At 44.0% G+C, this 57,671-nt stretch carries 39 protein-coding genes (2 of these 39 running past the window's edge); 10 read left to right on the top strand and 29 right to left on the bottom strand.

Going from position 1 to position 57,671, the window contains the following annotated elements; translation table 11 throughout:
* The 5 genes from ONT19_RS14455 to ONT19_RS14435 form a co-directional block, all read right to left on the bottom strand.
* A protein-coding gene (locus ONT19_RS14455; protein ID WP_264953169.1) for a family 43 glycosylhydrolase crosses the window boundary here: on the bottom strand, nt 1–756 show its 5' portion. 735 nt of this gene lie to the left of the window's left edge; the window shows 756 of its 1,491 coding nt (coding positions 1–756); it begins with the start codon at nt 754–756; its stop codon lies off the left edge, out of view.
* A 20-nt stretch (nt 757–776) separates the two neighbouring features.
* Nucleotides 777–1,481 carry an acetylxylan esterase gene (locus ONT19_RS14450; protein ID WP_264953168.1) on the bottom strand — a complete coding sequence of 235 codons (705 nt, stop codon included), beginning with the start codon at nt 1,479–1,481 and terminating at the stop codon, nt 777–779.
* Between the two features lie 13 nt (nt 1,482–1,494).
* Nucleotides 1,495–3,192 carry a glycosyl hydrolase family 8 gene (locus ONT19_RS14445; RefSeq protein WP_264953166.1) on the bottom strand — a complete coding sequence of 566 codons (1,698 nt, stop codon included), beginning with the start codon at nt 3,190–3,192 and terminating at the stop codon, nt 1,495–1,497.
* A gap of 118 nt (nt 3,193–3,310) precedes the next feature.
* Nucleotides 3,311–5,104 carry a RagB/SusD family nutrient uptake outer membrane protein gene (locus ONT19_RS14440; protein ID WP_264953164.1) on the bottom strand — a complete coding sequence of 598 codons (1,794 nt, stop codon included), beginning with the start codon at nt 5,102–5,104 and terminating at the stop codon, nt 3,311–3,313.
* A 19-nt stretch (nt 5,105–5,123) separates the two neighbouring features.
* Nucleotides 5,124–8,225 carry a SusC/RagA family TonB-linked outer membrane protein gene (locus ONT19_RS14435; RefSeq protein ID WP_259297330.1) on the bottom strand — a complete coding sequence of 1,034 codons (3,102 nt, stop codon included), beginning with the start codon at nt 8,223–8,225 and terminating at the stop codon, nt 5,124–5,126.
* Between the two features lie 332 nt (nt 8,226–8,557).
* Between ONT19_RS14435 and ONT19_RS14430 the strand changes: the two genes are divergently transcribed.
* Entirely contained in the window at nt 8,558–10,468 is a 1,911-nt protein-coding gene (locus ONT19_RS14430; protein WP_264953163.1) for a sialate O-acetylesterase, read from the top strand.
* Between the two features lie 1,003 nt (nt 10,469–11,471).
* Nucleotides 11,472–12,395: an Rpn family recombination-promoting nuclease/putative transposase gene (locus tag ONT19_RS14425; protein ID WP_264953161.1), complete on the top strand. Its 924-nt coding sequence runs from the start codon at nt 11,472–11,474 to the stop codon at nt 12,393–12,395.
* A 124-nt stretch (nt 12,396–12,519) separates the two neighbouring features.
* On the opposite strand, the gene ONT19_RS14420 is transcribed toward ONT19_RS14425, so the two are convergent.
* Both ONT19_RS14420 and ONT19_RS14415 read right to left on the bottom strand, forming a co-directional pair.
* Nucleotides 12,520–12,690, bottom strand: coding sequence for a hypothetical protein (locus ONT19_RS14420; protein ID WP_264953159.1), 171 nt, complete (start codon nt 12,688–12,690; stop codon nt 12,520–12,522).
* A 56-nt stretch (nt 12,691–12,746) separates the two neighbouring features.
* The gene (locus ONT19_RS14415) at nt 12,747–14,363 is read right to left on the bottom strand and encodes a hypothetical protein (protein WP_264953158.1); all 1,617 of its coding nucleotides are present in this window, start codon (nt 14,361–14,363) and stop codon (nt 12,747–12,749) included.
* A gap of 352 nt (nt 14,364–14,715) precedes the next feature.
* Here ONT19_RS14415 and ONT19_RS14410 point away from each other — a divergent pair, with 352 nt between their 5' ends.
* Nucleotides 14,716–16,173: an IS1182 family transposase gene (locus tag ONT19_RS14410; protein ID WP_264952067.1), complete on the top strand. Its 1,458-nt coding sequence runs from the start codon at nt 14,716–14,718 to the stop codon at nt 16,171–16,173.
* A gap of 348 nt (nt 16,174–16,521) precedes the next feature.
* On the opposite strand, the gene ONT19_RS14405 is transcribed toward ONT19_RS14410, so the two are convergent.
* The 5 genes from ONT19_RS14405 to ONT19_RS14385 form a co-directional block, all read right to left on the bottom strand.
* On the bottom strand, nt 16,522–17,979 hold the full coding sequence (locus tag ONT19_RS14405) for an alpha/beta hydrolase family esterase (RefSeq protein ID WP_264953157.1): 1,458 nt from the start codon (nt 17,977–17,979) through the stop codon (nt 16,522–16,524).
* Between the two features lie 3 nt (nt 17,980–17,982).
* Nucleotides 17,983–18,558 carry a hypothetical protein gene (locus ONT19_RS14400; protein WP_264953156.1) on the bottom strand — a complete coding sequence of 192 codons (576 nt, stop codon included), beginning with the start codon at nt 18,556–18,558 and terminating at the stop codon, nt 17,983–17,985.
* 40 nt (nt 18,559–18,598) lie between these two features.
* Complete coding sequence (locus tag ONT19_RS14395; protein ID WP_264953155.1) at nt 18,599–19,030, bottom strand: hypothetical protein; 432 nt, start codon at nt 19,028–19,030, stop codon at nt 18,599–18,601.
* 272 nt (nt 19,031–19,302) lie between these two features.
* Nucleotides 19,303–20,163, bottom strand: a complete 861-nt coding sequence (locus ONT19_RS14390) for a DUF1593 domain-containing protein (protein ID WP_264953154.1) — start codon at nt 20,161–20,163, stop codon at nt 19,303–19,305.
* A gap of 222 nt (nt 20,164–20,385) precedes the next feature.
* Nucleotides 20,386–21,885 (bottom strand): glycoside hydrolase family 43 protein, encoded by a 1,500-nt coding sequence (locus tag ONT19_RS14385; RefSeq protein WP_264953153.1) that lies wholly within the window; start codon nt 21,883–21,885, stop codon nt 20,386–20,388.
* Nucleotides 21,886–22,555: 670 nt separating this feature from the next.
* Here ONT19_RS14385 and ONT19_RS14380 point away from each other — a divergent pair.
* Entirely contained in the window at nt 22,556–23,680 is a 1,125-nt protein-coding gene (locus ONT19_RS14380) for an ATP-binding protein (RefSeq protein WP_117727185.1), read from the top strand.
* A 367-nt stretch (nt 23,681–24,047) separates the two neighbouring features.
* On the opposite strand, the gene ONT19_RS14375 is transcribed toward ONT19_RS14380, so the two are convergent.
* From ONT19_RS14375 to ONT19_RS14320, 12 genes are all read right to left on the bottom strand, one after another.
* Nucleotides 24,048–25,478, bottom strand: a complete 1,431-nt coding sequence (locus ONT19_RS14375; protein ID WP_264953152.1) for a TolB family protein — start codon at nt 25,476–25,478, stop codon at nt 24,048–24,050.
* A 68-nt stretch (nt 25,479–25,546) separates the two neighbouring features.
* On the bottom strand, nt 25,547–26,959 hold the full coding sequence (locus ONT19_RS14370) for a DUF6057 family protein (protein WP_264953151.1): 1,413 nt from the start codon (nt 26,957–26,959) through the stop codon (nt 25,547–25,549).
* A gap of 85 nt (nt 26,960–27,044) precedes the next feature.
* Nucleotides 27,045–28,115 (bottom strand): hypothetical protein, encoded by a 1,071-nt coding sequence (locus tag ONT19_RS14365; protein ID WP_264953150.1) that lies wholly within the window; start codon nt 28,113–28,115, stop codon nt 27,045–27,047.
* Nucleotides 27,997–28,566 (bottom strand): family 43 glycosylhydrolase, encoded by a 570-nt coding sequence (locus ONT19_RS14360; protein ID WP_264953149.1) that lies wholly within the window; start codon nt 28,564–28,566, stop codon nt 27,997–27,999. The genes ONT19_RS14365 and ONT19_RS14360 overlap by 119 nt, the downstream gene beginning before the upstream one ends.
* Nucleotides 28,567–28,780: 214 nt before the next feature.
* Nucleotides 28,781–29,218 (bottom strand): hypothetical protein, encoded by a 438-nt coding sequence (locus tag ONT19_RS14355; protein WP_217755790.1) that lies wholly within the window; start codon nt 29,216–29,218, stop codon nt 28,781–28,783.
* A gap of 30 nt (nt 29,219–29,248) precedes the next feature.
* Nucleotides 29,249–31,483, bottom strand: coding sequence for an endo-1,4-beta-xylanase (locus ONT19_RS14350; RefSeq protein WP_264953148.1), 2,235 nt, complete (start codon nt 31,481–31,483; stop codon nt 29,249–29,251).
* A 41-nt stretch (nt 31,484–31,524) separates the two neighbouring features.
* Complete coding sequence (locus ONT19_RS14345; RefSeq protein ID WP_264953147.1) at nt 31,525–32,574, bottom strand: DUF5627 domain-containing protein; 1,050 nt, start codon at nt 32,572–32,574, stop codon at nt 31,525–31,527.
* Between the two features lie 27 nt (nt 32,575–32,601).
* A complete protein-coding gene (locus ONT19_RS14340) occupies nt 32,602–34,413 on the bottom strand; it encodes a RagB/SusD family nutrient uptake outer membrane protein (protein ID WP_264910898.1) in 1,812 nt (603 codons plus the stop codon).
* 22 nt (nt 34,414–34,435) lie between these two features.
* Entirely contained in the window at nt 34,436–37,303 is a 2,868-nt protein-coding gene (locus ONT19_RS14335) for a SusC/RagA family TonB-linked outer membrane protein (RefSeq protein ID WP_264953145.1), read from the bottom strand.
* A 44-nt stretch (nt 37,304–37,347) separates the two neighbouring features.
* Nucleotides 37,348–39,312: a RagB/SusD family nutrient uptake outer membrane protein gene (locus tag ONT19_RS14330; RefSeq protein ID WP_264953144.1), complete on the bottom strand. Its 1,965-nt coding sequence runs from the start codon at nt 39,310–39,312 to the stop codon at nt 37,348–37,350.
* A gap of 20 nt (nt 39,313–39,332) precedes the next feature.
* Nucleotides 39,333–42,461: a SusC/RagA family TonB-linked outer membrane protein gene (locus tag ONT19_RS14325; protein WP_437183511.1), complete on the bottom strand. Its 3,129-nt coding sequence runs from the start codon at nt 42,459–42,461 to the stop codon at nt 39,333–39,335.
* Between the two features lie 142 nt (nt 42,462–42,603).
* On the bottom strand, nt 42,604–43,629 hold the full coding sequence (locus tag ONT19_RS14320; protein ID WP_264953142.1) for a glycoside hydrolase family 5 protein: 1,026 nt from the start codon (nt 43,627–43,629) through the stop codon (nt 42,604–42,606).
* A 174-nt stretch (nt 43,630–43,803) separates the two neighbouring features.
* On the opposite strand from ONT19_RS14320, the gene ONT19_RS14315 reads away from it, so the two are divergent.
* On the top strand, nt 43,804–45,090 hold the full coding sequence (locus ONT19_RS14315) for an IS1380-like element IS942 family transposase (protein WP_217762389.1): 1,287 nt from the start codon (nt 43,804–43,806) through the stop codon (nt 45,088–45,090).
* Here ONT19_RS14315 and ONT19_RS14310 read toward each other — a convergent pair.
* Complete coding sequence (locus ONT19_RS14310) at nt 45,071–45,601, bottom strand: hypothetical protein (RefSeq protein ID WP_264953140.1); 531 nt, start codon at nt 45,599–45,601, stop codon at nt 45,071–45,073. The genes ONT19_RS14315 and ONT19_RS14310 overlap by 20 nt on opposite strands.
* Before the next feature lie 480 nt (nt 45,602–46,081).
* Between ONT19_RS14310 and ONT19_RS14305 the strand changes: the two genes are divergently transcribed.
* Together ONT19_RS14305 and ONT19_RS14300 are read left to right on the top strand one after the other, a co-directional pair.
* Nucleotides 46,082–50,188: a hybrid sensor histidine kinase/response regulator transcription factor gene (locus ONT19_RS14305; RefSeq protein ID WP_264953139.1), complete on the top strand. Its 4,107-nt coding sequence runs from the start codon at nt 46,082–46,084 to the stop codon at nt 50,186–50,188.
* Nucleotides 50,189–50,395: 207 nt separating this feature from the next.
* Nucleotides 50,396–52,066: a glycoside hydrolase family 43 protein gene (locus ONT19_RS14300; protein WP_264953138.1), complete on the top strand. Its 1,671-nt coding sequence runs from the start codon at nt 50,396–50,398 to the stop codon at nt 52,064–52,066.
* An 89-nt stretch (nt 52,067–52,155) separates the two neighbouring features.
* Here ONT19_RS14300 and ONT19_RS14295 read toward each other — a convergent pair whose 3' ends face one another.
* The gene (locus tag ONT19_RS14295; RefSeq protein ID WP_264953418.1) at nt 52,156–52,989 is read right to left on the bottom strand and encodes a bifunctional metallophosphatase/5'-nucleotidase; all 834 of its coding nucleotides are present in this window, start codon (nt 52,987–52,989) and stop codon (nt 52,156–52,158) included.
* A 71-nt stretch (nt 52,990–53,060) separates the two neighbouring features.
* Complete coding sequence (locus ONT19_RS14290; protein WP_264953137.1) at nt 53,061–53,837, bottom strand: 5'-nucleotidase C-terminal domain-containing protein; 777 nt, start codon at nt 53,835–53,837, stop codon at nt 53,061–53,063.
* Nucleotides 53,838–54,105: 268 nt separating this feature from the next.
* On the opposite strand from ONT19_RS14290, the gene rplS reads away from it, so the two are divergent.
* A complete protein-coding gene (rplS, locus tag ONT19_RS14285) occupies nt 54,106–54,471 on the top strand; it encodes a 50S ribosomal protein L19 (RefSeq protein WP_117727195.1) in 366 nt (121 codons plus the stop codon).
* Between the two features lie 140 nt (nt 54,472–54,611).
* On the opposite strand, the gene ONT19_RS14280 is transcribed toward rplS, so the two are convergent.
* Nucleotides 54,612–54,836: a hypothetical protein gene (locus tag ONT19_RS14280; RefSeq protein WP_022122172.1), complete on the bottom strand. Its 225-nt coding sequence runs from the start codon at nt 54,834–54,836 to the stop codon at nt 54,612–54,614.
* Nucleotides 54,837–55,048: 212 nt separating this feature from the next.
* On the opposite strand from ONT19_RS14280, the gene ONT19_RS14275 reads away from it, so the two are divergent.
* Complete coding sequence (locus ONT19_RS14275) at nt 55,049–56,233, top strand: phosphoribosylaminoimidazolecarboxamide formyltransferase (RefSeq protein WP_264953136.1); 1,185 nt, start codon at nt 55,049–55,051, stop codon at nt 56,231–56,233.
* A 21-nt stretch (nt 56,234–56,254) separates the two neighbouring features.
* Nucleotides 56,255–56,455, top strand: a complete 201-nt coding sequence (locus tag ONT19_RS14270) for a hypothetical protein (protein ID WP_006848784.1) — start codon at nt 56,255–56,257, stop codon at nt 56,453–56,455.
* A gap of 180 nt (nt 56,456–56,635) precedes the next feature.
* On the opposite strand, the gene ONT19_RS14265 is transcribed toward ONT19_RS14270, so the two are convergent.
* Nucleotides 56,636–57,671: the 3' portion of a peptidoglycan DD-metalloendopeptidase family protein gene (locus tag ONT19_RS14265; RefSeq protein ID WP_264953135.1), read on the bottom strand. The gene runs 158 nt beyond the window's last position; only the last 1,036 of its 1,194 coding nucleotides appear in the window; its start codon lies beyond the right edge, outside the window — the gene reads right to left on this strand; it ends in the stop codon at nt 56,636–56,638.

Here is a 57,671-nt window from a genome sequence, read left to right as displayed (position 1 = left end):
CATCTCTCTGCCCACATTATCTACGTATGGACCGGTTATCTTTCGCGAACGTCCCACCACGATATTGTAGGTAGAATTAGGACCATCGCAACAGGTGCCATGAGTGCCGAGAAGATAATACCAGCCGTTGCGGTAAATCAAATCAGTAGCTTCGCAGTCGATGGCGATATTGACGGGTTCGTTGCCTTCCATCCGCTTACCTGTCTTCGGATCAAGTTCTACCAGACGGATAAATCCGAAATAGGTACCATAGCTGAGCCAGAGTCTGCCGGTAGTAGGGTCGAGCAACAAGCCCGCATCAATGGCATCACAGTCTTCATCATCTAAGGATGAAGCCACCACCACCGGTTCGGTATATTTGAAATCAGGCGATTTCGGATCGAGCGTTTTGTTCCACATCGTCAGGACATCACCGCGATGACTGCCACCCAATCCACCGCCCGTAGCACTGTAGGCTACAAGATAACGGTCGCCAATCTTCAACACATCAGGAGCCGCTCCTCTGCCGGGACGAACAGCACCACCCTGCCAGGTCCAGCCATCCTCCGACCAGAGTCCGCCTTCACCCGTTCCAAAGGTATAATACTTTCCATCACACAGGGCAATGGTAGAAGGATCATGAATGAAAGGTTCGCCCACCTGGGCTTCTGCCTCGTAAGCAGAGGAAGACAACAAGGCAACCAAAGCAGCGGCATAAAGTTTCTGCTGAGCAACAACCGGGCTAAAATATCTGAAAAATATATTGTTCTGTTTCATAACTTTCTTTATTGATTGCACTACTTCACGTGAATAGACAGGTTTCTGACAGGCTTGCCTTGTCCGTCGATGAATCGGACACAGAAGTCACTCATGCCAGGGCCATTGATGACCGCACCACGAAGGATATTCCTACCTTTCTTCAAGGTAAGCTTCTTAGAAACCACATCATCGCGAACCATTCTTCGGTCGCCTTCGAGCATCACCGCCTCCTCACCATTGAGCCACCACATGGAAGCACCATTCGAGCCAACAGACAAGCGGACGTCTTTCATCTCCTCAGGGCAATCGATAATGGTAACCGCCCAGAACAAGACACCATACTTGGACTTCTTAAACGAAGTAGCGAAACGGAAGAGCTTGACATTAAACAGTTTACTATCCAGCGCATGCCATTTCAGTTTTTCCTTGCCCACCTTCACGACGGCTCCATCCTTAGGAACTGTTTCCATCTGTTTAGGGAAATACTGCGTATGGAATATCTCCTTCAGATAAGAATCAGTAAAAACGACATTGCTCTTGACCGGCATAGAGATTGGCTCCAAAAGCAACCATCTCTGAATAAAGCCAGCCGCATTGGGCACGACGGGCTGCTTGCCGACAGGTCCGAAATAAGGATTAATGTCTACAGGTAATTCCTTATTTTGGGCATCCGCAGAGGAATGTCCAAAAAGGAATACACATAAACAAAACAATCTAACTATTTTATTGAAAATGTTGTACATAGACTATTCATTATTATTGAGGTTCGATAATCTGATAACGGCCACTCAGATGCATGAAGGCGAAGAGACGCAACAGTCCGTCGTAATAGCCATCGAAGAAGCCTTCTTTGTCTGGTTCATGTTTGGCATTCCAGAAATGACTGACGAATTCCCTACCCTTCACATGATTGCTGACCAATGAAGCCGCAGCCGAAGTGGCAACAAAACCGATAGAATGGCGGAGTGCCTTAGGAGCTGTACCTGCCGGCAGAATATCTTCTACCATCGTTCCATCTACATTATACTGGTCCAGGAAAGAATCAATGCCCTTACTATACAGGAAGTTCTGTAGCGTATTGGCATATTTCTGCTGCCACTCCTTATCCTTACAAGCCCAGGAATAATCGAGCGCTATGTTCATTGGAACTCGCCATGAGTCATAACGGAATGCATCACCCAACAACTGACCGGTCTTCATCAGACTGCCATCATAGTTGCAATAGTCCGGGTTCAAGCCCGTCTTCTCATTGATGCACTTATGCAGGAACTCACGGCTTTTCTCAGCACACTCCTTCCAGAACTGGGACCGTCCGTCGTTAGCCCATTTCGCCCAAACCTCGTAAAAGGCAGGGAGATGGTAAGAAGGATCGGTAAACTTCCCGCCCCAATGATCGGGCGTAAAGGTGATGAGCTGATGTTCGAGATTGATAAGCGGAGCTGTGCGGTCCATTCCCGCCTTCTGCATGCTGCAATCCAGAATATACTGCGCTTCCTTCAGATAGTTGATGCCCGTATCATTGCCCCATCGGTTGGATGCAAAGATGAGCGAAGTTACGAAATAGAGTTCACCATCCGATGCGGCTCCCTGCGCATTTCTTGTTCCATCAGTCTTGCAGCTCCATGCGAAATAGCCCTTATAAGGTCCTTCCTGATGCTGCATGTATTTCTTGCTCCATCGCCAGAGACGGTCGAAGATGTCCTTCTTGTCAAACTGCACGGCAGCCATCATTCCATACGACATGCCTTCGGTTCTCACATCATTGTTCTTTATATCGCTGACATATCCCATGGAATCGCCCACCTCGAAATAAACCTTGTTCTTACCGTAGAATACATCATTGAACACTTCGTTCACCTTTCTGTCTATATCAGCCTGCTTATAGCCCATCTCGGCAAAGAGATTACGATACTGGTGAGTTTCGAAAGCTCCCTTTTCCCAAGGCAACGCATCAAAGCCCAGCCAGTCAACCTCAACATCGGCTCCACTCTGCAAGGATACATGGAGAGCATGAACACCGAGAGGAGCATGGAGCACCTGGGCACGGATATTCTTCCAGGCTGCCGACTTTGGAATCTTCACCTTAGCAATGATATTACCCTTCTTGCCATCGGCTCTGACTACGAGCACACCGCCCTTTGAAGACTTGGCACGAACGATGATTTCTTCCACCTTCTCATTACCGAAATCCACCTTATTATATATAAGAGCTGTATTCGATTTAGGGAAGAGAGTCTTCCAGCCGGCAAAGCAGTTGTTCTTATCCAGATAATCAATACCAATACCCTTGCCTTGCAGCGCAGAATAGCGGTCAATCTGAATATGCGAACGAGCGTTCGTCAATCCCACACCTCTTAGCGTAGGTATCACCTTCTGTATCGTTCCGTCAGGATTGAAGTTCGCTGAAGCTCCTGTCGATAACGCCAGCATCAAGGCACACATCCATGTTTTCATACATAAATTCCTTTAAAGAAGAAAAAAAGGGAGTGCTTTTTTCAAAACACCCCCTAATTGTCAAACAATCTATAGTTCTTTAAACTAAAAACACTATATTAACAAAACAACTTCATGATTACCAACCAGGATTCTGCTTCAGGTTAGGGTTCTTATCCAACACGGTCTGTGGATAAGGGAAGAACTCATGCTTGCCCTCCTTGAAACCTACCTTGAAATTAGTCTCAGGAGTGTTGGTCGTATAGAAACGGCTGTTTGCTTCTGATCCATGCTCCCAAGTTACATCCTGGTCGTCTGCCTTTGGAGCTCTGAAAACCTTATCAAACAAATGTGGCACGACTGTACCAGCCTTAGTCAAACGCTCTTTGGCCTTTGTATCATTCCATCGCATGATATCGAACCAACGACAGCCTTCAAGCCAAAGTTCATATGACTTTTCTTTCTTCAACACATCCATATCAACAGTTTCACTGACTGTCTTTGAACCGGCGCGCTCCTGAATCTTATTGATATATATCTTAGCTTCATCCAGATCGCCTGTCTGAATACAAGCCTCTGCATAATTGAGCAAAACCTCAGCGTAACGCATGACAAGATAATTATTCAAGCGAATGTTATCACCATATTTCTTGCCTTCAGTATCAGAAGCTCTCATTATTTGCTTGAACGCCAACCAGGTAGAGTTGCCGTAGAGTCCCTGAACAGGGTCATTGATGCCAATCTTGTTACTGGTTTTCTTCTGCTCGTCAGTCATATTATCGATTTCATCCTTGCCGTAAGACATATGATAAACCGCATCATCAATATGCTTTAAAGTAGCCTTCAAGCGATAAGAGTCACCATCATTTTTATAGAACTCGTCACCAAACCACTGAGGCACGCCAAGGCCACCCCAGCCATCAACACCGCCACAATAAACCTTGTTAGGAGAAACAACAAAGTGATCAGCACGCCAATCCCAATAGTTGGTTTCCATCCAGCTAGAACGCTGAATCATACCACCCCAATCGGTCTTACCTGCATTATACTCGAAGTTGACTTCAAATACCTTCTCCTCGTTGGCATCACCCTCGATATGGAAGTTGTCAGCATATTTCTCACCAGGAACAAGATCATACTTGCCCGAGTCTATAACCTTTTTAAGGGCAGTTTTAGCCTTGTCATACTGACCGGCAAACAAATAAGTCTTTCCGGCAAGAGCATATGCAAAGCCCTTGGTTACCTTCACTGCTCCATCCTTGTCATCCTTACTTTTACGCTCATCCAAATCGTTGGCAGCATTCTCACATTCCTGCGCAATCCACTCTATCAACTGTTTGTGATCCATAGGATGCTCAGGATCCTTATCACAATTAAAAGGCAGTGCAGAAGCATCCAGAACATGAGTTACCAATGGTGGAGTACCCCAGAGATTAGCCAACAGGAAATAATCATAAGCACGAAGCACACGAGCCTCTGCGGCACAACGTTTCTGCACAGCGGTAGTAGCATCGGCAAAGTGATCGAGTACAAGGTTACAGGCATATACAGAGTGATAGAGGCCTGTGTACATAAACTTTGGCACCTCAGCCTCAGCATCATAATAGAACTGATTGAGCATGATACCAAACGTATTATCACCAGAGTTGGCACCTGCTGCCAACACATCGTCTCCACACTCATTGACTATCAGTTTCAATGGAGTATAAATACCTGGGCCACCACCATCGTGGTTACGTCCCATCACATTACACATAAAGCTTTCGTATGCAGCAACGAGGGCTGACTCTGCATCAGCATCGGTCTTATAGAAGCTCTCGGTAGGTATTACACCCTTCTGCTCAATGTCAAGCTGATCCTCACAAGATGTAGTGAGCGTCATTGTTCCTGTGGCAGCAAGAGCCAATATTGTTGAAAATAATATTTTCTTCATTGTTTTTGAATATTAAAGGTTAGAATGTTACATTGATACCAAATACCACCTTCTTGGAAGTTGGATAAGTACCATTATCAAAACCACGAGAGGCGCCACTGTTGATAGAAGCGGTCTCCGGATCAGCACCAGGATACTTGGTGATGGTGAAGAAATCATCCAGTGAGCAATATACACGAAGATTGCTGATACCTGCCACGCTAGTGATAGCCTTTGGCAATGTATAGCCCAACTGAATCTGCTTGATCTTGAAATACGAGCCACTGAACACTGCTGCATCAGAACTGAAGAACTTCCAGTCTGTAGAAACCTTTTTCATATCAGGATACTTAGCATTGGTGCGGTCTGCTCTCCAAGAATCCTTCCAGTAGGTATCAATTCCATTGATCAACGGACGGTCTGCAGAAACCATCAAGTTGTAAATCTTGTTGCCAGCAGAGCCTGTTCCAAATACGGTGAGGTCAAAGCCCTTATATTCTGCATTAAGAGTAATACCATAAGTAAACTTAGGAATACCTGAGCCCAAATCCTGCTTATCTTCATCGGTTGGAGCTGAAGTTGTTTCGCCATTCTTATTATAATAGAGAGCGCTACCATCTTCGGCTACACCTGCATACTTGTAACCACGGAAATACCATACCTGATGGCCAGCCTCGAATGTAGGCTTAAGCTGGTTATTGAATCCATCAATACCTATTTCGGTCAAACGGCTTACAAGGTTAGAAACCTCCTTCACCTCATTCTTCAGAGTTGAACCATTTACGGTCACACTATACTTAAAGTCCTTGATGTGATCTCTCCAACCCAACTCGAAATCAAGACCAGAGTTAAGTACCTTACCTGTATTAACAACTCTCTTGTTTACACCAATCTCTGGAAGAGGAGCGATTTCAATCAAGAGGTCCTTGGTTGTCTTACGATACCAGTCTAAGCCCAAAGTCAAGCGGTCGTTAAGGAATCGCGCATCAAGTCCAAGGTCAATCTGCTCTGAAGTTTCCCACTTCAAGTCTGGGTTAGCAAGTCCAGAAGGCTTAGAACCAAAAGTCAGCTTACCATCTCCAATAGAAGGATTATACTGATAGAAACTCTGATTAAGAGCTAAGGTAGAAGCATAACGATAATTGTTCAAGATATTGACGTTACCATTCTGACCCCAAGAACCACGAAGTTTCAAGAAAGAAATGGCATCACGACTTATATTGTCCTTGAAGAACTTCTCATTGCTGATAGCCCATCCTGCTGAAACTGATGGGAAATTACCCCAACGTGCCTTCTTTGAAAGTTTTGATGTATCGAAAGCATCACGACGGAAGTTAACCTGCATGAAGTAACGGTTGTCATAGCTGTAAGATACACGACCAAAGTAAGATAACTCTGTAGCATCTGAAGGAGCGTTACCTACATTCTTGGTTGCATTAGCCAACAAGTAGTCGATGTAATGGAAGTTTGGCTCATAAGATGTGAGTATGTTACCTCCTGTAGAACTGATGGAACTATTGTCCCAATGATTCTTGGTAAACGACATACCTGCCATGGCACCAATAGTGTGCTTGCCGATTGTTGTCAAATAGTTGGCAAAGTTCTCCCACTGATAGTACAAGCCATTATTGGTTTTCGCTTCAATGGTATAGTTTTCACTATGTGCCATAGATGATAACCAATATGGAGTCTCGTAGTTATGATAGTTACTCTGAGTGATACGATAACCTAAGCGAGAAGTAAATGTAAAGCCCTTGAATGGCTTGATATTGGCAGCAACGGTACCACGTACATTGATACCAGAAGTCCATGTGTCATGACGGTCGCGCTGATAGAGAGGGTTACCAGTAGCATCATCTACATATTTAGAAGTACCATAGTAGTCATTGTTATGGCTTGGATCTCTTGGAACTGGGCCACCGGCTTCTACCTGTGCCTTCATGCCAGGAGCCAAATCCTCCACATTACTGATATAAGCTGGAGTCAAAGGATCGATAGAAACCACAGAGTTCAGCAATGAACCATAACCCTTGGTCACGCCTTTGGTCTTCCACTTTTCAAAAGATGTATTGGTAGTAATGTTCAACCACTTGTAAACATCATAATCGGCATTGATCTGACCAGTGAAACGCTTATAAGTATCCTTGCTACCTTTAACGATACCATCATTGTTCAGGATATTCAAGCTGGCGAGGAAACGGCCCTTGCCATTGCTTGCCTGCACGGTGAGGCTATGCTGATGAGCCAGACTGTTCTCAAATACCTCGTCATACCAGTTGGTGTTCTGACCATTATAGTTGTTCTTCTTCAGAAGATCATCGGTCAAGTCGCCCAAATACTTGTGATACTCGATATACTCAGGAGCATCAAAGATATCAGCCTTCTTTCCCAACGACTGGATGGTGAACTTGCTGCTGTAAGAAATCTGTGCCTTACCGCCATTGGCAGCACCCGTCTTGGTTGTGATGATAACGACACCATTACCCGCCTGCGCACCATAGATGGCAGCAGAAGCGGCATCCTTCAATACCTCCATGCTCTCGATCATAGATGGATCCAGGTACTGGATGTTATCCACCTTCAGACCATCGACAATGAGCAACGGACCGATATTACCACTATTGGAAGAATAACCACGGATACGGATATCGGCAGCCTCACCCGGACCACCCGAGTTGATAATCTGCACACCGGCAGCCTTACCCTGGAGGGCAGCACCGGCATCGGTAGCTGACAAACCCTTGATGTCATCGCTCTTGATAGATGCAACTGCACCAGTCAGGTCGCTCTTCTTCTGAACGCCATAACCGATGACAACGACATCATTAAGAACTTTTGAATCATCCTTCAAGGTAATGGAAAGTGTTTTACCAGCCTCAGCTTTCACGGTCTTAGGCTCCATACCCACATAGGTAATTGTCAATGTTGCATCAGGTGCAGCATCAATGCTAAACTTACCGTCCAAGTCGGTAACAACACCCAGTTTGCTACCATCTACTTTAACAGTAGCACCAATCACAGGTTCTCCACTTGGATCAGTCACTATACCTTTTACTATGCTCTGAGCCGAAACTCCCAAAGGAAGCAAACAGAGCAGGAATAGCAATACAAACGGCTTTTCAATCATTTTAAAATTTATCATCTTAAAAATAGATTAATAGTTATACTTACTTGTCAGTTGCTAAATACTACATTATTATATTCTACATCCTAAATTTTCAAAAATTTCATTAAGGATGCTGAAACATGTCGCAAAAATAGATAAAAACATTAAAACGCATTTTACCTCAAGTAACAAATACTTTATCACAAATAACATCTACCCCAAAAGAAACAAAATGAAACATATTCTGAGACATAACAAAGGGAAAAGTTATTGATATATGAGACAAAGCACGTATGGAAATCTTTTCATAACTTTGCAAACAGAACAGAAGATGAAAATCAATCTAATAATTTAATTAAATATAAACTATGAAGAGATTATCAATCTTAGCATCGATGCTCGCGATGGCGTGCCTACCTATGATGGCACAGAAAACGGGCAGTAAGGTTCAGGAAAAGCCTGATCCTAATTTTCAGATTTATCTCTGCTTCGGACAGTCGAACATGGAAGGAAATGCGGCTATCGAAGACATCGACCGAACGGGCGTGAACCCGAGATTCCAGGCTATGTATGCCGTGAATGATGAAAAGGCGGGATGGAAGAAGGGACAATGGCACACCGCCGTGCCGCCACAGGCAAGACCCTCTACAGGACTGACTCCTGTTGACTATTTCGGAAGAAAGATGGTGGATAACCTGCCAGACAGCATCAAGGTGGGAACCATCACCGTGGCCGTGGGCGGAGCCAGCATCGACCTCTTCGATAAGCGTACCTATAAGGCTTATCTCAAGAAACAACCCGACTGGATGAAGAACTTTGCATCCCAGTACAACGGAAATCCATACGCCCGACTGATAGAACTGGCAAAAATAGCCAAGAAGCAGGGTGTTATCAAGGGCATCCTCCTGCATCAGGGCGAAACCAACAACGGCGATGCGAACTGGCCTAACCGAGTAAAGACTGTTTATAACGACATCTTGAAGGATTTGAATCTGAAGGCAGAAGACGTACCTCTGCTCGTAGGCGAAACCGTACAGAAGGATATGGGCGGAAAATGCTGGGCACATATCGCCATCGTTGATGATATTGCCAAGACCATTCCTACAGCCCACGTCATTTCTTCAAAGGGCTGTCCACAGCGTGGCGACGGTCTACACTTCATCGCAGAAAGCTACCGCACCATGGGCAAGCGCTATGCAAACATGATGCTCGCCCTGCAGGGAATCATTCCAGACAGCAACTATCCGCGTGTAGATAAGGACCGTAGAGCTTATGTAAAGCTCCATGCTCCTGAGGCAAAGAAAGTAATCTTCGACATCTGCGGCAAGCAATATGAGATGAAAAAGGATTTGGATGGCGACTGGTACGGCGTGAGCGATCCGCTGGTAGTAGGATTCCACTACTATTTTCTGAATGTAGATGGCGTGCAGGTTGTTGACCCTGCCAGCGAAACCTACTTCGGCTGCTGCCGTGAAGCAGGCGGTCTGGAAGTTCCAGAAGGAGCAGAAGGCAACTACTATCGTCCTCAGCAGGGCGTAGCCCACGGTCAGGTTCGCTCAGTATCTTACTATGCAGCCTCTCAGAAGCAGTTCCGCCGCGCCATGGTTTACACCCCTGCCGAATATGAAACCAACACCACCAAGCGCTATCCTGTGCTCTATCTGCAGCATGGCATGGGCGAAGACGAAACGGGCTGGAGCAAGCAGGGAATGATGCAGCACATCATGGACAACCTGATAGCAGAAGGCAAGGCTGAGCCTATGATTGTGGTCATGGAGAGTGGCGATGTAAAGAAGCCTTTCGTTGCCCGTCCGGGCAAGAATGTAGATGAAGAGCGCAGCCACTATGGAGCTTCTTTCTATGATGTGATTATCAAGGATCTGATTCCGATGGTTGACAAGACATTCCGCACTTATACCGACCGCGAGCATCGTGCGATGGCTGGATTGTCATGGGGCGGTTGCCAGACATTCAACACGGTATTGCCTCACATGGACAAGTTCTCTGCCCTTGGAACCTTTAGCGGTGCACTCTTTGGCGTGGATGTAAAGACCTGTTTCAATGGAGTTTTTGCCGATGCAGAGAAATACAACAAGAACATTCATTATATGTTTATGGGCTGCGGTTCGGAAGAGAACTTCGGTACCGAGAAGATGGCACAGCAGTTGAAGGAGCTGGGCATCAAACTCGATGTTTACGCATCACCAGGCACTCATCATGAGTGGCTCACCTGGCGCCGCTGCTTCAAGGAATTTGTTCCTCACCTCTTCAAATGGTAAACAAACTATCAGACATAATAAATCCCAGAACTGCTTGGAAGAGCGATTCTGGGATTATTTTATATACTTCTTGCCATTGAATTCCCGCACTGAAATTACGTCACGACGTATCTTTTACTACGTCCGGACGTAACTTTTGCTGCGTCGGGACGTAGCAAATACTACATCGGGACGTAGCAAATCCCTCAAAAACACCGTTATTTTGCTGATTTTATGCCAAAAGTGGCAATAGGTGGCAATAAGGTGACAATAAAAACACCCCTTATTGCCACACGTTATCCTCTAATAATCAAAGTGTTAAGTATAAGTGTGGCAAATGTGGCATTAAATTAGAAAAAAAAATACACATGTAATACTACAGGATACTGATATAGCTCAGTCAGCTAACTCAAGTAGTTCAATCAGCTAACCCAAGTAGTTCAATCAGCTAACCCAAGTAGTTCAGTAAGCTAACTCAAGTGACTCAATCAGCTGACGCAGATATCTCGACAAGCCGAAGGATACGTCTCCGTTAGCCTACGGAGTCGTATCCGTAACCCCACGCAGCCATATCCTTAACCTCACGCAGCCATATTCTTAACCCCACGCAGCCATATCTGTAGGCAAACGGAAGCACATCATGGCAAACTATCAGACATAATAAATCCCAGAACCGCTTGGCAGAGCGATTCTGGGATTTTTTATACCATTTGTTTAATATTTATATTATATAGATTAATTCGTTACTGAAATTTCGCATGTAAGCCCCATACGCCCTGAACCAACGGTCACCGGCCGAAGGGAATTGAAAATCGCTGGCCGAAGGGTAAAGCAAAGGTAAAGGGCGTGTGGGTAATTTCAACCGTACAGGTCGAAAAGTTTTAGAAAAAGTTATCAGATAGTATTGGGGATAGCAAAATCTTTACTTTTTTACCTTTTTACTTTTTTACCTTTAAAAATCCTAGAAAACTCTTGCAGATATGAAAATAAAACCGTAACTTTGCGCTATAGAATTTTAAAACAGATGGTTATGAAGTACTTAGACCCTAAGGCAGACCTTACGTTCAAGAAGATATTCGGCAATCATCCTAAAAGACTGATCAGCCTTCTGAACGCCCTCCTGCCACTCAGCGAAGAAGAGCAGATACACGAGATAAAGTATCTGCCTACAGAACTTGTGCCCCAGCTCGAAGGGGGCAAGAACACCATAGTGGATGTACTCTGCACCGATGTCAGAGGCAGGAAGTTCTGCGTGGAAATGCAGATGGAATGGTCCGACGCATTCCAGCAGCGAGTACTGTTCAATGCATCCAAGCTCTATGTAAGCCAGGCTAAAAAGGGAGGAAAATACAGCGAACTCCAACCCGTATATTCTCTCAACCTGATAAATGATATCTTTGCGCATGATACTCCGGATTTCATCCACAACTACCGCATCGTGCACGATAAGGACAGCAATAAGGTCATCGAGGGCTTGCATTTCACCTTCATAGAACTCCCTAAGTTCACTCCTCATTCCATTGCTGACAAGCGCATGATGGTATTGTGGCTCCGTTTCCTCACAGAAATCAATTCCAATACGAAGGATATTCCTGCCGACCTGCTCAATGACCCAGAGATTGGAAAAGCCGTAGAAGATCTTGAAGTTTCCGGCTTTACAGATGCCGAACTCCGTGCCTATGATAAATTCTGGGATTCGGTAAGTGTAGAAAGAACCCTTCTGGATGACAGATATCAGAAAGGAATGGAAGAAGGCATGGAGAAAGGCATGGCGAAAGGTATGGAGAAAGGCATGGAAAAAGGTATGGAGAAAGGTAGAGCAGAAGGCAAGCATGAGGCCAACACAGAAACAGCACAACGATTGCTGGCAATGGGACTTTCTGCCGAACAGGTTGCCAAAGCTACCCAGCTACCTTTGGAAATCATTAAGAATCTGAGCAATACATAAAAAATATAATAGCGGAGATATTGATGACAAATATCACCATAATAAATCCCAGAACCGCTTGGCAGAGCGATTCTGGGATTTTTTATACCATTTGTTTAATATTTATATTATATAGATTAATTCGTTACTCTTCAGCGCCGTCCCAGAGGCCGAATTTACGAGAATGGAATGAAACATCACCTGGAGTTTCATCACTCAATGTTGTATTCACTTCATTGCCAGAGCCAGAGGCAGCCAACAGACTCACATTCTCCAACTTAACAATATCCATAGATGGTTTGATGTATTTCTTCATTATTTCTTTTTTAAAAAGTTCGTATTCCAATTGATCATATTAAGAAAGCGTTGCTATTACTTCAAAACAATCTTTTTGCCATTCTTGATTACAATACCCTTGTAACCCTTATCCACAAGCTGACCTGCAAGATTATACATTGGTGCATTGTTGCCAGCAGCCTCATTCTTTACAGAAGTGATACCGGTAGTAGAACCAGAATGATCTCCTAAGCTAAAGCATTTTGCCGAACTAGCAGAGTTTTCAACTTCGAGATAAGCACACTTAACCGGGATTGTTTTACCTTTGGATGCCCTATAAAAACCATCCTGACCATCAACGGTTGCCAAGCCATAGACTGTTTTTTTGTCAGTAGAAGTAATTGTACCATCCGACATCTTCAAGTCAGAAGTTACATTCTGCCAACCTTCAGCCTTTGTCAAAGCATAATCAGTATCAGCCTTACCCTTCAGCAAGACAGCGACACCAGCAGGGACAACGCACTTAACTTCATTCATCACGATTCCGGTCTTCTCTGCATTGAGTATTACCGTATATGCCTTCAAATCATCAAGTTTACTATAATCTACAGGATAATAAGCTGCATATGTAGAATAGCCAGAAGAAGAAATGGTAACAGTCTCCTCAGGAACATCTAAAGCCACAATCTTCACACTCTTGATATCGATCTCGCCATCATAATTGCCCACATTGAGCAAGAGACGCCTAGCGTTATCACCAGAACAAGTAAATGTCTTTTCGATGGACTTAAAATCGTCGGTAGCCAAATTGATATCCTCGTAATTGCTACATTCATGATAGTTATCTGGATTCTGCAAAACTGCATTGATGGAGCCTGCAACTGACCCCTTTGCTACCATTGTTAACTGAATCTTAGCACCCTTAGGATAAACATTTTCGAAATCTACCTGCACCTCATGAGGCTGTTCCTGCTTGGTAAAGGTAATAACATCAACGCCATCTTTGATTTCAGAATGAAAACCTTTACCCCAACCACCAATGGCTTTTGCATTTTCCGTAGAGAAATCAAGATTAGCCAAATCTAAAGTATAACGAGGAATGTCGGTAGCTGTTGTAGTTACACGCTTGATACTTTTGATATTAATAACAGCGGGATATGTGGCATTCGCATCACAAGCTTGAAGAACTATACTGGTAACATCTTGAGGCTCATTTTTATACTCCTTGTCTTCAATATACTTCTCGGTCTCGCCTTCCACTACTTTTTTAAATGACCAGCCAGTAAAACTACAATCTTCCTTTGACACAGTAAAACTAGCCTTATTGTCCACTATGGTCAAAGGCTTGAATTTCATGGTACTATGACCACCGCCATACTGATTGGGAATAATACAATTGACACAGATTTGCAATTTAACAGTAGGGGTAGCACCAAACTCGATAGTGTAAGTCTGGACAGAACCACTCTCACGAGCATATGTCAAATCTTTGTCCTCACTATCTTTCAAGTTACAGCCTGCATACAAAGCCTTAGCAGTCAACTTGTCAGTAGACTCAAATGTTCTACCAGGCCATTCAAACGCCACGCCGTCATTGACAAACATCTGTCCCCAATCTGAATTACCTGATGAGACCTTAATCACATCCTCTGTCTGAGCGTTAACACCAACTGCCATCAATGCAGCTGCCACTAAAGTTAAAAATTTCTTCATTTCGTTCAGTTTAAAAAATTTATAATTGTTTATTACTCAAGTTTCGCAAGTAAGCCCCATATGCCCTGAAAGGGCAGAAGCTCCTAGCCCAGGGCATCGCCCTGGGTAATTACGGACGCAAACCTGGCGCCCTGTAAGGGCAAAAGCTTTAAAACTCCAGACAAAATATAAAGCTTTTGCCCTTACAGGGCGCCTTACTGATTGCCATTATACCCAGGGCGATGCCCTGGGAGGGCACTGAAAAAGTCCCTTCATGGGTTATGTTAGTTTAACATTCGATCTTTGAAATAGTGTACCCAAAAGTTGCATATGTGCAATATTTTTTGTATCTTTGTAGAAAAATACAAGGATTATGCTAGAGCAACAACAGACCATATCATTCAGTGATTATTCAAGTTTGTATGACTTGATTATCCCAAAAGACAACCTGCTCCGCCAGATTACTGACCTGGTGGACTTTCGTTTCGTATACCAGGAATTGCAGGACAAGTATTGTCATGACAATGGTCGTACAGCAGAGAGTCCTATCCGTATGTTTAAGTATCTTCTTTTAAAGGTAATCTATGACATATCGGATGTTGATGTTGTTGAACGTACTCGCTATGATATGTCGTTTAAGTACTTCTTGGGATTAACTCCTGAGGAGACTAATCTGATTAATCCTAGTTCCTTGACCAAATTCCGTCGACTTCGTCTGAAGGATATGGACCTGTTGGATCTTCTTATCAAGAAGACTGTTTCTATTGCTATAGAAGCAGGTGTCCTCAAGTCTAGAACCATCATTGTTGATGCAACCCATACGCATTCTCGTTCCAACCCTATCAGTGCAGCAAAGAGTTTGGAGTATTATTGCAAGGCCGTAATCAAGGTCGTTAATTCTGTGGATGACAGCATGGAATTGCCTGAGCTTCCAAAAGAAAAGAAGTATTCTTCTATCATGACTGCAGCCAAAACGATAGTTGCTACGGTGGAAGCTGATGCTGCAACTGCCAATATGCCTGCAGTCAAGGAGCGTCTCAATATGCTGAAAGAAACCATTTCAGACGCAGAGACCCGAGGCGTAATATCAAAAGATGCAGATGCCCGTACAGGACATAAAACAGCGCATTCTTCATTCTTTGGCTATAAGACGCATATAGCTATGAGCGATGAGAGAATTATCACCGCAGCTACCGTCACCTCCGGCGAGAAGGGTGATGGACAGCAATTGCCAGAATTGATAAAAAAGACAGAGGAAGCAGGAATGGAAGTTGATTCCATAGTAGCAGATAAGGCATATTCCAGCAAGGAGAATCTCAAAATGGCAAAGGAAAACAATATGCGCCTCTCTGCTCGTTTAAGCTCTGTAATTGACGGTAATCGAACAAACAAACTCCCTTTTGAATACAACAAGGATGCAGATCTGTACGTCTGCCCAGCAGGGCATCTGGCGAAATGGAAAGAGATGAATTATCGCAAAAATGACAAGCGTCACAGAAACTCCAGCATTACCTATTATTTTGATGTGGACAAATGCAAGGTCTGTCCATTACGTGAAGGTTGCTACAAGGAAGGAGCCAAGACAAAAACATATGCGGTTACCATCAAATCGGATGAACAGTTGGAGCAAATCGAATATCAAAAAACAGAAGAGTTTATAAATCTTCAGAGGAAACGATACAAGATAGAAGCCAAAAACTCCGAACTTAAGAATGTCTTAGGATATGACAGAGCCCTGTCATACGGTTTGTCGTGCATGGAAATGCAGGGAGCTTTGACTATTTTCGCTGCAAATGTGAAGAGAATCATCAAATTGATGCAAAATGCATAAGGGGGGAAGTAGATTTCTCTATATATTGCCGAATTAAACGCCAGAAACGCTATAGAAAGCTGTTTGAGACTATATTCCTGTCCAAAAAAGTATTTCACTTTTAAAAGATGAAATGCGTCTTGGACAAGAATTAAAGTTCAAAAACAAGCTATGCAACTTAAAATTGGGTACCTTTTTCAGTGCCCTCCCTGGGCTAGGAGCTTCTGCCCTTTCAGGGCGTGCTGCTTCTGGAGCTTTTGGGCCTTCAGGGCGTGCTGCTTCTGGAGCTTTTGGGCCTTCAGGGCGTGCTGCTTCTGGAGCTTTTGGGCCTTCAGCCCGTACTTGAACCACATGCGAAACTTCTGTTTGTTATTTAATCACGATTTTCTTACCACCATGGATATAAATACCCTTGGTAGGGCGAAGAACCTTCACACCTTGAAGAGTGTAGTATGCCTTATCCGCTGATTTCATCATGGTTGCCACAGCTGGCTTCTCGATGCCTGTTGATGCATTGGCTTCGTTGGCAAGAAAATAGCTTGGACCTTTCCAGTTGGTGCTCCAGCCCTGAATATTGCGGGCTGAGAAATCGGAGTTGGCTATCAGATTCTCTGATGTTCCTTCCTTCACCAACACCATGTCGTCAATATCGAGTGTACCACCATATTTGCCAAATACAAACTGGAAGGTATCCAAGGTGAAGTTGGCTGTGAAATTCCAGGTCAGCGTTTTCCAGTCGCCAGCCTCTACAGAATAGGCTGCCAGATACTGCACATCATCGCTTCCACCCCACTGGTTCTTGTTGGCACTTGCATTCCAGATAGGCCAGAATCCCAGTTCAGCGCAATCTGCTGAAGTTCTCATCTTCATGGTCAGCGTATACTTAGCACCCTTTTCCAAAGCCTTTGGCAAGGTGTAGACAGCCTGACGGTCCCAGAGGTTCTCGCCCACAGTACTCTCGTAACGGATGAAATAGTTGCGGTTTTCCACAGGTACCGGATGCTGGTTCAACTGATGATGCTTGAAGAAGTTCCACAGTTCCTGGGTAGAATTTACCCCGTTAGGTTCATTGGAATGCCAATGTCCCTTACCGTCAATGGAGATAAGGTTCACTTCTACATCATCGTTCACATTATTATAGATAGTACGGGTAGCACTGGCAGTTTTTCTGCCGGAAGGATAAGGACGGATTACCTGCGGATTGCTTACATCGCAACCCTCGTAGGCAGCCCACTTCTTTACATATTCCTCAATGCTAGGATAACCGCCAGCCATGTGATAAGGATCGCCCGTATATTTGAACACATCATCAGCGGTTCCGTGAATATGCATGATAGGCACCATGCGGTTAGCTCTAGGCTGCTTACCGATGTCCACACCGCTCACTGGTCCGAAGGCAGCAATCTTATCGCCAAGCGTTTCCAGGCAGTGGTAACCCAGCCAGCTACCCATAGAGAAACCCGAGAGATAGATGCGGTTCTTGTCCACATGGTGCTGTTTTATCATTTCTTGGATGACAGTCTCCACAAACTTCACATCAGAAGTACCGTTAGTGTCCCACATCTTGTTATTACCCAGCGGATAGGTAACAATAAAACCCTCGGTATCAGCCAGCGCGTTCCATTGCGTCTGATTCTGCTGAAACCCAGGGTCCTGATTCATACCATGAAGAGAAATCACCAGAGCTGGTGATTTCTCTACATTCTTTGGTACATAAGTGAGGGTCTTGCGAGTAGAAGTCCCCACTTTTACATCTTCCCAGGTCTGTGCCGCCATTTGTAGGCACAGAACCATGAGGAGAGATGCGAGCATTGTAAAACGTCTCATCTATTACTTGATAACCATCTTTTTACCATTCTTGATCACAATGCCCTTGTAACCCTTACCTACCTGCTGACCAGCGAGGTTGAAGCACTTGCCATCCTGGGCAACCTTCAGATTCTCTACCTTAGAAATACCTGTGGTAGTATTAGTGATGATACGCTTTGCACTCTTAATCTTTACGGTCTGAGTAGCGCCAGCAGCACAATTGCTCTGAAGAGCAATAGACTTAATAGAAGTCCACTCTACAGGAGCTTGATCCTTTGTAAACTCAATTTCACTATTGAGTTCAAGTTCAGCTTTCTCACTTCCAACAGGAATGCCGATATAAGCAGGGACCTCATCGTCACCAGCAGTAACAGCCATCGGCAACCACTGCAATGCATCCTTAGTAGGCTCAGCGAACTCGATAACATATTTCTGAGACTCCTCAGCAGACTTTGTATAGGTCAACAATGTGCAAGTCTTGTCACAAAGATACTGCAAATTCCACTGAGTGAACTCAAACCAAGGAGTAGCAGTTACCTGCTTTACCTCTCCACTTGCAGAGGTACTCTGAATTTCCTCATCACCATTCTGCTTCACAAATACCACCTTATTAATAGTGATAGAAGCACCTACTTTCTTAAGCCAATGTCAACTTGTCAATAGACTTGCCATCATATTTATCGCCAAGTTCCAATTCTACGCTCTCCTTTGCAGGATCAACGTCTACATAATCAGCAGGATCCAAATCCCAGTTGTCCTTACCATAGCCTGGAGCCTTAACACCAATGACAAGTTGCATCTTGTTGTCACCAACCTGTGTAAGATCAGAATAGTAAACCTTAATCGCTTTATAATCTGAAGTAGAGATAGAAGCCTTGTCTGTCAAAGTAACTTCATTCCAATCTTCTGTTGCTGTTACACTCAAAGGTAAAGGACCATTAATGTCTGCAAACTTCTTGAATGCCCAGCTTGCTGCACCACCGAAATAAACTGTTTCTTCAGTTTCAGCGGCATTACCCAATGTTGCAAAAGCAAACATTGCTGCCAATACAAAAGTAAATTTTTTCATACGCTTTTAATTTTAAGTTTATTGATAATAATTGTTCATTCGTGGAACGAGAAATGTTTCTCATTTCCGCTTGCAAAAGTAACAGAAAAGGCTGAAAAAGACTTTGCGTGGTATAACAAATACTTTGTGAGAAGTACCAAATAGGTTTGATAGCCAACATTATAATGAAAATGATACACCATCAAACCTATTTGTAAACGTCTCATTTGTTATATGTTAAATATCAATTACTGAATTATCTTTTTCTGATAACATTGCCTTTATAGTTATGTTTATCGCTGCCCAGAAAGGTTGAATGTCTCGCCAAGTTTTGGGCGGATGATGACCCTTCTGTAACTGGTCAGCGCCGGAGTCCCATTGTCTGTCACTTCACAGATTATATGCAGTTCTTTTCCTGCTGCATCCTGGGGGATACGTAGAATGGCATTAGCTTTGTCTGCCTCTCTGATACTTACCGTTGAGGTGTAAGTACCCGCTTCCGGCAATATCCACCAGTGGAATGTCAGTTTATCTTTATCCGGATCCACAGATTTTGAAGCGTTTAATTGGAGTTCCTCTTCTGTTTCTGGTTCAATTATAATCGGGTTCAATCCCTTTTCACCATTTACGATGACTATCGGGTTACGGTTTCCTTTGCCGTATGCAGCCCAATCCATACGTGCCATGAAGTTGGCGAATATTGCGGGATAGAAGTATTTTTCATATTTCTCCGATATGCATCTGACTGCCGGATCTGCATTTGTGTAGCATGTTGTCAGACTGTCTGGTGACAGTCCCCATCGGAAATAGCCACCCCAACCTACCTGGCTACATACGGTCGGATCGTTTAATCCATTTGGGGTTACATGTAGGAAAGAAGGAGTGTCGCCTTCCACTCCGTATTTGTTTTTCGGATATATTTTCCCTAGATTCCCGTGATTTTGTATATGAGTTGCGTATTCGTTCCAATTCTGGCTTCCTATGGCGTTCTGCACGATCCAGGCGCTGTCGTCCCAGAAAAAGCGGATATCCTTGCCGCAAGTCTTGCGGATCCATTGATGAGAACTGAAGGCATAATCCACAGGGGGACCTCCGCATACATCTTGGTCTGTAATTGTATAAACACACAACTTATTCAGAAACTTTTTAAACACCTGAGCAGCAAAAAGTTCTTGAACAAGTCAAGCGGCAGAGCCGAGCGGCCCAGGATTTTGCCATGTCGAAGAATTCACTTATCTTAGTGTTGCAAAAACAAACAAGAGAATCCAACGATAGCACAGCTTCCATGCATAGTCTCCTCAGCGCGGGATACGTACAGGAAGTTAAGGAGAGTGCATCATAATGGGCAATGCACCCTCCTTGTCATCAGGAAGTTATCATTTGAACTTCCATTCGTCGAATGTGATATTGTTTCCTTTCAGGACAAAACAGAGGTCCATTGTGCCTGTCATATTCTTTTGAAGTTGGGATTCTATGAGTTTCATTTGCGGGGTACCGACTTTGATTGAAGCTATGACTTCTCCGTCCGGCCTATCCCGGCGGACTTCTATGATTCCGTTTCCGGATGCCTTAATTTCCAGACTGGAAGGTACTTTGTTGAATTCCACACCTCTGACAGCAATGATGCCAGTCTTGTTGGGAACGGTAACGGCATACATGTCCCCGATGTTTTTTCCATTTGTGAACTTGACACCTTGTGTGGCTGCTGTGGTTTCGGCCTGCTGGATGATGAACGGATTCATAGGCTGTATCTGTTTTACGCCTTTCAGAGTCTGATTACCCATGTGGATATTCACAGTATTCTCGTCAACTTGTATTTCATCGACACAAACATTACGAAAACCAGCTGTTGTATTGAAACTATGTTGCAAACTCATTGTGTGATAGAATACATACCATTTCCCGCGGAATTTGTGTAGATGTGTATGATTGTTGCTGTAGTCAAATCCATAATCTCCAGGGGTTTTCATATAGTTGTGCTGGTATTTCCAACTTTTGGTTACCAGCGGAGTTTTGCTAGTCATGTAACTCATGCAACAGGTGGTTGGTTTCTCTGTCGGGAGAGGCCAGTCGCTAAAATCTTGCCAATCTATGTTATAAGTATAAACGTATGTGCCGTTGATGTAGTTTAATTCGTTAGCTTCGAAATGATGGGGAGCCCTGATGGGCTTTATCGGGCCATCCACACTAATCATGTCTTTTCCCAAACGCATAATGCGAGCACATCCTCCGCCTACTGTCAGCCAACCTTTTCCTTTGTCATCGATGACTACACCCGGATCGAAAGCAGCTTTGCATTCTCCTGCTATGCCGGGAGTGTTTGTGTCTACCAAACTATGATTCAGCGGGCTTGACCACGGTCCTATGGGGGATGTGGATGTCAGCACTGCGGTTCCACCCCCGCTATTGGAGAAATAGAGGTAGAAGTGAGTCTTGCCGTCCGCTTCCTCACGTTTTGCGATCGACGGTGCCCATGATGTTTGTATCCATGGGGCGATGCTGTCTGTTTTAATAATTCCGTGATAGGTCCAGTTTGTCATGTCATCGGAAGACATCATCACCAGAGATTTGATGTATTCGTAGGAGTTTTTTCCGTAACCGCCTATTGAATCATATTGTTGCTGATCGTTTGTTGCGTACACATAAATTCTGCCATTATATTCTACTGCAGTTGGATCCGCTGTAAACATAAAATCCAGCAGGGGATTTCCATCTCCTGTGGTGAGTTTAGGGGAAACGTCCGGCATGGTTACATAAGGCACGGAATCATTTTGCAGGGACGGTTTTTCTCTGCCCCACGCATTTTGCTGGTGAGATATCATACATGCAGCAATGGCCATTGATAAAACGGGGGTCTGGATATTTTTCTTTTTCATTCGTATATGATTAAATTGTTTATTCGTTGCAAAATTACAAGAATAATCCGACATAGGCTTTGCGCCATATATCAAATACTTTATCAAACGTATCAAAATGCACTGGAAGGGCAGGTTTGTTACCTGCCCTCCCAGTACTGAATGATTACAAGCGTAGGGCTTGATGCCTACAAGTGACGTAAGTAATAGTGAGAAGAATGCCTTCCGCATATCTTTTGGCGGTCGCCAAAAGATATGCGATTCTAGGACTTGCAATCATTAGGAACAGGAGTTAAAGGCATTAGCTTCTGGAACAACAATCATCAACTCCTAGGGCTACAAGCAACAGATACTAGATTAAGAATTTTCACAACCCATAACATTGGGTATAAACTAAAGTTACATGGCACCCTATTAACAAGGCAAAAATAGCTCAAAAATGTCCCTAATCCAAAAAATCAGTACGAATTTTCGGATTATAATCCAAAAAAACAGTGTTATTTTTTGGATTAGCGAATATTTTCATTACCTTTGCAGAAGATTAGCTGCACTCGGCAATTTGAAAGCGAGCTTTCATTGCGCTCATTTGCATAATCTTTGCAGAAGATTAGCTGCACTCGGCAATTTGAAAGCGAGCTTTCATTGCGCTCATTTGCATAATCTTTGCAGAAGATTTAAACATAAGAATAAAATGATAAGAAGGAAACTACAAGAAACGATAGAGGCCAGAATGTTTGGTGGTAAAGCTATTATTATAATAGGTGCCAGACAAGTAGGAAAAAGTACGCTTTTCAAAATGATACTTGAAAAACGTACGGAACCTATATTGCAATTAAACTGTGATGAGCCAGAAGTAAAAGAAATGCTATCCCAGGTGAATAGCCAAGAACTAAAATTGCTCATTGGCAAACACAAGATTGTCATGATAGACGAGGCACAAAGAGTAGAAAACATAGGGCTAACCCTAAAATTGATTACCGACAACTTCCCTGAAGTACAATTACTGGTAACAGGCTCTTCCTCATTTGAATTACAAAACAAGCTCAATGAGCCACTGACCGGCAGAAAGTTTGAGTATCATCTCTTTCCATTGTCCACTGGTGAATTACTCGAATCTCAAGGCTTACTTACAGTAAAGCAAACACTAGAGAATCGCCTCATCTATGGCTCATACCCAGATGTCATCAATCATACAAAAGATGCAAAAGACATCTTGTACAATCTGTCCAATAGTTATCTCTATAAGGACTTGCTCACCTTAGAGAGTATACGCCGACCTGCATTGCTTAGCAAGCTACTCACTGCTTTAGCACTGCAAGTTACTAGCGAAGTTTCATACAATGAGCTGGCACAGACAGTAGGTACGGACAGCAAAACCGTGGAAAAATATGTAGACTTGCTAGAAAAATGCTATATCATCTTCAAGCTAAATGGTTTTAGCAGAAACCTGCGCACAGAACTGAAACGAGCCAAGAAGTTTTACTTTTACGACAATGGTATCCGAAATGCCATATTGCAAAACTTTGCGCCTTTGACCCTTCGACAAGATGTTGGTGCCTTGTGGGAGAACTTCGTTATCAGCGAAAGAATAAAAGCTAACCAGTATGAAGGAAGATATGTAAACAGCTATTTCTGGCGAACCAACCAACAGCAAGAGATAGACTACATCGAGGAAAGCGACGGACAGTTTACTCTCTTCGAAATGAAATGGAATCCAAAGAGAGCAAATACTCAGTTTCCTGCTTCCTTCCTAAACACATACGATGTGAAGGATAAAACGATCATCACTCCCGAGAATTGGCTAGAGCACCTATAAGAAACAAAAAAGTCCTTTCACCTTTCATCTATCTGAAATGCAAGAAGATAGATGAAAGGTGAAAGGACATCTAAACAACAAAACGATTTTTATTTTATCACAAAACCTAACTACTTCATCACAATTTTTCTACCCTTGTGAATAAAGATTCCGCTTGTAGGATGCCTAATACATCACGTCCTTCTCTGGGAAGCCAAATTAAAGATTTTGGCACGAAAACGCACTTTTTCTCGAAAAAAAAGTGAGAAAAAGTGCGTTTTCGTGCCATTTTAAGGAATAGTTGAGGTCCCAGAGACCAGTAGGATCACCCTTTGTAGTTCCCTATATTTTAGGTGGTGGTAACGGTGGTAATAAAATCGAGAAAAAATTATTTTTTCTCTATGTCTTTCAACTCCACTTTATCCTTCACGAACTCGGGAATATTGAATGATTTCAAGCACTTGTCGTAGAAATCAGGAGATTTCTGTGGCAGAAGGAATGGCTTGGAAGCCTTGCCGTTCTTGTCGATATGACAAATATAAGGCATCGTATAAAGCCCATTTACTCGGCGCGAGCCAAAGACGAGCCATCTACCATTGCTACTCCATGAGTGATAACTCTCGGTATCTCGGCTATTGGCAGCCGACAAAGGTTGACATTCCTTGGTTTGGAGATTGATGATACAAAGATCTGCCTCATGATGCCAAATAGGGAAACAACCATAATCGGCTACCGTAACCACCAACCATTTGCCATCTGGCGAAATGCGAGGCATTACGGCACTTTTACCTGTCGTATGAGCTGAAAAAAGCGTATCTACCTCGGTGCCAAAAGCATGATGGGCAGCATCAAAGGCTATGGAACAAACGCTATATTTCACGTCCTTATAACGACGAGGCATCTCCACACTATCTGCGGTACAGAAATAGAGACGCTTGCCATCTGGTGAGAAACAAGGATAAGTTTCAAAACTTCGTTGCGAGCTCAATAAAGGAGAAGTAAAGATATGGTTGGATGCCAAGTCATAAACCACGACATCCGACTTCTGGTCATAGACCTCAATGCGATTTCTGTCTGATGAGTGAAAACCCTGATGGGTATCATTGGTTGAGAAAGCGATCAACTTGCCTGAAGGATGCCAAGCTGGATAAACCAACGACTTGATACTATCCACATCGATGCTCAACTTCTTAGCCAACCCATCTCCTTGCATCACGTATGTGCCTCCCAACTTTCCCGCACGCAGATGCAGCATCATCTGTTTGGCATTCTGATTGCAGAAGTTGTGACAGTTCATGCAATTATTCCCCGTCACCGTATTCTCCAAGATAGGCGACTGCGAATAATCGGAAAGACAACGTTGATAGATGCCCATCTTGTACCATTGCTCATAGCCTGGTTCGATTAGGCGATAAGCAATATAGGGGTCAATGCTATCAGGCGAGACGTGGATTGAGAAAGGCTTGAGACCACAATTATTCTCACCTCTTCTCACAACTACCTGTACTTCGATGCGAGAAGCGGAAGTTATGAGATTTTTCCAATCACCCTCGCCGATACAGACTTCTGTATCATCCGCCTGAACCGTTACGCTCTTTCCATCGTCTGTGGAAAAAATGGCAGCGACAACCTCGCCTGGCTCTTTTTCCACTCGGAAATGGAGCGGAGCCATCTGACTAGGAATCGTTACATTCTGATAATCCGGAAATATCTTAGGCGACTCGGAGAGTTGCTTATCAACAACCACTCGTGAAGAACAACTTGCCAACAAACATAATCCGAGGCAAGCCATCACTACCCTACCGATTCTGCATTTCACATTATTATATATATAGCACATCATTTTGCAAACACTTATTATTGGATTAACATAATCTAATCACTCTTTCATTCTGGATTTTTACAAAACACTTCCATTGCCTTGGCAAAGGAGGCTGGAATGTGCGGCATAGCCTTCGTTCCCATGTATTGCTTCATCAGAGCCAAGAACTTGGATCGTTGGTTCGCCACGATATACATCGCTCCCAAATACTCCAAAGTGGCACGATGCTCAGGACAAGCCTTGACGATGGAAGCCAAGTCGTTGTCGAAGCCACCGTTGCCAATCAACTTATCATCGGAGAAGATACACTTGCGTTTCATTCCCAACACCTTGTCTGCCCTCACAGCCTTGTCGTTATAGAGAAATCTGCGTCGTTCTTTAGCCCAATCACGGTAAGCCAAGGTTCGCTCCAAAAGCTTGATATATTTCTCTGCCACCGCATAGGCGCCATTCTCGATGTTCGTATCCACCAATCGTTGCCAAAGATATGGGCTTTTATTATCCATATACTCCTGAGACTCAAAGGCACAAAGCTGCGACATGTTCACATAGCCCATCGCATAATAGACATCCATCATAAGCATGCTCATCTGCAAGGTCTTAAAATCGGAAGCCATGATACTGTTCATGCCTTGCTGGTCAAACATCAGCAGTTTTTCTCCCAGTTCTCCCTTCTCGGCGAGTGCCATATTGCGACAGAGTTGGAAGGTGACATTGCCCTTGGCACCACGGCTATTGCTACGGTTGATAATCTCATCCCATTGCTGGTGACGAACATAATAATAGATTTTCTTCATATATTCGTCCTGAGCTTGATAGCTAGAAACAAACAGGACAACAACCGCCCCTAGCACAACCACACACTGAGCCATCAAGCCATACTTGCCGAGTTGCTTTTGCAGATAAACATAACAAAGTTGCAACACCCCCACGACCACAGCCATAAGCCAAGGCAGATAAGCCATGAAGTTTAGCACAGAACCTTCTCGAACCAAGCAATTTCTTCTTACCACCAAAGCTATCATAGCGACTGCGACAACCTTCAACCAAAGTCTGCAACGAAGTACAACCGCCACCAAGAACATAATCATCACCAAACACACACTGCCCGCAAGCAAACAGCTCATATTGGAAACAAGTGTCATCAGCATCGCAACCGCCGTGATGCAACCTAGGTATCTGGCTCCCTCTTTCACCCATAAGCTTTGGGCATAAGCTACCAAAGTCATCAAGATACCATACACAACGGGCCCAGCCCCATAACAGAAGAACTGCATAAGGAAGTCTGCCAATACAATAGCCACCCCACCCGGCTTAGCCAAGGTTTGGCAGACGGCATCGGCATCCCAATAAAACGTATTCCACTGTTCCAAGTAATAAAAATGGTAAGTAGCGGCAGAATGGCAAATGCATACAAAGACGATGCAGATGCCAAGCCATATCATCAGTTTAGAGTTTATCATTAATCGTTTCATCATATATGTTATTTTTTACGAACCATTCCCGCTATTAGGAGAAGGCCGATCGGGCCTTACGGCTCAACCGACCTTCTATTTTAGTTTTTTATTGCTTAACAAAAGAATAAGTTTTCTCCGTTCCATCCTCATAACGCGTCTTCACAATGTTCAAGCCATGCTGAGATCTCGGTAACTTTACACCTGACACATTATAAAACTGGCGAGAAACAATACGTTTAGTCTTCGACTCTACTTGCTCAATGGCAGTCAAATCGTTGAATTTATTTTCATCAACAGTCTCTTCTGTCGAGAACCAATCCACATCCACATAGCCTCCATTCTGCTGGGTTGCATAATTAAAGATGGCAAAGCGATTGCCTGTGAATATCTTGAGGGTATAGCGCATCTCGGTTTCGATGTTCTTGCCCAAATCAAACCACTTCTGATTGTCCCAACTGATATAGAACTTCAATTTATTGGTTTTGAAATTGGCCACTGCCCGAAGATAGATCTTATCGTTGTGCGAAGCAGTAGATGTGCTAAACGTCCTATAATGTTCCGTATCATCTACTACACCCTGCCAAGCAGCCTTTGGTTCCCACCAAGGAGCACGATAGTAAACCACTCTTTTCTTGCCGTTGATCATCTTTACTGCAACATAAGCATGGGGGTCTTGGAATACACAAAGCCCAGCCACATCACCTTCCTTCATATGGGATACATCTAAGCAAATCGTGCCATACGTATCGGTAGAAGTAGAGGCACCCTCCTTATCGTATCCAAACATGCGTTGGGCCAAGGTATTGCGCGCCTGTAAGAATTCGTTGAGCTTGGTGTCGGTGCCTTCCTTCACAATGCCCGACGTGTATAAGCGCAAGAATCCAGGTCGTTCGGTCAAAGACCATGCCGAATTGTCAGGATTGTGGTTCCATTCCCACTGCATCCCAAGCTTGTCGGTGTTGAAACCATCATTGGTTGGCAAGTATGTTTTTGGATATTCCTTACCTACATTAGGCTTCTTGTAAGACTTGCCACCCTTGCTCACATCAATGCCATTGTTACCGAGAATAGGCCATCCATCTTTCCATACCACAGGTTCGAGATACGGAATACGCCCGATAGTACCTGCATCCTTGAAGAGAATCGTCCACCATTCGCCTGTCTGCGTCTGTACCAATCCCCCTTGATGGATGTCCTGCTTTTCGAAAAGCAATCCAGTCACCACCATCGGCAAACTTTTCATGGTTGAAGGCGATGAAGTGAAGGTAAAACTTACCTTGGTAGTATTTCAGACTAGGAGCCCATTGCCCTTTGGAATACTGATTATATCCATTCTGGAGATTAAAAGGCTCCGACTCCGCTATTTTTTGGAGAGGATTGGCACAATATTCCCAGTTCACCAAGTCGTGCGACTTCAAGATTGTCGCACCAGGGAAATAGAACATTGTGGTAGATACATAATAATAGGTATCCCCCACGCGGATAATGTCAGGGGCAGGAAAGTCTGAGTTGATGATTGGATTGGTATAAGTACCATCACCATTGTCAGCACACCACTGCTTGGCATAATTTTGCGCATTCGCCTGCAAAGACACCAATAAACCTGCTAAAATTATCAGTTTCTTCATCATCCAATTTATTGAGTTAAGTTTTTAAAAGATATGCCTTTTACACTCAACGCCTTTGCGTGGTGTAAAAAAGAGAATTCAAAAAGGTCAGTCGAGCCTCATGGCTCAACTGACCTATCACGACTAACATATATTTCGGTTAATCATTATATGATAAAACCTAAAAACTAATGTTCTATTTCAATGTTCATATTTCATGTTGCTAACCCAAGCATTAATCTATAGGATGCCCAGTTGGTCCGAAAAAATTCTTATGATATACGAATTTAAAAGTCCTAACTATTTCAGGGTATCCTGTTGACTCATTTATTATACATACCTTAAAATCAAACTCCTCAGTTTTTCCATTTTGGCTTATATAAGCGATGCGAGTTTCAGGCATGACTTGGATTTGCACACCCTCGGCTCCATACATTGGTAGCCATTGGTAATGATAACCTTCAGGTAGGACGTTCAAACAGACTCCAACAACATCAGACTTCATCGGAAAATCATTCGAATCCAACAACAGGTAATTACCAGGATACGCACTGGTATTATACGTTCCTTCAATATTAAAGAAGCCATTAACAGATTCACTTCGCATATTGTTTGCAGCCATAGCAACACAAGATACAACGACAGCCACTAATGTCAATAAAAACTTTTTCATACTTATTTTCTTTAATACTCATATTAACAGTTATTCAGCTAAGTTCTCCCAATACTTAGGAGCACCAAGACCTACAGCGAAACCTGCATAGGTATGCTTGCGAAGATAGTTGAGATCCCAGAGACCAGTAGGCTCACCCTTGCGCCAACCTGAATCCTTAGGAGAATCTGTAGCACACCACTGAGTGATGCCATACTGCTGAGCAGCAGGGATAATCTCGAAGTACTTCTGGAGAACGAAGGTGTAGAGGTCACGCATTTCCTTGTGTTGTTCCTCGGTCATCTGATCATAAGTTACAGAATTGCCAGCGGCATCGACATAACCCATATCAAGTTCAGAAATCTTGCAAAGCTTTTCACTTTTCTTCATCAACTCCAACATCTTGACGATATGTTTTTTCACACTTTCCTGTTTGACAGGATCAGCATAGCAAGAGATATGCATCTGAGATGCGATACCATCAATCTTGGTCACGCCATCAGCCTCCCAATCCTTGATCCACTGAATCAAACTCCTCAACTTGCCATTGTCGTCCCAATCGCTCTCCAAGTTATAATCATTGATGAAGAGTTTCAATTTGTCAGGGTCACCATTATGGGCGGCAAAACTCTTGCGAGCATCAGCCACGGCTGTGCGAACATAGTCGATGTCGCCGAGATAATCCTGCCAGTAGAAATTGTTCTTTGCATCGTCAGCTGAAACGTTGCCTCGTTTAGCAGACTGCAAGTCAAACTTGCCATCACCATCTTTATCGGCACCAGAAAGGGCCTCGTTCACAACATCCCAAGATGTAACATAACCATCAGTAGCCTCCATCATACCATCAATCCAAGTTCCCATGGCAGTGGTAAGAACATTTTTCTTCTCTTCATCGGTGAGAGGAATGGAGTTGAGATTCTTGACCTGATAAACCTTAACAGAATGTACATCCAAAGTAGCATCTGCTGTCTGTGGTTTCAAGATAATATCATAATTACCTCCAGCAATATTAGGCATCGGAAGTTTTACGGTATGACGACCAGCAGAAACAGGTACTTTTACAGTAATTTGCTGGTTACTATTTGCATCCCAACCATTCTGCATAGTCAATTCTACTCCACTAGCATCCTTTGAAGCTGACAAGTCAAGATAAACCACATAATTACCCTCCTCAGAAAGCGTATTGTTGCTACTTGGCATAACAAAGAACTGAGACCAATCTCCTGTTGGAACAAAATGGATAGCCCCATTCACAACAGGTGGTTCGCAACCCATAGCATAGAATGGGAAAGGTCCATCAGTATAGGTTTGCTCATGAACTAGTTGTTCTACCTCGACAGCTGCGGCTGCAGAAGCCACCTTGATGGTACAGCCAGTCGGATTCCAACCACGAGCTGACTCTTTTGCAAAGTCTCCATTTTCAATAAGATTCTCATCAGAACCAGCTTTCGTCAACTTAAAGTCATCGCAAGAAATGGTTCCTCCTACGTTACCGAACACAAACTGAAGCTTATCAATAGGGAAATTGGCAGTAAACTCCCAAGTCAAAGTAGAATAATCGTTAGTGATGTCATAATCAGCCAAATACTGAACATCATTACTACCACCCCATTCGTTTTTATTATCACTTGCTTCCCAAATAGGCCAAGCAGCAAAAGTTCCACCATCCGAAGCCTTTACCTTAACGGTCATCACGTAACTTTGTCCCTTAACCAATGCCTTAGGCAACACATAACTAATCTGTTTATCCCATTTATTGGCACCAGCTTCGCCACAAGCAATCTCCAAGTACTTGTTTCCACCATTTGGATCAGGTGGCAACTCCTTATCCTTGATAAGATTTTTGAGGTACTTATTGGCTGCCTGAGAATGCCAAGCCAGCGTATGACCATAAATCGTCATATCTGCATCTTTCGCATTCTTGACGAACTCCTTGACTAACGAAAAATCCATACTGCCATCATCTTTCACACAAGAAGCCATTTTCATGGCATTACCAGCAGTCATTTCATTGAAATTGCTACCAGCAAGGCAATATACAAGTGCCTGCTTGTTGAATTCGGCTGCTTCAAGCGCAATGCCCAACTTAAAGTTGGGATTGCACTTGCCGGCAGCTTTCATATCTTCCACGTATTTCTTCAAAGGCTCGTAGTTATTCAGATACTGATATTCCTTCAAATTCTTGGTCATATCAGTTCTGTACTCCGAGAACTTGTCATCAGCACAAGAAGACAAAGCCAAGAGAGCCATCAAGCCTAAACCTAAATTAATATTTTTCAATTTCATAATAATCAAATTATTAGAATGACACTTATCTATCAAGAATATTACTTCCTGATATACTGAGGACTGAATTGAACAATACCATTGGTGTTACCACGAGTCTGGGCAACAAACTGATCGGATGTTTCCAAAACAATGCCTGAACCGAAATCAACCTTGTAATTGAGAGTCAGGATGTCACGATCCTTGTTACCCCAAGCCAACTTTGCTCCCTTTTCTACAAACTTACCTGTACCAGAAGCAGTCATGCCCTCTGTATCAGAAGAAACGGTACAATTACCATTATCATCGAACGTAAGTTTCAAGTTGCAAGTGACCTTTGAGCCGTCAGCTTTACTTACAGAGGCTACGAAATTACATTCCTTCAAACTCTTGGTTGTAATTCGACTCACTTCATCCTTTTCAATAGTTGCACCTTCACGCTTTACCTCATGAGTTTGTCCATTCACTGTAATCTTGTCAGTTCCTCTACGGAAATAAAAGCCATCCCATGGATTCATAAACTTAACGCAATAAAGGATATAATCCTTAGGAACAATAAACCAAGCTGAAGCATCAGTACGAACAGGAGTTGTACCTGCAACGATAGGAGAACCCGAAAGAATAGAATCGGCTCCCACCATATCCTTGATGCGAACTGGGATTACATATGTATTCTTTGCACAATCTGGGTCAGCAAAAAAAGCATCCTCCAACTTAACCTGAAGACGTCCCTGCAATTTCCCATTATACGCAACCGTCTTGGTAGGAATTGTATAATAATTGCTAGGCATTGGCTTTACAGGAGTGACTCCATCCTCAAAATACAGATTGTCACACAATGAATTATCAACATCTACATTCAATGTGATGTTTTTTCCATTATATGCTCCACCCATTGTAGATACGATATACAATACATGATTATTATCATCCGTATTATCGCGATTCTCATCATTGCCTAAAACTACAGAACGTTCGATATACTGATAAGGATAATATACAGTAGTACCGCCCTCATAATCAGGAAATTCTTGGTTGCCATTCTCACAAGAGTTAAAGCCAAAAGCCAAGATTCCCAATGCAGCCATGGACAAATATTTGCTTATCTTCATTGTTTTCATCATTTTAAATATTAGTCGTTATTTTTTTACTTCCCAGCCCTTATTCTGCTGCAAGTTGCTCCACTTCAATATTTCGCTCTGTGGTATAGGACCGTAATACATGTAATCTTTATAGCTGCGATCCTCAACCTTCATTTCTTTGTATGATGGAACACCAGCCTCTGAAGTGATTTCTACACCACGCGCAGCCTCATTTAGAGGAGCTTTCCAACGGCGAAGGTCATTAAAGCGCTTATTTTCAAAACAAAGTTCCAAACGACGCTCGTTTCGAATCAACTCACGCATTTTCTCTTTGCTACCAGCGCACTCATCCAAGTATGGATCCTCGCCAAACTCGCCAATTCCGGCACGCTCACGGATTGCCTTGATTACATCGTAAGCTGAGTAGTTGTGAGTTCCCTTACCCTTTGGTCCCCAAGCCTCGTTGGCAGCCTCAGCGTAATCAAGGAATATCTCAGTATAGCGAATATACACAGGATAATGATACTGAGCATTCTTTGCATTAGGGTCAGGATTACAATCCTCACGCAACAGCTTTTTCATGTAATAGCCTGTACGAGTAGAATTGGAAATCTTATTCAAACCATCATTGTTATTAGCCGTCGTAATGTCTGTATGAATGGTCTTTCCCTTATAAGTACTACCATCATGAATGATATAAAGGTCAAGACGAGGATCTCGATTGCTGTAAGGATTCGACTTATCATACTCTGAACGATCATCGGTGATAGGATAACCATTTACAGCAGGGAATGCATCGACCAGATTCTGAGTTGGGTTGATTCTACCCTTACCATAAAGAGACGGAGGGAAATTATCAGACTCTTGGTTCAGACCAAGATCCCAGTCATCAGCACCATTGGTACGACTGCCACGCCAAAGAATTTCAGCAGGACAAGCACCTGAGCCAAGCGCATCGATTTCCCTGGTTTGCATAAACCAATTATTACCTGTAGCAGACAATCCATTCACACCATTGATACGGTCAAGAACGGTAGCTGCATCGTCAGCAGCCTTAGCATAATCCACGTTTGTACCTTCAGAGAAAGCAGGACTAGCTGCAAGCAAAGATACCTGTGAGCGAATAGCCTCAGCGATACGACCGCTGATACGACCACGCATAATGGAACCAAACACACGGTTGTAGTCTCCTGCGGTCTTTACTCCGATTTCCTTATACTTGGCAGGAACATCGTTATCATTAGTCAAATCATTGTAATCAAGAGGGAGAAGCTTGGCAGCCTCGTCCAAATCGCTATAGATTTGATCCAAGCACTCTTGGAATGTATTACGTGGCTTGTTGAAATCATCAGTAGAAGTCTCTGGTTCTGTCAAATTAGGAACGCCAAGCAGTTTGCCATCGGCTGTCCATCCACCATGATTCATCAAAAGATAATACAAGTTGAGAGCTCTCAAAGCATAAGCTTCACCTTTACGGCTATCACAATACATCTTACGGGCATTCTCGTCCTTTGCCCAGTTTACCTTATCTACCTCCTGAAGGAAGATATTGAGATATTGGATACTAGCACGACCATTTGTCCATTTAGACATAGGATCGCTATTAGCAGTCCAAGAACCTGTAGCCATCTTGAGAAAGCTATTTGTCAAGTCATTGCTTACAGCGTCATCTGTAGCAATATCAGTAACACTCTTGGTATTGTAAGGAAGCATCGCATAACCATATCCCAATAGTCCCTGAGCGTATGTTGGCTCATTGTAAATCTCATCCAAGCCACGGTTGTTTTCCTCTGCAGGCTCGAAGAGATCTGAGCAAGAAACCAAGGTAAGCGACATTGCTGCTAATATAAATATATTTTTTACTTTCATTTCTTTCTACATTTTAAAATGATTAGAATGTTGCCTTTACACCTATATTATAATAGCGTGTCTGAGGCGCAGACCCAACGTTCATCTCTAAGACTTCGCGCTCTCCTGAAATGGTAAGCAAGTTAGCTCCGCTTACGTATGCCGACAACCCCTTAAGCCATGTCTTTTGGAACAAAGTACTAGGCAAGTCGTAAGTTATCTGGACCTTAGCCAAGCGGAAAGCATCCGTCTTGTACATCCAGAAGTCTGATGTCTGGAAGTTGTTGTTACCATCAAGAGATGTCAAACGAGGATAGGTTGCAGTCTCTTTGGTTTCCTCTGTCCATCGGTTACGAACTACAGCAGAATATTTGCTATCGCCCTTTACCCACCAATAAGAATTATTCTTGACTCCCCAAGCACCGAAGTTACCGGTACCAAGAGCGAAGAAGGTAAAGTTCTTCCACTTAGCTGTAAGATTGACACCAAGCGTGAATGGTGCTCCATACCAACCACCCTTACCCAAGAAGACTTGGTCGTATTGGTCAATTTTATTATCACCATTTACATCCACATACTTGATGTCACCAGGTTTAACTGTTCCACCAAAATAGCTTTGGTCTGGAGAAGTTTTGATTTCCTCCTCGCTTTGGAAGAGACCTGCGCTCTTGTAACCCCAAATGCCATCAAGTGCCTTTCCTTGTCTGTTCTGATACTGCTCTACGTTGTTCTCATCTCGTTTGGTAGCCTTGGTTGTATAGTAAGTACCTGTCACACCAAGTGAGAGATCCACATCACCTACCTTCTTATTGAAGTTGGCTGCGAAATCAAATCCTACTCTACGATTATTGTTGTAATTCAGTACAGGCATAAACGAAGCCGCTGGATAACCAGTATTCAAATGAGATGGATAGAATGTTGGCGAAGAGATGAGATAACCCTCCATCGAATTGATGAAGAAACTTGCATCCAATGTCACCAATTTCTGCCACAGGGATGTCTTGAAATTCAGAGACAACTCTTTGCGCTTGATAAAATCAAGGTCTTTGTTCTCACCTCTTTTTGAATAGGTGTATTTATCGCTAGATCCATCATACCATCCATAGCCGTAATCAGAAGCCCAAATACTCTGATAGAGATAGTAGCGATTGTCACCATTTGCTATATCAATATCCTCATTGATAATACTACCTGATACACTAATCATCATGTCATCTACCACCTTGGAATTCTTCAAGAAAGACTCATTCTTGAGTCTCCAACCCAAAGAAAGTGATGGTGAGAGAGCCTCACGATGACCTGGAGCCAACTGGGCAGAGTGAATGGCAGCTAATCCAAAATCTGCGTAATACTTCTGGGCATAATTGTAAGAAGCATCGAATGCAAGATTGGCACTAGAGTTCTTATGATACTGTCCAGACTTCGACTGCTGGAAGCCAGAAGCTATCAACATTGCCGACAGATTGTGAACCTTGTTGAAAGTATTGTTGTAGTTGAACTGACCAGAGAAAAACATGGTCTGGTTATCTGTACTTCCGCTGATGTTCTGGTTGCCAGACTTTTTATCCTCACCTTCCTTCTTCAATGCGACAATCATATCCTTGCCATCAACGTTAGCCCATGTTGGGATATAAACAGCATAGCTATTATCGAAAGAAGTATTATAAGAGGTGGCATAGTCAACTGCGAAATGAGTCTCGAAAGACAAGCCCTTCAACACCTTGTGCAAGTTGATATTGACACCCGTATCAAACTGGAATTGACGACTAGTAAATTTACTACTTCCTGCAGAATAGATATCAGCAAAAACATTGGAGGAGTTTGCCTGAGTACCAGCAAGGAAGTATTTGCCATCAACCAACTTCGCAACGCTCATCAAGTCCCAAGCAGCCTTAGCATTAGGGGCTATCATATCTGTGGAGATAAGAGGAGCTGCATTCTGTGGAAAATTAGGACGCCAAGTAGAAGCAGCTTCCCAGTAATTACCCTTTGCAGAATGAGAATCATAGAAGGTTGCACTGGAGTTGACCCAAGCCTTAATATCATCAGTAATGTCTATATCCACATTACCACGAACGCTGAAGCGCTGGGTATTATTATTCTTAGCCTCACCAAACTTGAAATAATCGCCCTGGCGATAATAGTTGATATTGCTATAGAAATGAGCTCGCTTACCACCACCGCTGATTTCTGCAGTAGCCTCATAACGGCTGTTCATCTTTCTGAGATAATCAGAAGAATAGAAATCGAGATTAGGATAACGATAAGGGTTCAAACCTGCTCCATGATTATAGATGTCCTCAGCAGAATAAAGCTCAGACAGACCATCATTACGACGAGCCTCGTTATAGAGAGTCATATACTCTGCACTGCTAAGATACTCAGGATAAGACTTTGCTACATTCAAACCTGCATTAGCCTGCACCTCGACCTTCAAGCCGTCATTATGACCACGCTTGGTGGTTATGACTACAGCACCCTTGGCAGCCTTGCTACCATAGAGCACCACAGCCTGCGCACCCTTGAGGAAAGAAATCTGTGCAATCTCACTTGGTTGAACGTTATTAGCTTCACGAGGCACACCATCTACCAAGACGAGATAACCAGCGTTGTCGGCATCCATACCCCAGAGAGAATTGCCATTCCAACCACCTACATAACCTTGCATATTGTCGAGGCTATAAGTATGGTAATTCTTCTTCATCAAGTTCTCTACATCGACTACAGACACACCGCCCAAGATGTCATCCTTGGCTACCTTTCGGTAAGCCACCTGAACCATCTCCTTGTCGGCACTGGCTGTATCGGATTCGCTTGTCTGTGCAGTCTTGGCATTGGCACCAAGAGGAGCCAAAGCCACGAGACTTGCTACAAAAAGCTTATAATTATATGATTTGAATCTTGAATTCATACTATCATTATTCATTTAGTATTACTAATTTATAATTTTAAACCTTACCAGCCAGGATTTTGATTAAACTCTGGATAGAGCTGAGTCTCCTTGATTGGCAATGGGAACCAATAGTGCTTGGTAGTGAAATTACGAGTCAATATCAACTCTCTGCGATAATTGGCAACCTCAGCGTCCTTAGGATCATGATTCTTATAGAAGTCTGCACTTTCCACACGGTCAAACTCCTGTGAGAATTTTTGATTATATGGTGCCTCTGTCAGAAGCAACCAACGCTGCAAGTCACAAAAACGGAATCCTTCGAAAGAAAGTTCTACCTCACGCTCACGACGGACCTCGTCCATGAACTTATGGTTGTCTGCAACAAATTCTGGAGCAACATGACCAGCACCACAACGGTCGCGAAGTGTATTAATTGCATCTTCTGCGGTCTTACCAAAGTTTGAAGACTTGCCAGTAGCACCACCGAATGCAGCACAAGCCTCTGCATACATCAAGTATATGTCTGCAAGACGCATATATGGCAAATAGCAGTGGAAAGCTGCACCCCAGTCGTAATCTTTATCCACTTCATTACAAGTATGAGGCACCAACTTCTGAATGAAATAACCCGTACGGCTTGCATTTTCTATAGGGCGCATATTACCACCCGTATATAATTGGCAATACTGTAAATCTGCATACTGACCAGGTGATCCGTTCAAATACTTAAAACCATCAAAGACGATATCGTGGTAGAAACGGGGATCACGATTTTTGAAAGGATGCTTAGGGTCGAAACCAGACTTTGGATTAAGTACATACTGACCATTCTCAACCAAATAGATTGGTTCTCCGTTAGCCATTCCATAAGCCTCTACAAGGTTGGCCGTAGGTTGGTGAATGACATTATCATGAGCAACTACTTTCTGTACCTTAGGGCCAAAGACCTTAGAGGTGTTCCAGTTAGAGCCATTAAAATCAGGAGATGGACCACGGAAGATAGCTTCAACCGTTCCAGGCATTTTCCAGTTCTGCTTCTTGGTATAGAATATATCAGAAAAACAGCTATTGGCATCATCAGATTTCTCATGATTGTAGATGTCTTTGTACTTAAACTCTGCCAATGCATATTGTGTCTGACCAGCTTCTACAAGAGAGAGCAGTTCACCAAAAGCCTCAGCTGCCTTCTTAGCATATTCCTGATCATAATCATAAGTCTTGCCATTCTTGCTGGCACCAGTCTGCGCACCATTCTTCATCAAAGGACTAGCAGCCCAAAGATAGGTTTTACCAAGATAACCAAGAGCCATGATCTTATTGATGCGAAGATCATTCTTACCTTGTGTGGCAGCACCTGCAGAAGTCTTATCCCAATTAATAGGCAACAAATCGGCAGCCTTGCGGAAATCTGCTGCCGCTTTATCAGCGCATTCCTGATAAGAAAGGCGTGGCAAATTCAGCTCGGCATTGGCATCGAGATAAGTATCCACATAAGGCATACCACCAAAATACTGCATCATTTCCTCATGCCACCATGCACGGAAGAAATAGAGCTGACCCTCTATCAGTTTTTTCTCTTCAGCACTTCCAGTCACAAACTTGTCGATATTCTGTAAACCGAGATTACATTTTCTGATGCAATACCACGCATGGTTCCAAATACCGTGGTCGAACTTATTAGTGGAAGTAGAAGCACCATCACGCTTTAACCAGTTACCAGTAGATTCCCATGCACGGAAGTTACCTAAATCAACCTGATGGGTCATTCTATTATCAGCCTCAGGATTGAAGATTTCATCATCACCCCAGTTCCATGAAGGACAATAGTTACATTTCTCTTTATCAGGGATACAGTTGTATATTTCCTCAACGAAACCTTGGAAATTACGGAAATTGGCAAAGGCATCGTCTGCAGAAACTGTTGAGTCTGGCTCCTTGTCCAAGTAGTCTTGACAAGAACTCAGCGAAGTACCGAGAGCCAGCGAGACGCATCCCGTCAACAATAATGTCTTTATCTTATTTTTCATCTGAATATTTTTTTTAATAATTACAATGAGAATTTAACACCTAAGTTGAAGCGGCGAACCGTAGGGTATGCTCCCAACCAGCCACCACCACCGAGGTTTGCCTCACGGTCATCAGGCATACGAGTCCAGAGCCAGAGGTTATTACCATTCAAGTAAATCTTGAGGTAGTTTACGCCTAATGCCTTAATCCAACCCTTGGTCCAGGTATAAGCAATCTCGACATTCTTCAAACGAATGTAAGAGCCATCATACATATATTGTGTACCATCGGAGTAACTTGAAGCAGTGGCACCCCAACGAGGGAGGACACATTCTGCATTGGTTTGATTCTTATTCCACCAAGTACCAATATCATAAACATTATCAAGCTTATTACCAAAACTTCCCAATCCTACGTCACGGGTCACATTAGTTACTCCATAGAACTGAGCGAAAGCAGAGAACCCCTTCCATTCGAAACCAATAGTAGCATTATAGGTGTTCTGCGGACTACTGCTATAACCTACAGGAGCCGAGTCCTTGCTATCAACAACACCATCACCATTGAAATCAACAATGTAATAGTCACCAACCAAACGATGATTGTCATTGGAGTCGTGCGCCGGAGAACCTATCAAATCATCAATATTATTGATAAAGCCCTTATCTATATAAGAGTGATACTGATTCATGGCAAATCCTGCCTCCTTTTGATAATTTGGAGTAAGGATGGCATCATCCTTCAAAATTACCTTATTCTTGGCATGGGTCATATTGAAATTACCCCAGAGTCGCAAGCCATTAGCAAACACCTTATTAAGTTTCAATTCCCACTCGTAACCACTAGTACGAACCTTACCTTTATTAATAGTAGGTGCTGTCGTTCCGAAATAAGAAGGAACGGAACGGTTGGAGCCGAAAATCAAGATGTCATTACGACGATCACAGAAGAAATCCAAAGAACCAGTAATCAAGCCTCCCAAGAAACCATAATCAATACCGAAGTTGGTTTTCTTAACTGTTTCCCATTTCACATTATCATTTCCAAGAGTGTTCTGTCGATACCATGTATAGATGCTCTCTGTATGGTCGAGATCCATCGTAGTCTTGCCGCCATACGCCCACTGACTCATATACAACCAGCGACGAGTAGAATCAAATGGGTCTGGACCTAGGTTGTCATCACCAATCTCACCGTAGGAAGCACGGAACTTCAACATATCGATGATGTGCTTGTCACGAAGAGACTTCATGAAGTTTTCCTCAGTAATGGTCCATCCGATAGCACCTGAATTGAAGAAGGCAAAACGATTGTCCTTGCTGAACTTTTCTGATCCGTTATAGGCGCCATTATACTCGATGTTATAACGACCTGCATAGCTATAGGTAGCACGGAATGCCCAGTCCTCACGGTAAGTTGGCATCACACTACCACGTGCATTCTCCTGACGTGAGAACAAGCCCATGGCAGACACATCATGCTGTCCAAACTTGCGAGCCCAGTTGAGCTGCAACTGATAGTAGAGGTTGCGAACAGTCTGGTTATTATCTACAGAACCACCTTCCGTTGACCAGTTCACACCTTGCTGCCAATCAAACTTATTCTGTCCCTCAAGTTCTTTACCATAAGTAACCTGACCTGTTTCAGGATCAATATACTTAGTCTGGGCTTCATTATTCAAGTCATTGATACCTCGTCCTGTCTCAACAAAAACATTATCCCAAGAGATAGTACCACGGAAATTTAAGCCTTTGGTTATGAAATCCAATTTCTGCTCAAGGGTAAAGTCTGTATTGATACGAGTGGTTGTAGCCTGTGCTGTACCACCGATAGCAAGATTCTGTGCAGAGTTACTTACATTGGAAGCAGATGGATAGAATCCCCATGAGCCGTCAGAATATTGTGGCAAGAACACATCTGGGGCGATGTTATAAGCACCAGCCCACTGCTGACCAATCTGCCACTCACTATTGCTCATGTTACTCCAAGGAGCTTTTCTTACGCCATTGCTACCAGCCACATTTACCTTCAAAGTAGTGCTACTTGTGATGGCAAAGTCCAAGTTACTACGAACATTGATACGATTGTATCCATAGCCAGAGTTGTAGTTACGACCATTATCATACTCACGGAAGAGGTCACCCTCATGCACGAAATCAGCAGAAGCGAAGTACTTAACGAATTTTGTACCACCACTCACGTTCACGTTCGCATTATAGGACATAGCAGACTTTTTGAAAAGTGCATCCTGCCAATCCACATTGGCATAACGTTCACGCTGCTCCTGCGTAGTCTGGTTTCGATAGTTGTCTATAAAAGACTGAGGACGAAGATATGAAACACCTTCAGGATAAATGCCCAGTTCACGTTCTACCACTTGGTTGCGAAGCATCAACGCATCATAAGAGTCGTACTTATTAGGCAACTTAGAAGGAGCTTTCAACGTAGCATTGAAACCAATGTCAATCTTAGCCTTGCCTTCCTGACCACGCTTGGTGGTAACCAAGATGACACCATTGGCTCCCTTCACACCATAGACTGCAGTAGCAGAAGCATCCTTCAGTACAGAGATGCTCTCCACAGAAGAGATGTCCACGCTGCTCAGAGGACGTTCAATACCATCAACAAGAACGAGAGGGTCGGAATTGTTCCATGAACTAGAACCACGGATGATAATCTGAGGTTCCTCCTCACCAGGCATACCATTGCCTTGGATTGTAACAACTCCTGGGAGGTTACCTGTCAAGGCTGAACCAACGTCGCTGACACCAGCTGCACGCTCCAAAACCTCACCAGTAGTCTGGGTGATGGAACCTACGACAGAAGCCTTCTTCTGCTGACCATAACCAACGACTACAACTTCGCCGATGGCGTTGTCGTCTTCAAGAGTAAGTTTGAACTCTCTCTTCTTACCAATCTTTACTTCCTTGGTCTTCATACCTACGTATGTAAATACGAGGATAGAATTCTCAGAAGGAACACTGATGCTGAAATTACCATCTAAGTCGGTGACCGCACCGACGCTGGCATTACCTTTCACTTTTACAGTGGCACCTATCAGAGGCTCACCTGTACCGTCAACAAGATTACCCTTGACCTGGATATTCTGTGCCTGAGCATTCAGGCTGCAGAAAGCTCCCACCAAGCATAAGGCTGCTGTCCGTTTCATTGTTAACACTTGTTCAATCATGTTCTATTCATTTTTGATTTATGCTTTAAAAATTTAGGCGTGCGCTAAAACTGTTTATTCACGGCGGCAAAGGTATGGATTTCTTTCGAAACATACTTTGCGTGGTGTAACAGAAAGTTTATCATTTTAGAAAAACCTTGCGAGAACGTATTTTTCCATTACTTAACAGTTGTTTTATTATATAAACACCTGCAGTTGGCTTTTCAACTTCTTTTCCTTCTATATTATAATATAAGGTGGAAACCACGTCTGCCTGGGTTTCTAATTGTTTAATTCCCGTTGTATTTTGTTTCAAATACCACTCTTTATACCAGTTCATACAGGCATAGCCGCAACACTCTTCGAACAATCCGTGTTTCTTGGCATTCTGGAAACCTGGAATCACCTTGCCCGTTTTAAGATATACATCAATATCGTAATATTCCTGTGGATGGGTAATCGTCATTCCGATATTGCCAAAGTGGTCGTGAACTGCCTTCCATGCCAATCCCCATTTCGAGGTAGATGCTGTTGCCCAGCTTCCCAGATTAGGTTGTGTCCACTGTCCCCACTCATTCCAGTGACCTTCGCTCGCCTTGTCAGGATCTTCCGGACTCCAGTCTATCTCCGTTACCATGATAGGCTTCGTCTCTACCATCGGCACCTGACTTTTGAAGTTGCGGATGAAAGTATCGTGATCGTAACTCTTATCGGTCATATTTCCATACCATCCGGAATAAACATGTACTGCATAAGAGAAGTTGTTCTCGCTATCGGTGATAGGATTCTTGACGTAATCCTGATACTGGCTCTGATAACCTGCGCCCGGAACCCAGATGATTCCCTTGAACCCCTGCTCGCGAATCTCATCAACCACCGGCTGGAAGTAATCATGCAGTGCTTTATCCGAATTAGAGCCATCACCCATATGAACCCTCACCGGCTCGTTGGCTAGTTCGATAGAGATAATACCCGAATTCTGCCGGATATACTCATCGGCAGCAAAAGTTTTCCAGATACCCTTCAGATAGCGGTTGTACTTATCGCCCACGCTAATGTCCTGAGGACAGACTCCCGGTGGACGAACGATGACATAAAGCCCATGTGCTATAGCATCCTTGATGAGAGGAATGTAGAGTTTCTGGAGATAGAGACGATAGCGCGCCATGTTGAATGCCGAGATATCAGCCTCGTTTTCTACTTTCCCTTAATTCCGCAACACTATAGTTTGACATTATTTATAAGTGCCTGAGCAACAAAAAGTTGCCCAGGATTTTGCCATGTCAGAATTTTCACTTACCTTAGTGTTGCGAAAAGAAGACAAGCAAAACTCTAATATGACATGGCAAAGATACAAATAAAATCTGAGAAACTCACTCCTTTTGGGGGAATTTTTTCGATTATGGAGCAATTTGATGCTCTTTTAGCTCAAACCATAGATTCCACCTTGGGATTGAGATGCACTATGTTTGGTTATCAATATAGCGAGATTCTACGCTCTCTGATGTGCGTATATCTTTGTGGTGGCTCATGTATTGAGGATGTTACAACTCACCTGATGAAACATTTGTCTCTTCATCCAACTCTTCGCACTTGCAGCGCAGACACCATATTACGTGCTATCGAAGAACTGACTTTTAAGAGCATCACCTATAAGTCTGCTTCTGGCAAATCCTATGATTTCAATACTGCAGACAAGATGAACTGCTTACTGGTCAATGCCCTGCTTGCTACTGGTCAATTGAAATCCGGTCAAGAGTATGATTTTGACTTTGACCATCAGTTCATTGAAACAGAGAAGTATGATGCAAAACCAACCTACAAGAAGTTCTTGGGCTATAGTCCAGGTGTAGCTGTCATTAACGACATGATTGTTGGTATTGAAAATAGAGACGGCAACACAAACGTGCGCTTCAACCAAAAAGAAACTTTGGAAAGAATCTTCAAGCGATTGGAGGCTTCGGAAATATATATTTCTCGTGCCCGCATGGATTGCGGCTCATGTTCGGAGGAAATCGTAGATATGGTAGAGGCTCATTGCAGGCATTTTTATATTCGTGCCAACAGATGCTCTTCTTTCTACGATTCCATGTTTGCCTTAACTGGATGGAAAACTGTTGAAATCAACGGTATTGAGTTTGAGTTGAATTCTATCCTTGTTGAGAAATGGAAAGGAAAACCGTATCGTCTTGTCATACAGAGACAAAGGCGAATAGATGGAGACCTTGACATTTGGGAAGGCGAATATACCTACAGATGTATACTGACTAACGATTACAAGTCGAGTGCAAGAGACATCGTGGAATTCTACAATCTTCGTGGTGGCAAGGAACGCATCTTCGATGACATGAACAATGACTTTGGCTGGAATCGATTGCCAAAATCGTTCATGGCACAGAATACTGTATTCCTGCTTATGACAGCTCTCATCAGAAACTTCTACAAAGCTATTATGCAGAGATTGAAAACCCATGAATTTGGATTGCGTGCCACCAGCAGAATCAAGACCTTTGTTTTCAAGTTCATCTCTGTTCCTGCGAAATGGATTAAGACATCACGTAGGCATGTATTGAACATTTACTCAGACAACAATGCTTATGCCAACCTGTTCAAGACAGACTTTGGTTAAAGACCATGCTTTTCTGGTTAAACCAGCGTATTACCTCAAGTCGCTTTATGGGGTAAGGGGATTTTGTGTCTGCGACATTTCTGTTGTGCAAGAAATATGTACAATAAAATGAATTTTGTCGCTTTGCAAGCAAAATCCCACTAAAACCTATAGGTTGCGGATTTGAGGCTTTCTTTGCCGGATCGTTGGTCCAGCATGGATCCATGTGCAATCGGAACACGGTACAATAAGCACCCTGCTTCTTGTCGGTGATGGCAGAAAACTGCTTAGAGAAATATTCCAAGCAAGGTTTGATGTCGGCTTCAGAATAATCAGGCTTCCACTGTTGCCATCTCCAACCGTTGAAGTAGCGGTTTGGCGTATCCATTACGCCATGCAAGACAACAATCTTACCATTGGCATCCACCAGGTTCCTACCCTCCACACGGAGTGCCGGCAGATTATCTGCAGCCAGTCCCGCCATTGACAGCATAGCCATAGCGAGTGATATTAACAATTTCTTTCTGTTCATTGTTACAATTATTTTTAGATTTATAATTTATTGTCAGTCACCTTATTATATTATGAAGAATTGCCAGGTTCTAGTTTACAGAAAAGGATGCTGGTCTTTTAAAATAGAATGGCGCGTAATCACTACGCACCAATCCCGAAAACCAATTAATCATGATTCTATATAAAAACCATAATATCAAAATCTCTTAGAAATTCTAAACCTATTCTACAAACTATTATGTATAAACCTAACTAACCTAAATATACTAAATATATACAACTTAAAAACCGATGCAAAGATACTTCTAATCTATCATATATACTTTATAATAAGTAACCAATAGTTTTTCTCTCGTACCACATGTAACATTATCTTTACCCTACGTAACATTTTAACATCTTTTTTAATATATTCTCGTAAAAAACATACCTTATCATGCATTATTCTCCCATTAATTTTGTATTTTTGCAAACGAATATAAAAAAGCCAAAAAAGACAATGAAACCAAGAATCATGATGATTTCCATGAAATCAAATCTCAGAACAATGAGATACATCGGTCTTTTACTGATGTTTATCTTCTGTCTCACTGCGCAGAACATGATGGCGCAGCGAGGAAAACTTTTCAATTCAGACAACCAGCTTTCGAGCAACCTTGCCACTCAGGTGTTCCAGGATTCAAATGGTTTCATTTGGATTGCCACCCGTAACGGCTTGAATATCTATGATGGCTATAACTTTATGGTCATCAGAAAAGCCTACAACAACAGTAACGGGCTCAACAGCAACTATATCAACTGTATAACACAGGATGAAAAGGGGCGTATTGTGCTGGGAACAAACAAGTCGCTACTTATACTTAATGGTAAAAGATTCAGCAACGTACCTATGCTCGATTCAAGAAATAAGCCTATAAACACTTACGTTACTCAGGTAAGCCGTTTGCACAATGGCGATATTGCTGTCGTTACCTCCGGTTACGGCATCATGACCAAGAAAACAGATGCAAACGCCTGTTACACCATGAAAGGAGAAGTGGAGAACCTGAAATACATACATAAAATTCTGGAAGACAAACAAGAAAGGCTCTGGATTATCCTGGAAAACGGAAAGCTGTTACGGAAAGAAAAGAACGGCAAGCTTGTTTCACGCATCATGGGAACAGAGCAACTTAACACACAAGATATCAGGCAAGACGACAAGGGCAACATTTATCTTGCTACCAAGAATGAAGGTGTTTACCTTCTCAAGGCTGGTTCAACCGCCTTCACCAAGATAGCCGGCATTGGCAATCTTCCTATTGACAACATCTATATCAGCCGCGACCAGCGCTTGTTTATCGGTTGCGATGGTATGGGTATCTTCGTGTATAATCCTGTAACAGGATTCTTGCAAAATAATCCTCTGTTCTGCCATGAAGTAAATCTTGCCAAGAGCAAGATTACCAGCATTATAGAAGATTCTACGGGAAACATCTGGGTGAGTATGCTCCAGAAGGGCGTATTCATGCAGTCGCAGGCTCAATGCGATTTCAACTATATGGGCTACCGTTTGGGCAACCGCAACGTGATAGGCGAAAACAGCATCACAAGTCTGTGTGCCAACCAGGGCAATCAAGTCTGGGTGGGCACCGACAAGGATGGTCTTTACCTCTTTGACATAAAAACCGGTAGTATCAAGAGCCATTTATTAAGCAACACCACGGTACTGGCACTCTGCAAAGACAAGAAAGGCAGAACATGGGTAGGAACCTATACTGACGGCATCGGATTTATAGATGCGGGGGGGTCTTTCCATCCATTCAGCCTAGGCATTGGCAACCAGGCGGGCATCTTCGATATCCAGGAAGACCCGCAGGGCAATGTATGGTTTGCTACCATGGGCAAAGGACTTTTCCGCCTTTCTCCAGATGGAAGCATCAAGCAATGGAAAAAACAAGATGGTGCCGACAACAACCTGAAAAAGAACAGCATTCCTAATGATTTCCTCGTAAAACTTAGCATCTCAAAAGATGGTAAGCGGGTTTTCGTAGCCACTTCTGTGGGTCTGGCTTGCTATGACCAGCAGAAGAATAGCTGGACTTCCACTTTCGGTGGCGTCAACTGTCTGAACAAGGGCAGTTTCTCACATTGCGTTTATTCGGACAGCAAGAACCGCGTATGGTTTGGCACTGAAGACGGCGCAATCTGCTATGATCCGAAGAAGGGATATGCTCATCCGAAGATTTATAACACAGAACTTGGACTTTCAAACAACAGCGTAGCCAGCATCATAGAAGATTACAAGGGCAGAATCTGGATAGGAACTACCTGTGGTTTAAACCAGGTAAATACAGAAAAAGGTACCATCAACAAGTACTTCTCGGACAATGGCTTACAGAGTAATGAGTTCAGCGATGCAGCAGCCTGCACACTTTGGGGAGGAAAGATGCTGGTGATGGGCGGAACAGGCGGTATCAACTGGTTTGATACGGACAAGGTGAAACAGCATCCTTGGCAGGCAAAAGTTACCATATCAGGACTTCTTGTTGGCAACAACCCTGTATACCCGGATATGGAATCGGGCATCTATACTATCACCGACAAAGGCGCCTACAACAGCGACAAGTTCTCCTTATCTCATGAAGACAACACCTTCACCATCCAACTGTCTACTCTTACATATAATAATGTAGAGCAGATCAGTTACGCCTACAGCATCAATGGTGAGGATTGGCGAACCATACAGTCTGGCATGAACGAACTGTCATTCTCACATATGCCAGCAGGTACCTATAAGTTCCGTGTCAAGGCCATCTGCAACGGATACGAAACACCTGTCAAGGAGTTCTCCATCATCGTCCACCCAGCCTGGTACGCCAGCATCTGGGCAAGACTCTGCTATCTGCTTGCCTTCCTGGGGCTCTGTCTGCTCTATATCAAGCACCGCAAACGCAAGATGGAAGACCAGCTCATATTGCAGCAGCATATCCATGCGGAAGAGATGGGCGAAGCAAAACTGAAGTTCTTCATGAACATCAGCCACGAAATCCGTACCCCATTGACCCTTATCCTCACTCCGCTGTTCACGCTGATAAAGGAAGACAAAGACGCTCACCGACAGGGCATCTACGATATGATGCGCAAGAACTCGGAACGAATCCTGCACCTGATTAACCAGATGATGGACCTGAGAAAGATTGACAAGGGACAAATGGTGATGCACATGAGCGAAACCGATATGGTTGCCTTTATTGGCGATGAATACAAACTCTTCTGCCAGCAGGCGATAGCCAAGAGCATCCAATTCACCTTTGAGCACGAAGACGAGGCCCTCCCGGTATGGATAGACCGCGACAACTTTGACAAGGTATTGATGAATGTCCTGTCAAACGCCTTCAAGTTTACTCCTGCAGGCGGCAGAATCCGTATCACCCTCTCCCACTCGCCTCATCATGTCCGCATCGCCATCAAGGACAGCGGCAAGGGCATTCAGGAGGAAAAGCTCGAAACGATTTTCCAGCGCTTCTATCAGAGTACCACCACTTCTTATGACCGGAATGTAGGTACGGGAATCGGTCTCGACCTGACGCGCTCACTCGTGGAACTGCACTACGGAACCATTACAGCCGCCAACAACAAGACACTTGATGAAGCCGACTGGAAGGAAGGAAGCCAGTTCCTCATCACGCTGCCTCTGGGCAACGAGCATCTGAAACCGGAAGAAATGATAGATGCACCGGAGCCACAGACTGCTGAAGACATCAAGGAACTGGAAGAAAACATGGAGGAAGGAAACGAAGAGAATGCTGCCGATACAGCCAATGACGCCGAAGAAGATTTCAAGAGCAAGGCAAAGAGCACCATCGCTGTGGTAGAAGACGATGAGGCAATACGTAATTTCCTGAAGACCCAACTACAGGAAACCTACAATATCCTTACCTTCTGCAACGGAAAGGAGACGCTGCCGGAGATTATCAAGCAGAAGCCAAGCCTCGTTATCTCAGACATCATGATGCCAGAGATGGACGGCAATACGCTCTGTACCAAGATTAAGAACAATGTGAACACCAACCACATTCCAGTGATTCTGCTTACAGCGATGAGCAGAGAGGAAGACCAGCTGACCGGTTTGCAGTCGGGTGCCGATGCCTATGTGGTGAAGCCGTTCAATATGGACATTCTGCGCCGCACCATCATCAACCTGCTCAACGTGCGCCGTACTTTGAAAAACAAGTTTATGGGCAACGAGAGACAGAGCGACAGGCAGATTGCGATAGAAAAAGCCCTTTCACCAAAAGACCAGCTGATGGAACAGGTGATGAAGGTAATCAATGACAACATGGATAATGAGGACCTGAGTGTGGATATGATTGCCCGCGAAGTAGGACTGAGCCGTGTGCATCTGCACCGCCGAATGAAGGAACTGACCAACCAGACGCCACATGCCTTCATCCGCAATACCCGTCTGCAATATGCCGAAAAGTTGCTGAGTCACTCTAATAAGACGATAACAGACATCATGTATGCCTGTGGTTTCTCCAACCCAGCCAGCTTCAGCACCATGTTCAAGAACTTTTATGGCTCTTCGCCTCGCGATTATATGCAGGCACACCGGAAAATCTAGCCTTTTCACTGCAGAAAAGGCCAGATGTTTCCCCAAATAAAGTATTTGTTACAAATAGAGCTGTTTATGATACGCCTCGCAAAGTGTTGGTAACATTCTGTGGGGGTATATTTAAAAGGAAAGCGGTAACTTTGCAGCAGAATTCTGAATACATGTTTCAGCCATGAGTTCAGATACTCATTCTGTAATTTTAAACCCAATAATAAAATGAAGAAAATTGCAATCTTATCGCTTTCCCTGACGCTTGCAGCCGCTGCACAGGCGCAGACAGCTGAGTTTGACTATTTCAAGTATGCGGGAAATGACGCTCGCTTCAATGTTGAAATTGACAAGACTCACCAGTATTACAACCCGGTACTGGCTGGTTTCTATCCAGACCCATCACTCTGTCGCGTAGGCGACACCTACTATCTGGTAAACTCTTCGTTTACCTTCTTCCCAGGTGTACCTCTCTCAACCAGTAAAGACCTGGTCAACTGGCAGCCAGCCGGTCATGTGCTCACCCGCCAATCACAGGTTCCATTGAAGGGTCAGCACGTATCAGGCGGTATCTTCGCACCAGCCATCAGCTATAACAAGAAGAACAAGACTTTCTATATGATTACCACCAATGTGGGAGCCGGCAACTTCTTTGTGAAATCAAAAGATCCTTCCAAAGGCTGGAGCGAGCCTATCTATCTGAATAAGATTGACGGCATCGACCCTAGCTTCTTCTTCGATGACAACGGCAAGGGCTACATCGTTCACAACGGTCCGGTAGTTGGCGGTGCCGATTACGAAGGTCAGCGCTCTATCCGCTGTTTCGAATTCGACGTGAAGGGCGACAGTATCAAGGGTGACTTCAAGGAGATTCTGCGTGGCGGAACCCATGTAGAGGCGCGTCCTATCTGGATTGAGGGTCCTCACCTCTTCAAGAAGGGCAAGTTCTATTATCTGATGTGCGCCGAAGGTGGTACAGGCGGATGGCACAGCGAGGTTATCCTGCGTGCCAAGAATCCGATGGGACCATGGGAGGAATGCCCTAACAACCCTATTCTTACCCAGCGTACCGGTCTCGACCCTAACCGCAAGGACCCAGTATCAAGTGCTGGTCATGCCGACATCGTAGAAGATGGCAAGGGTAACTGGTGGGCTGTATTCCTGGCTTGCCGTCCTTATGAAGAGGATATGTACAACACAGGTCGCGATACTTATCTCCTGCCTGTAACCTGGAAGAATGGATGGCCAGAGATTCTTGCCAAGAATACTCCTATCTCTACCGTTGGAGAGAAGGCAGGTTTGAAGCCTGCCGCAAAGAATGAGTTCTCAGGCAATTTCTCTTATGTGGATAACTTCGAAGCAGATAACAATAAGGCGGGTCTGAAGGAGTTGAATCCACGCTGGATGTTCCTCCGTGACTTCGTTGACTGTTACAAGGTAGAAAACGGCAAATTGAAGTTCAATCTCCTGCCAGGCAATATCTACAAGCGTGAGCCGATGTCTGCCATCTGGGCACGTCAGCAGCACGGCACCTTCACAGCTGAGACAGAAATCAACTTTACTCCTCGCAACGACAAGGATATCGCAGGCTTGGCACTTCTCCAGAAGGAAGACCACAACTTCGTATTGGGTAAGACCATGAAGAATGGCAAGCTGATGATTACCCTGACCCGTGCCGAGAAGAACAACGTAACGATCGCCTCTGCTCCTATCAAGGGAGGTAAGCTGAAGCTGAAGGTAGAAGGTCATGACAGATATTATGATTTCTATTATGCTGAAGAAGGCGGCAACTGGCAGCTTCTTGCCAAGGGTGTAGATGCCTCTAACCTGAGCACCCAGAAGAGCGGCGGCTTCCTCGGTGCCTGCATCGGTCTCTATGCTTCTTCCAACAAGGAATAAAGGATTTGAGAAAAGATTAACGTTTTAGGAATAGATAATTAAAGAAAAGGTTGATACCTCGCGTTTTGCCTGGTATCAACCTTCTTCTTTTATTTATTCTTCACAATATCCAATGTCATTTTTCCTACCCAGATGGCGCTCTTGCCGTTCTGGTCGATTGGCACCGGTTTGCCATCGAGGTTATTCAGATACTCCAACTGCTTGAAGTAGGTATGGCTATGACCGCCCAGTATCAGGTCGATGTCACGGGTGGCTGGGGCTACCTCAGAATCGTCGATGCCATCTATCTTCCAGCCCAGGTGGGAGATGCAGATGATGACATCACACTTCTCTTTCTTCTTCAATATCTCTGTCATTTCCTTTGCCTTGGCGATAGGATCGAGATACTTGATGCAGCCATAGTTGGCTTCAGTTACCAGACCGGCAAGTTCCGGACACAAGCCGAAAACGCCAATCTTCAGTCCCTTGCGCTTGATAATGGTATAAGGCTTTACGATATTTGCCAGTTCGGTACCAGTGAAATCATAGTTGGAGCAGACGATAGGAAACTTCGCCATCTTGAAGATGCGCACCATGTTGTCTATTCCGAAATCAAACTCATGGTTGCCGATGGTAGCAGCATCATATTTCATCTCGTTCATCAGTCCTACTTCCACATCTCCCTTGAAGAGAGAGTAATAAGGTGAACCCTGCGAGAAATCGCCACTGTCAAAGAGCAGCAAGTCGGGATTCGCCTTACGTTCCTGACTGATCATCGCCACCCTACGGAGGAAACCGCCACGATTGGCAGTAGCCGTATCTGCGAGATTCGGATTGATGGGCATTACGCATGAATGCGTATCGTTGGTATGGAGCACTACGAGCTGCTTTACCACCTTTGCCTCGTTCTTAGCTTTAGCCTGAACGGCTGCCGGCTGCATCATGAAGGATGCCAGAGCCAGACCTATATATAATAATGTATGTTTCATCAGAATTATCAACTATAAACTATTAACTATTCTACCACGCAGCGGCCTTCAATCTTAGATTCCACCATCTTGCCCTGTGCCTTCATCTCACGGAAATAATTCATGATGATGTAGCGCACATTGTTCTCTTTCTGCTTAGGAGCAAAGACCTCGGTTCCGCTCTTGAAGGCTACGAGCTGGTCATTACCTTCGGCAAGATAATCGAGGGTTGCAACACGGTAACTCTTCTCCGGATCAACAGGTTCACCGTTCAGCGTAACGCTCTTCAGCTTGCCCTCCTTGGTGATAACCATTCTAACAGCATGACTCAAGCCTTCGCCGCCACGATGAGCTATCTGCCGGAAGAGTTCCAGAACCTTATCGCCCTTCAGGGTCAGGAAACAGATCTTGTTCTCGAAAGGAGCCATATCGTTCACATCGCCTACAGTAACCTTACCCTTGGCAAGATTAGAACGGATGCCACCCATATTGTAAACAGCGAAAACCGGCTGTTCTTCAAACTGCTTGCCACCCCATACCAGGATGTCACAGAGCAAGTTACTGAGTTCGCTCTCCGGACGGTGGCGGGTCATATCATGAGCTATATGACCTACAACAGGGCCCATGATACTGTCTACCTTACTCTTATAAGGAGCGATAAACCTGGCAGCCTCAGCATCAGGCTGTGCATCCCATTTCTGATCAACCAATATTCGGGTTCTCTCCACCTTCGCCACCTTGTATTTCTGGGCGAAAGCCGGACTTGCCATCAGCAGCATGACTGCCGAAGCAAGGTAAATCTTGATACTATTTTTTTTCTTCATACTTAATACAGTAAATACTTTTAGACCGCAAAGATACAAAATAAATCGGCGAAATCGGCAAAATCGGCAAGAAAATTCCATTGCAGAAGTAAAGAAAACAAAAAAACAAAGGGAAAAAGTGAAGAAAGTGACTGAAAATTTGCGAGATACAAGAAAAAGTAGTAACTTTGCACCCGCTTTTCGGCGTAACCGCTGTTGTCTGGGCAGAAGTGTTGTCCAAGTCCATGTTGCGTTGGAACGACAAACAATTTTTAATTTTATACAAAAAATGGATTTGATTAAAGTTGCTGAAGAAGCATTTGCAACCGGCAAGAAGTTCCCTGAGTTCAAGGCAGGTGATACTATCACAGTCGCTTACAAAATCGTCGAGGGTACTAAGGAGCGTATCCAGCTCTACCGTGGTGTTGTTATCAAGATCTCTGGTCATGGTGACAAGAAGCGTTTTACAGTTCGCAAGATGTCTGGTACAGTAGGTGTTGAGCGTATCTTCCCTATCGAGTCACCAGCTATCGATTCTATCGAGGTGAACAAGCATGGTAAGGTTCGTCGCGCTAAGTTGTATTACTTGCGTAAGCTTACTGGTAAGAAGGCTCGTATCGCTGAGAAGAAGACTGTAGCTAAGGGTGCAGAATAATTTTTCTTAGGAGACCTAATCAGAAAAAAAATAAAGGGAATCTTGTCTCACGACTGGGTTCCCTTTTTTATATCTACAATTTTAACAAAAAACGTCAAACCAATCATGGTTGACAGCTAAACCAACCATGTTCCATTCTTTTATTTTTCGCCCGCATCATAATTCACGAGCCCATCCTCCGTGCCGTGTAAAGCACCTTGGAAATCATCCCAACTCTGGAATCCGGCGAGCAGCGCCAACTTGTCCAAAGTCTGGCGGGAAGGCTTCTCCTTCCCTTTCAATACATCCCACATTTTGTGGAAAACATGCGCCTTGCCAACCTTCTTTTCTATGTGTTCAGCAAGGACTTTCAAATCCTGTTTCATAACAATCCTCTCATATTTACTAACTGGGAGCAAAAGTACTGAAAAAGAATGAAACAGAGTTCATTTTTCCCGACTTTTTTATGTTTTGGGATAAAAAAAATGCTTTATATCATAAAAATGCTGTTTTTTAGGGCTTTTTACGAAACAGAAGTCCAATATCTCAATCATTTTTTGTAACTTTGCGCCAAATTCCAAAATACATTTCTTAGAAGATGAAAGAATTAGCACTTAAGTACGGATGTAATCCAAATCAGAAACCTTCTCGCATCTATATGGATGACGGAAGGGAGCTTCCTATCGAAGTGATCAACGGCCGTCCTGGCTACATCAACTTCCTGGATGCCTTCAATTCCTGGCAATTGGTCAAGGAACTCAAGGCTGCTACAGGAATGCCTGCTGCCGCTAGTTTCAAACACGTTTCTCCTGCCGGTGCAGCTATCGGCTTGCCTCTGAGCGACACATTGAAGAAGATTTACTTCGTTGATGATGTCAACTTTGAGCTTTCTCCATTGGCTTGTGCCTATGCTCGTGCCCGTGGTGCTGACCGCATGTGCTCTTATGGCGACTTTGTTGCGCTGAGCGATGTATGCGACGAGGCTACAGCCCTCCTCATCAAGCGTGAGGTGAGCGATGGTGTCATTGCTCCTGGCTATACTCCTGAGGCTATCGAGGTTCTGAAGGAAAAGCGCAAGGGTACCTACTGCGTTATCAAGATTGATCCTGACTATGTGCCAGCTCCTATCGAGCACAAGCAGGTGTTCGGTGTTACCTTCGAACAGGGACGCAACGAGGTGAAGCTTGATGATCCTGCTCTCTTCGAGGATGTTCCTACCAAGAACAAGACTTTCACTCCTGAGGCTAAGCGCGATCTGATTATCTCGCTCATCACCCTGAAGTATACTCAGAGTAACTCTGTATGCTACGTAAAGGATGGTCAGGCTATCGGTATCGGTGCCGGTCAGCAGAGCCGTATCCATTGTACCCGTCTGGCTGGTTCTAAGGCTGACGAGTGGTGGTTGCGCCAGTGTCCTAAGGTGATGAACCTGCCTTTCAAGGAGAAGATTCGTCGTGCCGACCGCGACAATACCATCAATGTCTACATCTCTGATGAGTGGGAGGATGTATTGCAGGACGGCGTTTGGGAGCAGTTCTTTACTGAGAAGCCTGAGCCATTGACCCGCGAGGAGAAGAAGGCTTGGATTGCACAGAACAAGGGTGTATCAGTAGGTAGTGATGCTTTCTTCCCATTCGGCGACAATATTGAGCGTGCTCACAAGAGTGGTGTTGAATACATAGCAGAAGCAGGCGGTAGTATCCGTGACGATCATGTTATTGATACCTGCGACAAGTACGGCATCGCTATGGCGTTTACTCACGTTCGCCTCTTCCATCACTAATTTATTATATAATTAAGGTATATGAGCGACATTGACGATATTATCATGGGCGGTATGGTCTTCAAAGGCGGCGGTGGTCCTAAGAAGGATGACGACGACAAGGTGAAGACCAAAGCCAAGAAGAAAAAGTACATAACGGGTGCTCACGGTAGTGGCTCTGCCCGTCAGAAGGCAAAGTATCGCCAGCAGAGAGCCAATCGTAAATCCCAGAAGAAGAAATAATACTTCTCTATCATAAATACATGTTTCGCCCGTGTGCTGTATGATAACAGCGCACGGGCGAACTGTTTTCTGATAATGGGAGCCATGAATAGAGTACTGGCAAGCGAAAGACAGCATACTGGTATAAGTGAGACAGCCCACTAGCAAGCGTATTGCCAGTGGGCTGTTCTTCTTAAACAGTTACTGGTTCTTTACACTCTTTACGCCTCTGCCCTTCGTTAGATGAAGGGTTACAGGCTTCAATTGATGCTTGCCGTGGTCATAAATGATGGCTGGGTCCAGTCGTCTACCATCAAAGCTAACCTCGAAATGAAGGTGCTCTGTGGTAGCCCTACCGGTGCGGCCCGTCAAACCGATTACCTGACCAGCCTTTACCTTATCGCCCTTCTTCACCTTGTTTCTGCTCTGATGGCTGTAGAGCGTCTCGAAACCATAAGCATGCTTGATACGGATGCAGTTGCCGTAACCATAGAAGGGTCCTGATGCAACAACCGTACCGTCAAATGCAGCCACAATCTCATCATTCGGGCGCGTCTTGAGATCCACACCCGAATGGCGGCGCTTGCCACCATAAGGACTGATTACCTTGGCACCCGGCAAAGGATAAGCCCAGGCTGTCTTTTCTATCTTCTCCAAATCAAGTTCGAAAGTATTGGTAATGGTAAACGGATCATGAACCTCATCAGGGTCGAGCGTCATTCCATCTCCTATTCTACCCTTTTTCTTGCCAGATGCCTCCTTGTCAGCCTCAGCATTTCTTCCTACAGAAGAATCCTTGCCACCGATAACCGAAACGATGACACGGGCACCCTGCTTGCGGAACTGCACAGTCTGGCGGCGCAACTTATGCGATTTCAACTCTATGAAAGTTTCCGGATTCAACCTACCGCCATTCACCATAATAGAGAAGTCGCAATAGGTTTCACCCTCCTTAGAGCCTACAATGGCTATCGTCTGTCCGGCATCCACATGCTGTCCAACCTTAACCAGGTTCTCGGCATTGTTGGCATAAACGGTTTCCAGACCGCAATCGTGGCGCACCACGATGACATTACCCATTGATTCCGACTTTCTGGAAAGTCGCACATAACCTTCGAGCATCGCCTTGACAGCATCGCCTTTAGAGGTAGAGATACGCAACACATGATTGTTCAGAAGGGTTGCTTTGCCCACAGGAAGCGGGAAGGAATATTCCTTAGCACGGAATATCTCAAAG

The organism is Segatella copri (assembly GCF_026015625.1).
GTDB classification, from domain to species: domain Bacteria; phylum Bacteroidota; class Bacteroidia; order Bacteroidales; family Bacteroidaceae; genus Prevotella; species Prevotella copri_H.
This window is presented reverse-complemented; position numbering and strand designations above follow the sequence as displayed.

Coding starts and splice junctions, on each gene's coding strand:
- ONT19_RS14450 (WP_264953168.1), bottom strand. CDS start 1,481: ATGTACAACATTTTCAATAAAATAGTTAGATTGTTTTGTTTATGTGTA.
- ONT19_RS14445 (WP_264953166.1), bottom strand. CDS start 3,192: ATGAAAACATGGATGTGTGCCTTGATGCTGGCGTTATCGACAGGAGCT.
- ONT19_RS14440 (WP_264953164.1), bottom strand. CDS start 5,104: ATGAAGAAAATATTATTTTCAACAATATTGGCTCTTGCTGCCACAGGA.
- ONT19_RS14435 (WP_259297330.1), bottom strand. CDS start 8,225: ATGATAAATTTTAAAATGATTGAAAAGCCGTTTGTATTGCTATTCCTG.
- ONT19_RS14430 (WP_264953163.1), top strand. CDS start 8,558: ATGAAGAGATTATCAATCTTAGCATCGATGCTCGCGATGGCGTGCCTA.
- ONT19_RS14425 (WP_264953161.1), top strand. CDS start 11,472: ATGGTTATGAAGTACTTAGACCCTAAGGCAGACCTTACGTTCAAGAAG.
- ONT19_RS14420 (WP_264953159.1), bottom strand. CDS start 12,690: ATGAAGAAATACATCAAACCATCTATGGATATTGTTAAGTTGGAGAAT.
- ONT19_RS14415 (WP_264953158.1), bottom strand. CDS start 14,363: ATGAAGAAATTTTTAACTTTAGTGGCAGCTGCATTGATGGCAGTTGGT.
- ONT19_RS14410 (WP_264952067.1), top strand. CDS start 14,716: ATGCTAGAGCAACAACAGACCATATCATTCAGTGATTATTCAAGTTTG.
- ONT19_RS14405 (WP_264953157.1), bottom strand. CDS start 17,979: ATGAGACGTTTTACAATGCTCGCATCTCTCCTCATGGTTCTGTGCCTA.
- ONT19_RS14395 (WP_264953155.1), bottom strand. CDS start 19,030: ATGAAAAAATTTACTTTTGTATTGGCAGCAATGTTTGCTTTTGCAACA.
- ONT19_RS14385 (WP_264953153.1), bottom strand. CDS start 21,885: ATGAAAAAGAAAAATATCCAGACCCCCGTTTTATCAATGGCCATTGCT.
- ONT19_RS14380 (WP_117727185.1), top strand. CDS start 22,556: ATGATAAGAAGGAAACTACAAGAAACGATAGAGGCCAGAATGTTTGGT.
- ONT19_RS14370 (WP_264953151.1), bottom strand. CDS start 26,959: ATGATGAAACGATTAATGATAAACTCTAAACTGATGATATGGCTTGGC.
- ONT19_RS14360 (WP_264953149.1), bottom strand. CDS start 28,566: ATGAAGAAACTGATAATTTTAGCAGGTTTATTGGTGTCTTTGCAGGCG.
- ONT19_RS14355 (WP_217755790.1), bottom strand. CDS start 29,218: ATGAAAAAGTTTTTATTGACATTAGTGGCTGTCGTTGTATCTTGTGTT.
- ONT19_RS14350 (WP_264953148.1), bottom strand. CDS start 31,483: ATGAAATTGAAAAATATTAATTTAGGTTTAGGCTTGATGGCTCTCTTG.
- ONT19_RS14345 (WP_264953147.1), bottom strand. CDS start 32,574: ATGAAGATAAGCAAATATTTGTCCATGGCTGCATTGGGAATCTTGGCT.
- ONT19_RS14340 (WP_264910898.1), bottom strand. CDS start 34,413: ATGAAAGTAAAAAATATATTTATATTAGCAGCAATGTCGCTTACCTTG.
- ONT19_RS14335 (WP_264953145.1), bottom strand. CDS start 37,303: ATGAATTCAAGATTCAAATCATATAATTATAAGCTTTTTGTAGCAAGT.
- ONT19_RS14330 (WP_264953144.1), bottom strand. CDS start 39,312: ATGAAAAATAAGATAAAGACATTATTGTTGACGGGATGCGTCTCGCTG.
- ONT19_RS14325 (WP_437183511.1), bottom strand. CDS start 42,461: ATGAAACGGACAGCAGCCTTATGCTTGGTGGGAGCTTTCTGCAGCCTG.
- ONT19_RS14320 (WP_264953142.1), bottom strand. CDS start 43,629: ATGGCGCGCTATCGTCTCTATCTCCAGAAACTCTACATTCCTCTCATC.
- ONT19_RS14315 (WP_217762389.1), top strand. CDS start 43,804: ATGGCAAAGATACAAATAAAATCTGAGAAACTCACTCCTTTTGGGGGA.
- ONT19_RS14310 (WP_264953140.1), bottom strand. CDS start 45,601: ATGAACAGAAAGAAATTGTTAATATCACTCGCTATGGCTATGCTGTCA.
- ONT19_RS14305 (WP_264953139.1), top strand. CDS start 46,082: ATGAAACCAAGAATCATGATGATTTCCATGAAATCAAATCTCAGAACA.
- ONT19_RS14300 (WP_264953138.1), top strand. CDS start 50,396: ATGAAGAAAATTGCAATCTTATCGCTTTCCCTGACGCTTGCAGCCGCT.
- ONT19_RS14295 (WP_264953418.1), bottom strand. CDS start 52,989: ATGATGCAGCCGGCAGCCGTTCAGGCTAAAGCTAAGAACGAGGCAAAG.
- ONT19_RS14290 (WP_264953137.1), bottom strand. CDS start 53,837: ATGAAGAAAAAAAATAGTATCAAGATTTACCTTGCTTCGGCAGTCATG.
- rplS (WP_117727195.1), top strand. CDS start 54,106: ATGGATTTGATTAAAGTTGCTGAAGAAGCATTTGCAACCGGCAAGAAG.
- ONT19_RS14280 (WP_022122172.1), bottom strand. CDS start 54,836: ATGAAACAGGATTTGAAAGTCCTTGCTGAACACATAGAAAAGAAGGTT.
- ONT19_RS14275 (WP_264953136.1), top strand. CDS start 55,049: ATGAAAGAATTAGCACTTAAGTACGGATGTAATCCAAATCAGAAACCT.
- ONT19_RS14270 (WP_006848784.1), top strand. CDS start 56,255: ATGAGCGACATTGACGATATTATCATGGGCGGTATGGTCTTCAAAGGC.